Annotated in this window: 47 protein-coding genes, 3 tRNA genes, 1 rRNA gene, 1 other RNA gene and 2 pseudogenes (2 of these 54 cut by a window edge); 30 read left to right on the forward strand and 24 right to left on the reverse strand. The window is 25.1% G+C overall.

Annotation, left to right across the window (positions count from 1 at the left end; translation table 11 throughout):
• On the reverse strand, positions 1-793 hold the start of the coding sequence (gene gyrA / locus D9V78_RS00645) for a DNA topoisomerase (ATP-hydrolyzing) subunit A (protein WP_158350428.1). The gene continues 1,739 nt to the left of window position 1, outside the view; the window shows 793 of its 2,532 coding nt (coding positions 1-793); it begins with the start codon at positions 791-793; its stop codon lies beyond the left edge, outside the window.
• 137 nt (positions 794-930) lie between these two features.
• Here gyrA and D9V78_RS00650 point away from each other — a divergent pair, with 137 nt between their 5' ends.
• Complete coding sequence (locus D9V78_RS00650) at positions 931-1,593, forward strand: DUF2076 domain-containing protein (protein WP_187306113.1); 663 nt, start codon at positions 931-933, stop codon at positions 1,591-1,593.
• 92 nt (positions 1,594-1,685) lie between these two features.
• Here D9V78_RS00650 and D9V78_RS00655 read toward each other — a convergent pair whose 3' ends face one another.
• Positions 1,686-2,270 (reverse strand): peroxiredoxin, encoded by a 585-nt coding sequence (locus D9V78_RS00655; protein WP_158350432.1) that lies wholly within the window; start codon positions 2,268-2,270, stop codon positions 1,686-1,688.
• A 183-nt stretch (positions 2,271-2,453) separates the two neighbouring features.
• Here D9V78_RS00655 and ung point away from each other — a divergent pair, with 183 nt between their 5' ends.
• On the forward strand, positions 2,454-3,059 hold the full coding sequence (gene ung, locus D9V78_RS00660; protein ID WP_158350434.1) for a uracil-DNA glycosylase: 606 nt from the start codon (positions 2,454-2,456) through the stop codon (positions 3,057-3,059).
• Between the two features lie 41 nt (positions 3,060-3,100).
• On the opposite strand, the gene grpE is transcribed toward ung, so the two are convergent.
• On the reverse strand, positions 3,101-3,421 hold the full coding sequence (grpE, locus tag D9V78_RS00665) for a nucleotide exchange factor GrpE (RefSeq protein WP_158350436.1): 321 nt from the start codon (positions 3,419-3,421) through the stop codon (positions 3,101-3,103).
• A gap of 114 nt (positions 3,422-3,535) precedes the next feature.
• Here grpE and nadK point away from each other — a divergent pair, with 114 nt between their 5' ends.
• Entirely contained in the window at positions 3,536-4,411 is an 876-nt protein-coding gene (gene nadK, locus D9V78_RS00670; protein ID WP_158350438.1) for an NAD(+) kinase, read from the forward strand.
• A gap of 113 nt (positions 4,412-4,524) precedes the next feature.
• On the opposite strand, the gene ssrA is transcribed toward nadK, so the two are convergent.
• Positions 4,525-4,895: a transfer-messenger RNA gene (ssrA, locus tag D9V78_RS00675) on the reverse strand.
• A gap of 134 nt (positions 4,896-5,029) precedes the next feature.
• Here ssrA and grxD point away from each other — a divergent pair.
• The gene (grxD, locus tag D9V78_RS00680) at positions 5,030-5,347 is read left to right on the forward strand and encodes a Grx4 family monothiol glutaredoxin (RefSeq protein ID WP_158350440.1); all 318 of its coding nucleotides are present in this window, start codon (positions 5,030-5,032) and stop codon (positions 5,345-5,347) included.
• Positions 5,348-5,405: 58 nt separating this feature from the next.
• On the opposite strand, the gene rnt is transcribed toward grxD, so the two are convergent.
• Complete coding sequence (gene rnt, locus D9V78_RS00685) at positions 5,406-6,035, reverse strand: ribonuclease T (RefSeq protein ID WP_158350442.1); 630 nt, start codon at positions 6,033-6,035, stop codon at positions 5,406-5,408.
• Between the two features lie 466 nt (positions 6,036-6,501).
• Here rnt and ychF point away from each other — a divergent pair, with 466 nt between their 5' ends.
• On the forward strand, positions 6,502-7,572 hold the full coding sequence (ychF, locus tag D9V78_RS00690; RefSeq protein WP_158350444.1) for a redox-regulated ATPase YchF: 1,071 nt from the start codon (positions 6,502-6,504) through the stop codon (positions 7,570-7,572).
• A 59-nt stretch (positions 7,573-7,631) separates the two neighbouring features.
• Here the strand turns inward: ychF and thrC are convergent, their stop codons facing one another.
• Genes thrC through thrA form a run of 3 tightly spaced genes read right to left on the reverse strand, consistent with a single transcriptional unit; the run spans position 7,632 to position 12,314 of the window.
• Positions 7,632-8,912, reverse strand: a complete 1,281-nt coding sequence (thrC, locus tag D9V78_RS00695) for a threonine synthase (protein ID WP_158350446.1) — start codon at positions 8,910-8,912, stop codon at positions 7,632-7,634.
• Between the two features lie 5 nt (positions 8,913-8,917).
• A complete protein-coding gene (gene thrB / locus D9V78_RS00700) occupies positions 8,918-9,850 on the reverse strand; it encodes a homoserine kinase (RefSeq protein WP_158350448.1) in 933 nt (310 codons plus the stop codon).
• Positions 9,851-9,866: 16 nt separating this feature from the next.
• Positions 9,867-12,314: a bifunctional aspartate kinase/homoserine dehydrogenase I gene (gene thrA / locus D9V78_RS00705; RefSeq protein ID WP_158350450.1), complete on the reverse strand. Its 2,448-nt coding sequence runs from the start codon at positions 12,312-12,314 to the stop codon at positions 9,867-9,869.
• A gap of 358 nt (positions 12,315-12,672) precedes the next feature.
• Here thrA and truA point away from each other — a divergent pair, with 358 nt between their 5' ends.
• The 7 genes and pseudogenes from truA (at position 12,673) to lpdA (ending at position 22,792) form a co-directional block, all read left to right on the forward strand.
• Positions 12,673-13,461, forward strand: a complete 789-nt coding sequence (gene truA / locus D9V78_RS00710) for a tRNA pseudouridine(38-40) synthase TruA (protein WP_158350452.1) — start codon at positions 12,673-12,675, stop codon at positions 13,459-13,461.
• 157 nt (positions 13,462-13,618) lie between these two features.
• A complete protein-coding gene (locus D9V78_RS02120) occupies positions 13,619-13,777 on the forward strand; it encodes a hypothetical protein (RefSeq protein WP_187306114.1) in 159 nt (52 codons plus the stop codon).
• Positions 13,777-16,077: pseudogene (gene secA, locus D9V78_RS00715) on the forward strand (preprotein translocase subunit SecA); the annotation flags it as partial. The gene D9V78_RS02120 and the pseudogene secA, both read left to right, overlap by 1 nt.
• Before the next feature lie 114 nt (positions 16,078-16,191).
• Positions 16,192-17,244, forward strand: coding sequence for a GMP reductase (locus D9V78_RS00720; protein ID WP_158350956.1), 1,053 nt, complete (start codon positions 16,192-16,194; stop codon positions 17,242-17,244).
• Between the two features lie 133 nt (positions 17,245-17,377).
• Positions 17,378-20,041: a pyruvate dehydrogenase (acetyl-transferring), homodimeric type gene (aceE, locus tag D9V78_RS00725; RefSeq protein WP_158350456.1), complete on the forward strand. Its 2,664-nt coding sequence runs from the start codon at positions 17,378-17,380 to the stop codon at positions 20,039-20,041.
• Between the two features lie 13 nt (positions 20,042-20,054).
• On the forward strand, positions 20,055-21,257 hold the full coding sequence (locus D9V78_RS00730) for a 2-oxo acid dehydrogenase subunit E2 (protein WP_158350458.1): 1,203 nt from the start codon (positions 20,055-20,057) through the stop codon (positions 21,255-21,257).
• Positions 21,258-21,367: 110 nt separating this feature from the next.
• On the forward strand, positions 21,368-22,792 hold the full coding sequence (gene lpdA / locus D9V78_RS00735; RefSeq protein WP_158350461.1) for a dihydrolipoyl dehydrogenase: 1,425 nt from the start codon (positions 21,368-21,370) through the stop codon (positions 22,790-22,792).
• A 97-nt stretch (positions 22,793-22,889) separates the two neighbouring features.
• On the opposite strand, the gene D9V78_RS00740 is transcribed toward lpdA, so the two are convergent.
• From D9V78_RS00740 to map, 9 genes and pseudogenes are all read right to left on the reverse strand, one after another.
• Entirely contained in the window at positions 22,890-23,582 is a 693-nt protein-coding gene (locus tag D9V78_RS00740) for a 5'-methylthioadenosine/adenosylhomocysteine nucleosidase (protein WP_158350463.1), read from the reverse strand.
• Positions 23,583-23,606: 24 nt separating this feature from the next.
• Positions 23,607-23,942: an iron-sulfur cluster insertion protein ErpA gene (erpA, locus tag D9V78_RS00745; RefSeq protein ID WP_158350465.1), complete on the reverse strand. Its 336-nt coding sequence runs from the start codon at positions 23,940-23,942 to the stop codon at positions 23,607-23,609.
• A 235-nt stretch (positions 23,943-24,177) separates the two neighbouring features.
• Positions 24,178-25,131 (reverse strand): annotated as a pseudogene (ftsZ, locus tag D9V78_RS00750) (cell division protein FtsZ); the annotation flags it as partial.
• Positions 25,132-25,161: 30 nt separating this feature from the next.
• Complete coding sequence (ftsA, locus tag D9V78_RS00755; protein WP_261978903.1) at positions 25,162-26,424, reverse strand: cell division protein FtsA; 1,263 nt, start codon at positions 26,422-26,424, stop codon at positions 25,162-25,164.
• A 178-nt stretch (positions 26,425-26,602) separates the two neighbouring features.
• Positions 26,603-27,535: a 16S rRNA (cytosine(1402)-N(4))-methyltransferase RsmH gene (rsmH, locus tag D9V78_RS00760; protein ID WP_158350471.1), complete on the reverse strand. Its 933-nt coding sequence runs from the start codon at positions 27,533-27,535 to the stop codon at positions 26,603-26,605.
• Between the two features lie 29 nt (positions 27,536-27,564).
• Positions 27,565-28,053, reverse strand: coding sequence for an acetolactate synthase small subunit (gene ilvN, locus D9V78_RS00765; protein WP_158350473.1), 489 nt, complete (start codon positions 28,051-28,053; stop codon positions 27,565-27,567).
• Positions 28,054-28,063: 10 nt separating this feature from the next.
• Entirely contained in the window at positions 28,064-29,776 is a 1,713-nt protein-coding gene (locus D9V78_RS00770; protein ID WP_158350475.1) for an acetolactate synthase 3 large subunit, read from the reverse strand.
• 120 nt (positions 29,777-29,896) lie between these two features.
• Positions 29,897-30,721: a 2,3,4,5-tetrahydropyridine-2,6-dicarboxylate N-succinyltransferase gene (gene dapD, locus D9V78_RS00775; protein WP_158350477.1), complete on the reverse strand. Its 825-nt coding sequence runs from the start codon at positions 30,719-30,721 to the stop codon at positions 29,897-29,899.
• A gap of 58 nt (positions 30,722-30,779) precedes the next feature.
• Entirely contained in the window at positions 30,780-31,562 is a 783-nt protein-coding gene (map, locus tag D9V78_RS00780; RefSeq protein ID WP_158350479.1) for a type I methionyl aminopeptidase, read from the reverse strand.
• 265 nt (positions 31,563-31,827) lie between these two features.
• On the opposite strand from map, the gene rpsB reads away from it, so the two are divergent.
• The 7 genes from rpsB (at position 31,828) to dnaE (ending at position 41,394) form a co-directional block, all read left to right on the forward strand.
• Positions 31,828-32,508 (forward strand): 30S ribosomal protein S2, encoded by a 681-nt coding sequence (rpsB, locus tag D9V78_RS00785; RefSeq protein ID WP_410051742.1) that lies wholly within the window; start codon positions 31,828-31,830, stop codon positions 32,506-32,508.
• Between the two features lie 131 nt (positions 32,509-32,639).
• On the forward strand, positions 32,640-33,437 hold the full coding sequence (gene tsf, locus D9V78_RS00790) for a translation elongation factor Ts (RefSeq protein WP_187306115.1): 798 nt from the start codon (positions 32,640-32,642) through the stop codon (positions 33,435-33,437).
• Positions 33,438-33,501: 64 nt separating this feature from the next.
• On the forward strand, positions 33,502-34,236 hold the full coding sequence (gene pyrH / locus D9V78_RS00795; protein WP_158350486.1) for a UMP kinase: 735 nt from the start codon (positions 33,502-33,504) through the stop codon (positions 34,234-34,236).
• A 61-nt stretch (positions 34,237-34,297) separates the two neighbouring features.
• Positions 34,298-34,864, forward strand: coding sequence for a ribosome-recycling factor (locus D9V78_RS00800; RefSeq protein ID WP_158350488.1), 567 nt, complete (start codon positions 34,298-34,300; stop codon positions 34,862-34,864).
• Between the two features lie 78 nt (positions 34,865-34,942).
• Positions 34,943-37,339, forward strand: a complete 2,397-nt coding sequence (gene bamA, locus D9V78_RS00805; RefSeq protein ID WP_187306116.1) for an outer membrane protein assembly factor BamA — start codon at positions 34,943-34,945, stop codon at positions 37,337-37,339.
• Positions 37,340-37,392: 53 nt separating this feature from the next.
• Entirely contained in the window at positions 37,393-37,827 is a 435-nt protein-coding gene (gene fabZ / locus D9V78_RS00810) for a 3-hydroxyacyl-ACP dehydratase FabZ (RefSeq protein WP_158350492.1), read from the forward strand.
• Between the two features lie 81 nt (positions 37,828-37,908).
• Positions 37,909-41,394 (forward strand): DNA polymerase III subunit alpha, encoded by a 3,486-nt coding sequence (dnaE, locus tag D9V78_RS00815; RefSeq protein ID WP_158350494.1) that lies wholly within the window; start codon positions 37,909-37,911, stop codon positions 41,392-41,394.
• On the opposite strand, the gene proS is transcribed toward dnaE, so the two are convergent.
• On the reverse strand, positions 41,391-43,055 hold the full coding sequence (proS, locus tag D9V78_RS00820; RefSeq protein ID WP_158350496.1) for a proline--tRNA ligase: 1,665 nt from the start codon (positions 43,053-43,055) through the stop codon (positions 41,391-41,393). The genes dnaE and proS overlap by 4 nt on opposite strands.
• A 166-nt stretch (positions 43,056-43,221) precedes the next feature.
• On the opposite strand from proS, the gene D9V78_RS00825 reads away from it, so the two are divergent.
• Both D9V78_RS00825 and D9V78_RS00830 read left to right on the forward strand, forming a co-directional pair.
• Positions 43,222-43,959, forward strand: coding sequence for an EscU/YscU/HrcU family type III secretion system export apparatus switch protein (locus D9V78_RS00825; RefSeq protein WP_158350498.1), 738 nt, complete (start codon positions 43,222-43,224; stop codon positions 43,957-43,959).
• A 234-nt stretch (positions 43,960-44,193) separates the two neighbouring features.
• Positions 44,194-46,242, forward strand: coding sequence for an FHIPEP family type III secretion protein (locus D9V78_RS00830; protein ID WP_187306117.1), 2,049 nt, complete (start codon positions 44,194-44,196; stop codon positions 46,240-46,242).
• Positions 46,243-46,258: 16 nt separating this feature from the next.
• On the opposite strand, the gene argS is transcribed toward D9V78_RS00830, so the two are convergent.
• On the reverse strand, positions 46,259-47,995 hold the full coding sequence (argS, locus tag D9V78_RS00835; RefSeq protein WP_158350502.1) for an arginine--tRNA ligase: 1,737 nt from the start codon (positions 47,993-47,995) through the stop codon (positions 46,259-46,261).
• A gap of 343 nt (positions 47,996-48,338) precedes the next feature.
• On the opposite strand from argS, the gene D9V78_RS00840 reads away from it, so the two are divergent.
• The 9 genes from D9V78_RS00840 to tadA all read left to right on the forward strand — a co-directional run bounded on the left by D9V78_RS00840 (position 48,339) and on the right by tadA (position 53,124).
• Positions 48,339-49,894: ribosomal RNA gene (locus D9V78_RS00840) — 16S ribosomal RNA — on the forward strand.
• Between the two features lie 67 nt (positions 49,895-49,961).
• Positions 49,962-50,035 (forward strand) — tRNA-Ile (locus tag D9V78_RS00845).
• 11 nt (positions 50,036-50,046) lie between these two features.
• Positions 50,047-50,119 (forward strand) — tRNA-Ala (locus D9V78_RS00850).
• 22 nt (positions 50,120-50,141) lie between these two features.
• Entirely contained in the window at positions 50,142-50,867 is a 726-nt protein-coding gene (gene dnaQ, locus D9V78_RS00855) for a DNA polymerase III subunit epsilon (protein ID WP_158350504.1), read from the forward strand.
• A 19-nt stretch (positions 50,868-50,886) separates the two neighbouring features.
• Positions 50,887-50,960, forward strand: a tRNA-Asp gene (locus tag D9V78_RS00860).
• Positions 50,961-51,083: 123 nt separating this feature from the next.
• A complete protein-coding gene (gpt, locus tag D9V78_RS00865) occupies positions 51,084-51,554 on the forward strand; it encodes a xanthine phosphoribosyltransferase (RefSeq protein WP_158350506.1) in 471 nt (156 codons plus the stop codon).
• Between the two features lie 68 nt (positions 51,555-51,622).
• On the forward strand, positions 51,623-52,087 hold the full coding sequence (locus tag D9V78_RS00870) for a nucleotide exchange factor GrpE (protein WP_158350508.1): 465 nt from the start codon (positions 51,623-51,625) through the stop codon (positions 52,085-52,087).
• 47 nt (positions 52,088-52,134) lie between these two features.
• Positions 52,135-52,614 (forward strand): SsrA-binding protein SmpB, encoded by a 480-nt coding sequence (gene smpB / locus D9V78_RS00875; RefSeq protein WP_158350510.1) that lies wholly within the window; start codon positions 52,135-52,137, stop codon positions 52,612-52,614.
• A gap of 45 nt (positions 52,615-52,659) precedes the next feature.
• Entirely contained in the window at positions 52,660-53,124 is a 465-nt protein-coding gene (gene tadA / locus D9V78_RS00880; RefSeq protein WP_158350513.1) for a tRNA adenosine(34) deaminase TadA, read from the forward strand.
• 14 nt (positions 53,125-53,138) lie between these two features.
• Here the strand turns inward: tadA and acpS are convergent, their stop codons facing one another.
• The 5 genes in view from acpS to lepA are tightly spaced (at most 28 nt apart) and all read right to left on the reverse strand, a layout consistent with a single transcriptional unit that may run on beyond the window.
• The gene (gene acpS, locus D9V78_RS00885) at positions 53,139-53,522 is read right to left on the reverse strand and encodes a holo-ACP synthase (protein WP_158350515.1); all 384 of its coding nucleotides are present in this window, start codon (positions 53,520-53,522) and stop codon (positions 53,139-53,141) included.
• A 4-nt stretch (positions 53,523-53,526) separates the two neighbouring features.
• Positions 53,527-54,363: a GTPase Era gene (era, locus tag D9V78_RS00890; protein WP_158350517.1), complete on the reverse strand. Its 837-nt coding sequence runs from the start codon at positions 54,361-54,363 to the stop codon at positions 53,527-53,529.
• Entirely contained in the window at positions 54,360-55,040 is a 681-nt protein-coding gene (gene rnc / locus D9V78_RS00895; RefSeq protein ID WP_158350519.1) for a ribonuclease III, read from the reverse strand. Before rnc ends, era begins: the two co-directional genes overlap by 4 nt.
• 20 nt (positions 55,041-55,060) lie before the next feature.
• Complete coding sequence (gene lepB / locus D9V78_RS00900) at positions 55,061-56,014, reverse strand: signal peptidase I (RefSeq protein ID WP_158350521.1); 954 nt, start codon at positions 56,012-56,014, stop codon at positions 55,061-55,063.
• A gap of 28 nt (positions 56,015-56,042) precedes the next feature.
• Positions 56,043-57,671: the 3' portion of a translation elongation factor 4 gene (gene lepA, locus D9V78_RS00905; RefSeq protein WP_158350523.1), read on the reverse strand. 156 nt of this gene lie beyond the right edge of the window; 1,629 of the gene's 1,785 nt are visible here — the last part of the coding sequence; its start codon lies beyond the right edge, outside the window; the stop codon is at positions 56,043-56,045.

Genomic DNA, 57,671 nt, shown 5'->3' on the forward strand with positions numbered 1-57,671 from the left:
GTAACTCATATATTATAATAGATTCACGTTTATTTCTTATGTTTTTTTCTATTTTATGTCGGGCTCGGATATATATTTTTCCTTTTCCGGTACGGTATGCATTTTCGATACCTTGATAACCACTAATAATTCCATATGTTGGAAAATCTGGTCCTGGTATATAATGCATTAATTCTTTTAGTGAAATATTATGATTATTAATATATGCAAGACATGCATTAATAACTTCGTTTAAATTATGTGGTGGAATGTTTGTAGCCATACCTACTGCAATACCGGATGATCCATTGATTAGCAAATTTGGTATTCTTGTTGGTAAAATTTCAGGTATTTTTTCTGTTTCATCATAATTTGGAAGAAATTCAACAGTATCTTTTTCTAAATCTTCTAGTAATGTATGTGCTATTTTTGACATTCTAATTTCTGTATAACGCATTGCAGCTGCTGTATCACCATCTATAGAACCAAAATTTCCCTGACCTTCAATTAAAGTATATCGTAATGAAAATGGCTGCGCCATTCTCACAATAGACTCGTATACTGCAGAATCTCCATGAGGATGATATTTTCCAATAACATCACCTACAACCCGAGCAGATTTTTTGTATGGTTTATTCCAGTCATTTCCTAGTATTTTCATTGCAAATAATATTCTTCGATGTACAGGTTTTAGTCCATCTCGTACATCAGGTAGTGCCCGTCCCACAATTACTGACATAGCATAATCAAGGTACGAAGATGTTAATTCTTTTTCAATATCTACTGGATCAATATTATTGTATATTGTATTCATAATTTATTTCTCGGACAGTAATATAAATTTATTTCATGTACAATTATATCATATTAAAATGGTACATAGAATATTAAAAAATAATGATTTATGTTTTATAATTATTTAAAATGGTTTTCAATGAAAAGGATATATATATGAAAACAGCAGAAAAGCAATTAATCATTAATTTGTTTAAAAAAATTCAAAATATATCATTACAAACACCTAATAAAGATATTGAAGCTACAAAGTTAATTAATTTCTTATTACAAAGTCAAAATGATGCGATTTATTACATGGTACAAACATTATTAGTACAGGACATTATTATACAAGAATTAAATGATAAAATTCAAAAATTAGAAAATAAAGAGAATCAATGTTCTACTCAAAATACAAGTTTTTTACCTGATCATGTAAAAGAAAAAGTATGTAAATTACCTGTATATAATGATATCCAAAGTAATACAAAGAATCATAATGCTCAAAATATACCACATGTTAAAGAAAATACTTATTTTAACAATAAAGATCATGTATCTAATAATACAGGAGGTGGTATATCAAGTTTTTTAGGAAATGCTATGCAAACAGCAGTGGGTGTTGCAGGAGGGATGGTTGCAGGTAACATCTTAGCAAATATTTTAAATAACCATGACAAACCAAGTGATACGATACATCATAATACTGATATTGGTTCTTCTGAACATATTGATACTCCAATAAATAATTTTTTTCAAGTGGATGATAGTAATACTACTAGTGAATACCCTACAGAAGATTCATATGATATATATGATTTAGATGAAGATTTCTAATATAAACATACAACATTACTATTTTATATTTTTATGTTATTTATTAAAAACCAGCAGTAATATTTATGCTGGTTATATTAAACATTTATATATTATTGATAATATTCAATTAATCCTTTTTTTGATGGGTGTATGGTTTTTTCGCCATTTTTCCAATTAGCTGGACATACTTCTCCGTATTTTTCATGTAATTTAATAGCATCGATTGTTCTGACCATATCCGAAATATTACGACCTATTGGCAAATCATTAATTACTTGGTGTCGTACAATGTTGTTTTCATCTATTATAAATGATGCTCGTAATGCAATGCCTAGTGTCGGATGTGCAACATCGTAAGCATTTTGAATATCTCCCTTTATATCTGATACTAAAGTATATTTTATTTTTCCAATACCACCCTGTTTAATTGGAAGGTTTTGCCATGCTTGATGTACAAATACTGAATCACGTGATACCCCGATAATTTTTGTATTTCTTTTTTTAAATTCATTATATAATTGGTTTAATGCTATAATTTCTGTTGGGCATACAAATGTAAAATCCATTGGCCAGAAAAATAAAACTACCATTTTTTTTCTTGTTGATTTTCTAAAATTAAAATCATTGATAATGTTTCCATCTTTTAAAAGAGCTGAAGTAACAAAGTTTGGTGCAATTTGAGATATTAAGTTCATTTTTTTCTACTTTTAAAATAAATATTTTATTGATTATTTTGAATATATCATAATTAAATTTATTTATTATTTTATTATATATTTTTATTTTTTATAAAATATATTTATTGATTGATATATTATATTAATTGTTAAAATGAATGATTTACACTGGAAATATATATTTAATTTAGAAAAAAAAAAATATTAAATATTTTAAAAATAGTTTCTTTTGAAAGGAGAAAAAAAATTATTTTTCCTAACTCAAGAGATGTTTTTCGTGCTTTTTGTTTAACTCCTTTTCATTCAATTAAAGTAGTTGTTATTGGGCAGGATCCTTATTATCAAGATAATCAAGCTAATGGATTGGCATTTTCAGTAAATTTTGGTTGTAAAATTCCGCCATCATTAAGGAATATATATAAAGAAGTGATTTCTAATTTTTATTTACCTAAAAACTATTATTTTCATGGATGTTTATCAAGATGGGCACTACAAGGTGTATTATTATTAAATTCTATTTTAACAGTGGAGTCTGGAAAACCGAAATCACATGCTCATTTGGGTTGGCAGAATTTTACTAATGCAATTATTTATTATATCAATAAATATTTGCGTCAAGTAATTTTTTTATTATGGGGTAAAGATGCACAAGAAAAATCTAACATGATTCATCGTAATAAACATTTTGTTTTGTATGCTTCTCATCCATCACCTTTGTCGGCAAATCGAGGTTTTTTTGGTTGTAATCATTTTTTTAAAACGAATGATATTTTGTTGAAACAAAATAAAAATGTTATTTTTTGGTAGCAAATTTATTTATATTATGTAAATACCATAATTTATGGTATTTATTTTTTTTTTATGGTATTAATCAGTGATTTTTGAGTTAATTTTATCCCCTGGATGATAGGGTTATTTTCTAATTTTTTTTCATGTGCAATTTTAGTAATTGTATTAAATTTTTCTATTATCAAAGATAATTTTTCTATAAAATTTTTTAAGTGTTCACTTTTTATTTTTTGAATAGTATATTCAGATTTTTTTTTTATATTCTCAATATTTGCCTGTGCCCGTAATGTAATATCTTTTTTTTTTTTTAAAATCTCTTTTAATTTTTCTTTTAGTAAATTAATATGAGTATGATTATTATTATTTTTATGATTATTCATATATTTTATTCTTTAGAGACAGTATTTGTTATTTATTATAAGTGGTGTTATTACTTTATTCAATAATATATAATTAATTTTATTGATTTTATTTTTGTAAGGCATATATAAATCATGAAAATACAGTTTCGGTGGATTGCTATTTTAGGGCACCCTCGTAATTTAAAGTTTTTTATGACTCATAAAATTTTATATGATTGGTTAACACAAAAAGGTTATCATGTTGTCATTGAGAAAAGTATTGCAAAATTTTTAAATATTAATAATCCGAAAATTGCCACATTTATACAAATTGGTGAAAAATGTGATTTAGGTATAGTAATTGGTGGTGATGGTAACATGTTATGTATTTTAAGGGAATTATCTTATTATCCTATTAAAATTATTGGAATTAATTGTGGTAATTTAGGTTTTTTAACTGATTTACAACCTAATAATATGATTTTCATGTTATCGAAAATTTTATCTGGTTTATATAATGTTGAGAAGAGATTTTTGTTGGAGGTAAAGGTATTAAATGAACAAATCGAAAGAAATTGTATTGCTGTTAATGAAGTTGTTTTACATGCAGAAAAGATGTCATGTATGGTAGAATTTGAAGTATATATTGATAAAAAATTTGCTTTTTATCAAAGATCGGATGGTATTATTATCTCTACTCCTACTGGTTCTACTGGATATGCATTATCTGCTGGAGGACCAATTTTATCATTATCTTCTAGAGTGATTACTATAGTTCCTATGTTGCCGCATACACTATCTGCTCGTCCAATTGTTATTAATGAAAATGATGTTATTATGCTGAAATTATTTCATTTAGATAAAAAATTTCAAATTAGTTGTGATGGTCAAATTCAATTACCGATTATCAAAGCAAAAAAAATTTTTATTTATAAAAGCAAAAATTTTGTTAATTTAATTCATCCTATAAGTTATCATTATTTAGATACATTACGTAAGAAATTAAATTGGTCAAAAAATTTTTTTTAGTTTTTTAATTAAAATTTTTATTTATTTTTTTACATTATCTGAAATAATTATTTATTTGTAATATGTGTATTTTAAAATATTTGAAATAATTAATTTTATATGAAAATATTTTTTATTGGAGCTGGCGGGATTTGAACCCGCGTCCAAAATATCTACAACTATAGTACTACATGCTTATTCTTTGAAATTTTTGGTATTTTAACACAAAGAAAAATGTTTTTACATACCTATCTCATTTTTTTTTATTTTCATATAAGATTTGAGAATTATCTTATTATGGGTTTCTTTTTATCGGTCCTTTTGAAAATTTTATTCTTATAAAAGATAAAATAAGAATAAATAAAGGGCTTTATTAGTTTATTAAGCTGCTAAAGCGTATTGTTTTTTTTCTGCATTTAATAATTTTCGGTTTTTAACGAGGCAACCGAACCCTCGGCATGCACTAGTAGTATTCGAAAATTTTGTCGAATCCAAAATCAGCCCCAATTTTTTTGTATTTTGAATTTATATCATATACTATATAATGATACTTGTAAAATACATTTTTGAATTATTATTCTTTTTAGTATTCATCATTATATTTATTATATTAATTTTAATTACATTTTAGGAGCTAACGTGGATGTATTAAAGGAAATACAACAACAGATTCAAAATAATTCGATTTTGTTATATATGAAAGGTGTACCTAATGCACCAAGTTGTGGTTATTCTGCACGTGCAGTAGAAGCTTTATCTTCTTGCAAAGTACGTTTTGCATATGTAAATGTATTAGATCATAATGAAATCCGTACTATGTTACCTAAATATGCGAATTGGCCTACATTTCCTCAATTATGGGTTAATGGGAAGTTAATCGGAGGATGTGATATTATTTTACAAATGCTAAAAGATGGAGAATTACAAGAATTGTTCAAATCAATCAATAATAAATAATGTATTTTCGAAATTAGATTAATGTATTTTTTTTTGCATTAATCTAATTAAATAAAATTTATTTTTTAAAAGGCCAACCACCTAATTTTTTCCATTTATTAACTAGTGTACAAAATAAATTAGCAGTTTTTAAAGTATCATATAGAGCGGAATGCGCTTTTTGATTATTAAATGGTAAACCAATTGTCTGACATGCTTTTGCTAGTACTGTTTGTCCTGTTATTACTCCACTGAGTGTTGCTGTATCAAAAGTTACAAAAGGATGAAACAGATTGTTATTAATATTACATCTTTTTATTGCAGCCATAAGAAAACTATGATCAAAATGTGCATTATGTGCTACTATAATACTTTTTTTACATAGATTAAATTTCATTTCTTGATATACTATATCAAATATAAAATTTAAAGCTTCTTTTTCGTATATTGCTCGTCGTAATGGTTGAAATGGATTGATTTTATTTAGTAATAATGATTGTGTATCAATCAGAGATCCTGAAAATGGTTTGATATGTAAATGTATTATATTTGATTTTTTTAACCAACCCGATTGATCCATTTTTAAAGTTATAATTGCTATTTCTAATAACGCATGAATCTTATGGTTAAATCCGGTTGTTTCAATGTCTACTACTACAGGATAAAATTTTCTAAATCTGTGGTTTAATTGGTTATATTTATCGTTCATATATTTTTATTATATGTGATATTTATTTTTTTTAAATATCATATAAAAATAAAATATTTTTATATTATTTTTTTATATTTATAAAAATGATATTATAAAAAATTATTTTTTTATAGCATGAATAATATTCATAAGATTCAAAACTTAATATTGTAATTTGATATAAGTATATGTGATTTATTCTTTATAAGAATGATGTTTTTCATTTTTTGGAATATTATTTACTTTATTCGAAAATACGTATGACTATAATTTATTAATAGTAAATATTTTAATTTATTTTTATATATATTATGTAAAATATTTTTATTATCTATTTTTTTTTATTTTTTTTTAGAAAATTTGTAAATATTTTATTCTTTTGAAGAAATAATATTTTTATGTTGTATTTAGAGTACTTTTATATTTTCATATGAATATTTAAGTTTAAAGTAGTGATATTTTATAATTATTTTGGAGAGAAATTTTGATTTTGAAATGTGGTATCATAGGATTGCCTAATGTTGGAAAATCTACTTTATTTAATATTTTAACTAATTCAAATATTCCAGCTAAAAATTTTCCATTTTGTACTATTAAGCCTAATATTGGTGTTGTGCCAGTATTTGATGATCGGTTAAATTGTATTGCAGATATTATACATCCAGAAAATATTATTAATACTTTTTTGAAATTAATCGATATTGCAGGTTTAGTGAAGGGTGCTTCTAATGGATCAGGTTTAGGTAATCAATTTCTAAGTAATATACGTCGTGTTGATTTACTTTTTCATGTAGTAAGATGTTTTAATGATCATAATATCTTGCATATTCATAATATTATCGATCCAATATACGATATTGAAATTGTTAATATGGAATTAATTTTTTCTGATTTACAGTTATGTCAATCAGAAATTTTACGATTAAAAAAAAATAAAATACATAGTAAAAGATTATTAGTTCTTGAATCTTGTTTGGATATTTTGAATAGAGGTGATTTTCTAAGAAAATCTTTATTAAATCGTGAAGATGTATTTTTGGTTAAAGATATAAATTTTATTACTTTAAAACCAGTAATTTATATAGCAAATATTTCTGAAACTAAAAAGAATAATTTCCCGATAAATAAATTACTACATCATATTCATAAAGAGCATAGTATTTGCATTGTAGTTACAATTTCGAAGGAAATCAAAGATACAGTTTTAAACTGTAATCAGTCAAATAATTTATATTTACAAAAAAATAAACAATCGATTTTGAATAATATGATTTTTACAGGATATAAATTGCTAAATTTACAAACCTTTTTTACTGTTGGAAAAAAAGAAGTACGGGCCTGGACTATAAATATTGGAGAAAATAGTATTCAAGCAGCTAGAAAAATACATACAGATTTTCAAAAAGGTTTTATTCGTGCCCAGGTTATTGGATATCATGATTTTATTAAATTTCGTGACGAAAAAACATTAAGAAAATTTGGAAAAATTCGATTAGAAGGTAAAAATTATTTAGTAAAAGATGGAGATATTATTAAATTTTTATTTCATGTATAATACAGATAATTATTTTAGAGAAGATATATTGTATATTCTTCTCTAAAAGTAATATTATTTTATGATTTTAAAAATTTTTTTAATTTTTCAAAATTTGGTTTCATATAATGAGATAATATTGGTAGAGTAGATGGTTCTGCTAATGTTTTTGGTAATGGAATATTTATATTTAGTACTTTATCTATAATATTTTTAAATTTTGCTGGATGTGCTGTTCCTAGGAATAATCCAAATTCGTCTTTTTTAATTTGATTTTTTAATAATTGGTAAGCAACTGCTGCATGTGGTTCAGAAATATATCCTATTTTTTGTAAATCTAATAAAGTTTGAGTAGTGATTTGATCTGATACACTACCAAAACCTAACTTATTTAAATTCCATTTTTTTCGTGAAAATAATTCTGTGACTCTAGGCCAATTATTTGGGCGACTGATATCCATTGCATTAGATATTGTTGAAATACAGTTATATGGGTTCCATATTCCTGTTTTTAAAAATCTAGGTACAGTATCATTAGCATTAGTTGCTGCAATAAATGATTGAATTGGTAATCCCATAGATTTTGCTAATAATCCTGCTGTTAAATTTCCAAAATTTCCACAAGGTACTGCAATCACTAGTTTTTTTTTTTGTTTTGTCAGTGCGTAAGCTTCAAAAAAATAACATACTTGTGCTAATAATCGACTAATATTAATTGAATTAGCAGAATTTAGTCCTGTTTCTTGTCGTAACTTATTATCATTAAATGCCTGTTTTACTAATGCTTGACATTCATCGAAACTACCATCTATTGCAATAGTTGTAATATTTTCTCCTAATGTACAGAATAATGCTTCTTGTAAGGTACTAATTTTTCCTTTAGGATATAATATAATCACACGTACATTTTTTGATTTATAAAATGCATGTGCTACAGCTGCTCCGGTATCTCCCGAAGTGGCAGTAAGTATCGTGGTAGTATTGTTTTTTTTATTTAGATGAGAGATAATCTGAGCCATAAATCTAGCTCCGAAATCTTTAAATGCTAGAGTTGGCCCGTGAAATAATTCGCAACATGATATATTTTTAGTTACTGGAACAATTTTTGGTCCAGGAAAAGAAAAGGCTTGTTTTACATATTTTTTTAATTCGCTAGTTTTAATTTCAGAACCTATTAGAATAGATAATATTTTTACGCTACGTGTTAAAAAATCCATCTCAATTATTTCTTGTAATTTTTTTTTTGGTATTTTTGGTAAGTTTAGTGGGAAAAATAATCCTTGGTTATTTCCTAAACCCATTTTTACTGCTTTTAGAAAATTAATTTGTTCGCAGTAATTTTTTAAATTATATAATTTCATAAATATTAAACCTCAATATTTCTAGCGCCAAGTATGTCTAATTCACAAATATGGACGAATCCATTTGCATTTTTTAGGTAATTTTTTTGAAGCCAATGAGATATATTATTAGCAATTGATATTTTATTACATATTACGAAAATTGTTGGTCCTGATCCAGAAATTCCAAAATTAATCGCTCCAATATTTAATATTTTTTGTTTCATTTCTAAGAAATGAGGAATTAGTTGCATACGATATGGTTCTGCAATTATATCTTTCATTAATTTTATAGCCAGATTCTCTTGTTGAGTATGTGAAGCATGTATAAAACCTGATAATAATCGACTATGTTCAATACAAGTATTTTTATCATATTGCATTGGTAAAATTGATCTAGCAGACGATGTGGAGATGTTAATTCCAGGCCAAGCTACAATCCATATCCAATTTTTAAAAAATGGAATTTCTTGACTAATAAAATTATCTTCATTAATTACTAATTGTAGTCCTCCGTAATAAGATGGAGCTACATTATCATAGTGAGGTTCTCCAGATATTTCACCTTCTATTATTCCCATAATATTTAATAATTCTATTGCATTTAATGGTTTATTAAAAAATTGATTCATAGCCACTAAAGTAGCAACAATAGAGCAAGCACTAGATCCTAAACCAGAACCAATGGGCATATTTTTTTCTAAAGTAATTTTTACTGATGTATTGGTTTTGATGATTTTACGAAAATGTTTCCAGCATTTCCAAACAATATTTTTTTTCATATTTTTTGGTAATTGAAATGCAAATCTTCCTATATTTTTTATTTTTAAGGTATCACTTGGTGTAATTGTGATGTAATCACCTAATGATGTTCCATTTTTTGGTGAAATCGCTGCTCCTAATATGTCAAAACCAACATTGATATTACCAATAGAAGCAGGTGCATAAATTTTTATCATATTCAATTCCTAAGCATCATGATAATATTTGTAGTAAATCAGAGAAAATTCCAGCAGCTGTGACATTATTACCTGCGCCATAACCTCTTAATACTAAAGGCATAGGTTGGTAATATTTGCTATGTATTATTAGTGCATTTTCACCATTTTTTACATTATACAATGGATCGGTTTGATCTATTTCTGTTAATTGAACGCGACAACATCCTTCTTTTTGAATAGTTCCAATAAATCGTAATACTTTTTTATTATCCTGAGCGTTTTTTATTTTTTTTAAGAAAAATGTATCTAGTTTTTTTAACTCTTTAAAAAAAATTTTTTCATTTTTTATGTCAAGTAAATGACCTGGTAATATTGGTATAATATTAATATCATTTAATTCTAATTTATATCCTGCTTCACGTGCTAAAATTAGTATTTTTCGCGCAACATCTATTCCGGATAAATCGTCTTTAGGATTAGGTTCTGTAAATCCTAATTTTTTGGCCATGATAGTAGCTTCTGAAATAGATAATCCTTCCTCTAATTTCCCAAATATAAATGATAAAGATCCGGATAATATTCCTCGAAAATTAATTAATTTATCTCCAGAATCAAATAGATTTTTTAATGTTTTAATAATAGGCAATCCAGCACTAACATTAGTTTCATATAAAAAATTTTTATTTGATTTCATTGAAATTTTTCTAATTTTTGTGTATTTTTCCCAACTATCAGTGTTAGCTTTTTTATTAGGTGTAACAATGTGAATATTATTTTTTAATATATTATAATATTCATTAGTAATTGTTTGACTAGCTGTACAATCAACAACAACTGGGTTAAATAAGGATATATTTTTACCATATTGAATAAGTTGTTTTATGCAAAATTTTGTTTTAGATTGATAAAAATCTTTTTTCCAAGTAGTTAAATTAATTCCCTGAAGATTGATTAACATATTTTTTGAATTTGCAATACCACAAATTTTGAATTCTATATTTTTATCTTTTAATTTTTTTTGTTGTGTTTGAATTTGTTCAATTAATGCTGTTCCTACACCTCCGATACCTATAATAAATATTTCAATAGTATGAATAGGATGTAATATTTGATCATGTATGATTTGAATATTTTCAGTAATATTTTTATTGTTGGTAATAATATTTATAGAATTTTCAGAATTTTGAGTATTTATAGTAATAATTTTGAAATTCGTTTTTTCTAATGCATGGAAGATTTTCTTTTTAATCTTGTCATTTTTTTGTATATTAGAGCCAACAATAGAAATCATGTTTATTTTTGTATCAATATGAATATAATTGATTATATAATCTGTTAATTCGTTTTTTATTTTTTCTATTAAACAATTTTTTATTCTATTTGTTTTTTTTTGTATGATATAAAAAAAAATTTTTTTTTCTAGGTAAGAATTTATTGTTGACAAGATACGATTTTTATTTTTGTAAAAAAATAAGAATAATTTATTTATAATTGATTCCATAAAATCAATTGTATCGATTTTTATAGTAATCAGTGTGATATTTCCAAGATATGTAATTCCTTTAATACTTTCAATTGGTTTTTTTATATTATTTGTAATAATAGTTCCTAAATTTTCTGGAAAATATGTATTTTTTATAATACATTTTATGTTGAATTGTGATAATGGTAAAATAGTTTTAGGGTGTAATACTGTAGCTCCAAAAGATGATAATTCAATTGCTTCTTGATAAGATAATTTTTGAAGTAATTTAGCATTAGGGACAATTCTAGGATCTGCGGTATATACTCCATCTACATCAGTCCAGATTTCACATATTTTTGCATCTAAACAAACCGATAATATTGCTGCAGAATAATCAGATCCATTTCTTCCCAATGTAACTAATTCTTTTTTTTTATTACCAGCAATAAATCCTGGCATAAAAATAATATGTTTTTTTGGTATTTTTAATTTTTGAATATTATTTTTTGATTCTTTAATTTTAACATTTGCATCTAAATAATCATTTGTTGCGATAATTTGTTGTTCTGGATGAATAATAAATACAGAATATTTTTTTGCAATAAATAACGTAGACATAATTTTAACAGAAATAATTTCGCCTGTTGATATTATTTCTGCAAAATTTTTATCTATATTTTTTTGATGTAATGAAACATATTTTATTTGATTCTTTAAGTACTCTATTTTATTATCAATATATTTGTTAATTTTTATGTTGGGAAAATTTTTTTGATTTTTTATTATATTGTTTGAAAGTTCGTAAAAAATTTTTTTTATTTTTTGTAATATCGGTTCTATATCACATTTTGTTATTATACTTTGATTAATTTGATCTAAATAATTAGTTATTTTTGCCGGTGCAGATAATACAACAGCAGTTTCTGTTTGTTGGAATTTACTTTCTATAATTTTTGATACATCTAAAAATTTTGTGACATTTGATAAAGATGTTCCGCCAAATTTAAGTACTTGCATTGAATTTATATATTCCTTTGTCGCGTATTAGATAAATCATATTAAATATAATATTACTATTATATTGAGAATAATCTTAATATAAATCTTTTATATTAGTACTATGATGCATGATTGTTATTATTTTTGCATTGGATGTTTTAAATTAATATGATGATATTTTTTCAATTGCCTATTTTATCTATTACAATGAACGATGGACCATATTTCTTCTTTAAATACTATGATACATTTCATATTTTAATTTTATATCTTTATAACATTTTATTTATTTTATGATAAAATCTATTATACATAAATACTTTGATATTTTTATCGTTGTATGAAATATTTACATTTTTAATTTTATAAGGTAATTATGATTAGTGAATTACGAATAATAAAATTTGCTGCAGGATTGGAATACGATGGAAGTAGTTATCATGGTTGGCAAAATCAAAAATTAGGTATTTCTAGTATACAAGGAGCTGTTGAAAAAGCAATTTCTATGGTTGCAAATCATACAGTACATGTTGTATGTTCTGGCAGGACAGATGCTAAAGTACATAGTTTAGGACAGGTTATACATTTTACAACCTTTTCTATTCGTAAAAATATTTCGTGGTTATTAGGTATTAATAATTATTTACCAAAAAATATTTCTATAACATGGATTAAAAAGGTTTCTAAAATTTTTCATGCTAGATATAGTGCTGTATCGCGTTGTTATCGGTATATTATTTATAATAGCATTACTCGATCTGCTATTTTTGATCATCGTGTCGGTTATGTAGCAGGTATTTTAAATACAAAAGTTATGTTTCAAGCAAGTCAATGTATCATTGGAGAACATGATTTTAGTTCATTCCGATCAATAAAATGTCAATCTAGTACACCTTTTAGAAAAATAATTTATATCAATGTATTTCAAGTGAATCAATTTATTTTTATTGATATTGAAGCGAATGCTTTTCTACAATATATGGTAAGAAATATTATTGGTTGTCTTATTGAAATTGGAAAAATGAAAAAACATTTTACATGGATAATTGATGTATTAAATAAAAAAAATCGCTTATTTTGTGGTCCTACTGCTCATCCAAGTGGTTTATATTTATTTACAGTAAAATATCCAAATTTTTTTCAATTACCTATAAATAATTTTTAGAAGTGATAATATAATTTTTTTTATTGTATAATTTAATGTAAATTATTTATGTTTAAATTATTACATGAAATTATTATAATAAATTATATTTTGTTTAATATTTTTGTAATATATAATAATGGTTATTTTATGTTAATGATATTATAAGGGTAATTTTATGTTTTCAAAGATTATGAAATTTTTTTTTCATGCTAAAGATAGTGTACAATCAAAAAAAATTAAAAACATTATAGATAATATTAACAGTTTAGAGTGTCAATTTAGTAATTTGTCAGATAGCCAATTAAAAAAAAAACTAAAATATTTAAGCATTTAATACAAAAAGGCTATTCATTAGATGATTTATTACCCGAAGCATTTTCTGTAGTTCGAGAAGTGAGTAAAAGGGTATTTAATATGCGACATTTTGATGTACAATTAATTGGAGGAATTTTCTTACATAAAAATTGTATTGTTGAAATGTATACCGGAGAAGGTAAAACTCTTACTGCAACTTTATCTGCTTATTTAAATGCTTTAAGTGGAAATGGAGTGCATATTGTAACTATGAATGAGTATTTAGCAAATCGTGATGCTAAAAAAAATAAATTTTTATTTAATTTACTAGGGTTGACAGTGGGTGTAAACTTGTCAAGCATGTCTATTACCCAAAAAAAAAAAGTATATCGTTCTGATATAGTTTATGGAACGAACTATGAATTTTGTTTTGATTATTTACGTGATAATATGATATTTTCTCCAGAAAATAAAGTACAACGTATTTTAAATTACGCGTTAATTGATGAAGTAGATTCAATCTTGATTGATGAAGGTAGAACTCCGTTAATTCTTGCTGGACCTTCTACAGAAAATACTGAAATATATCGTATAATTAATAATTTTGTTCCACAGTTTGTTCACAATAATAAAAAATATTTAGGTTATCAAAATAAAGAGGCTCATTTTTTTATTAATGAAAAAAGTAAGCAAATTTTTTTAACTGAACTTGGTTTAAAAAAGGTTGAATCTTTGTTATCAAATAATAAGTTTATCGATAAAAATAAATCATTATATTCTATACAGAATTTTGTATTAATGCAACATATCATTTCTGCTTTGCGTGCACATTTTTTATTTCATCGTGATGTTGATTATATTGTACACAATAATAAAATAATTATTGTTGATGAACATACTGGAAGAATTATGTTAGATAGAAGATGGTCTGATGGGTTACATCAAGCAATAGAGGCGAAAGAAAATGTAAATATATTACATGAAAATCAAACTTTAGCATCAATAACTTTACAAAATTTTTTTAAAATGTATAAAAAATTATCTGGTATGACAGGTACAGCTATAACTGAATCATTTGAATTTAAAATGATTTATGGCTTAGATACAGTAGTTATTCCTACTAATAATAAAATAATTCGTAAGGATTTTCCTGATTTAATTTATATAACTATAAAAGAAAAAATTAATGCAATCATCAAAGATATAAAAGATTGTATGTTAAGTAAGCGACCTGTTTTAGTTGGAACAAATTCGATACAACAATCTGAGATGATTTCTAGGAAATTACATAAATTAAATATTACACATAAAGTTTTAAATGCTAAATCTTGTCAAGAAGAAGCTTTAATTATTGCACAGGCTGGACGATTAGGCGCTGTAACAATTTCTACAAATATGGCAGGTAGAGGTACAGATATTGTATTAGGTGGAACAATGCCGTGCAAGAGTCAATTTTCATGTTGTTTAAATTATGAAAAATCGAAATTAATGTGGAAAAAAGAACATGATGATGTTATATCAGTTGGAGGTTTACATGTAATCGGAACAGAAAGAAATGAATCACGTAGAATTGATAATCAATTAAGAGGTCGATCAGGGAGACAAGGTGATCCTGGATCATCGAGATTTTATTTATCTTTAGAAGATTCATTAGTACGTACTTTTATTCCAAAAAGTGTGAAAAAATTATTTTTAAAATTTAATATAAAATTTGGTGAATCTATTGAACATCATTGGATAACCAATGCTATTTCTTATGCTCAAAAAAAAATTGAAGATCATAATTTTATGATCCGAAAAACATTATTGGAATACGATGATATTTTAAATATACAAAGAAATATTTTTTATTCTATTAGAGAAAATATTTTAAATACGACACATGTAAAATATATTATTAAAAGTTATTTGTTAACGAGTATTAAGGATATTGTTAACATGTATTGTATATTTGAATCTCCTGTTGAAAGTTGGGATATTTTTTCTATGAAGAAAATTTTTAAGAATGATTTTAATATTGTATTTCCGTTTGATGTATGGATTAGAAATAATTATGTTATTTCTAATACAGATGTTGTACATAAAATCTATAAAAAAATACGCATATATTATCAAAAAATAGAAAATATTATTGGGTGTAAAAATATTAGAATTATGGAAAAAAATATTTTTTTAGGTGTGTTAGATTTTTTTTGGAAAGAACATTTAGCATTTATGGAATATTTACGTCAAGGAATACATTTTCGAGGCTATGCACAAAAAAACCCTAAACAGGAATATGTTAAAGAATCATTTATTATATTTTATAAAATGTTAAATACATTACAATATGAAATTAGTTCAAATGTAATAAAAAAGATATTTTTTTTATATTAGTATAAGATTTTCAGTATTTCACATGTAGTATATTATTTGCTGTATTTTAATGTAAAAATATATACTTGGAATTTAATGATGCGTATCGAAGAAGGTATTAAACTTGGCTTTAAAGATGTATTAATTTTACCGAAACGATCAGCTTTAAAAAGTCGTTCTGAAGTAAGTTTATGCAAGAAAATACATTTTAAATATTCTAATGTATGTTGGTCTGGTATTCCTATTATTGCTTCAAATATGGATACTGTTGGTACGTTTAATATGGCTCATGTTTTATCGGAATTCCATATTTTTACCGCAATACATAAATATTATAATATTCAACAATGGAAGGAATTTATTTTACATATCCCTAAAAAAAAATTACATTATGTAATGATATCAACTGGAATTTCAGATTTAGATTATATGAAATTAAAACAAATTATTGCATTATCACCGTTATTACAATATATTTGTATTGATGTTGCAAATGGATATTCAGAATATTTAATTGATTTTATCAAAAAAATACGTTCCAAATTTCCAGATAAAGTTATTTGTTCCGGTAACGTAGTAACAGGAGAAATGGTTGAAGCATTATTACTTGCAGGATCTGATATCGTAAAAGTTGGTATTGGTCCAGGTTCAGTTTGTACAACACGTCTTAAAACAGGTGTTGGTTATCCGCAATTATCTGCAATTATTGAATGTGCAGATGCTGCACATGGTTTAAAAGGTCATATTATTAGTGATGGAGGTTGTATTAATTCAGGAGATATTGCTAAAGCATTTGGCGCAGGTGCTGATTTTGTTATGTTAGGTGGGATTTTTGCAGGACATAATGAATGCGAAGGAGAAATTATTCAAGATAACGGTAAGAAATTTATGATATTTTATGGTATGAGCTCTAAAAATGCTATGAAATTACATATGGGTAAAATTGATAAATATAAAACTGATGAAGGGAAATCAGTGAAATTACTTTTTAAGGGGTCAGTATATAATACCGTTCTTGATATATTAGGTGGATTACGTTCTACATGTACTTATATAGGTGCTCAAGGAATTCATGAGTTAACCAAGCGAACTACATTTATCAGAGTATTGGAACAGGAAAACAAAGTTTTTAATAATTCTAATTTATTTTAATATATTTTCCAATGTCTAATTGATATAAAATATTATATTTATTTTATAAATATAATAATTTTTTTATTATTAAGAATTATTAATAGTATACTGAATATAAAATTATTTTTTCATAAAGAAAGGAATATTTAGAATGTCAAATTATTCTCAGTATGATATTGATCCTATTGAAACTATTGAATGGATAGAATCTATTGAGTCAGTTATTTCAAAAGATGGTATACATCGTGCAAAATTTATAATACAACAATTAATGAAAAAAATTAATACAAATGATTCTTTAGGTATTATAAATAATTTCGTTTCAGATTATGTTAATACTATTCCAGTGTATCAAGAAAAAAAATATCCAGGTGATTTAAGTATAGAAAAAAAAATTCGTTCAGTAGTTAGGTGGAATGCTATAATAATGGTTTTACGGGCATCTAATAAGAATTTAGAACTTGGTGGACATTTATCGTCATTTCAATCATCTGCTACTATTTATGAAGTTTGCTTTAATCATTTTTTTAAGGCATCAAATAATAGCGATAATGGTGACTTAATATATTTTCAAGGGCATATTTCACCTGGTATTTATTCAAGAGCATTTTTAGAAGGCCGATTAACTGAGGAACAAATGAATAATTTCCGTCAGGAGGCATCAGGTCATGGTTTATCTTCTTATCCGCATCCAAAATTGATGCCATATTTTTGGCAGTTTCCAACTGTTTCTATGGGATTAAGTCCAATTAATGCAATTTATCAAGCAAAATTTTTAAAGTATCTTGAAAACCGTAATTTAAAAGTTACAAATAATAGAATGGTATATGCGTTTTTAGGTGATGGTGAAATGGACGAACCAGAATCAAAAGGTGCTATCACTATTGCAGCAAGAGAAAAGTTAAATAATTTAATTTATGTAATAAATTGTAATTTACAGCGTTTAGATGGTCCTGTGATAGGTAATGGTAAAATTATTAATGAATTAGAAAGTTTATTTTATGGAGCAGGATGGGAGGTTATTAAAGTTATTTGGGGTGATCGTTGGGATAATTTATTAAAGAAAGATGTTAGTGGCAAATTAATACAATTAATGAACGAAACAGTAGATGGAGATTATCAAACATTTAAATCTAAAGATGGGGCTTATATTCGGAAATATTTTTTTGGAAAATATCCTGAAACATTACAGTTAGTAAAAGATATGTCTGATGAAGAAATTTGGTTATTAAATCGTGGTGGACATGATCCAAAAAAAATTTTTTCTGCATTTCATAAAGCAAAACGATCTAAGAATAAACCTGTTGTAATTTTAATACATACAATCAAAGGTTATGGTATGGGTCATTTAGCAGAAGGGAAAAATATTGCACATCAAATTAAAAATATGAATATTAATGATTTAAAATATTTTTGTAAGCGATTTAATTTACCTATTTTAGAAAAAAATATTCCTGATTTACCATATATAAAATTTTCTAAAGATTCTCCAGAATATACTTATTTACATGAAAGGAGAAAAAAACTAGGTGGTTATCTTCCTATAAGAATTTCTAAATTTACAGAAACTTTAAATTTACCAAATCTAGAGCATTTTAGGTCTATATTAGATGTTCAGAAACGTAAATTATCTACTACTATGATTTTCGTTCGTATATTAAATATATTATTAAATTATCCTAATTTAAATAAACGAATTGTTCCGATTATAGCAGATGAGGCACGTACATTTGGTATGGAAGGTTTGTTTAGGAAAATTGGTATATATAATTTTGATGGACAAAAATATACCCCTCAAGATAAAAATCAATTACTATATTATAAAGAGAATAAAAATGGTCAAATACTACAAGAAGGTATTAATGAGTTAGGAGCAGCTTCGTCTTGGTTAGCTGCTGCTACTTCATATAGTAATAATAATTTTCCAATGATTCCGTTTTATATTTATTATTCAATGTTTGGTTTTCAAAGGATTGGGGATTTATGTTGGGCTGCAGGCGATCAGCAAGCGCGTGGATTTTTGATTGGTGCCACTTCGGGTCGAACTACTTTGAATGGCGAAGGTTTGCAACATGAAGACGGTCATAGTCATATTCATTTTCTGACTGTTCCAAATTGTATTTCATATGATCCGTCGTACGCTTATGAAGTTGCTGTAATTATACAAGATGGTTTACAAAGAATGTACGGGACAAATCAAGAAAATATATATTATTATATTACCACAATGAATGAAAACTATTTTATGCCTAAAATGCCTATAGGTGTTGAAGAGGGTATTAGAAAAGGAATTTATAAATTAAATTCATTACCGGGTAATATAGGAAAAGTACAATTGATGGGTTCGGGAGCTATTTTACAAAGCGTAACAGAGGCTGCAAGTATATTGCATAAAAATTATAAAATTGGTGTTGATATTTATAGTGTTACATCATTTACAGAATTAGCACGTGATGGTCAAGATTGTGAACGGTGGAATATGTTACATCCAAATGAACATCCTAAAATTCCGTATATTACTCAGATAATGAATACTTCTCCTGCAGTCGCTGCTACTGATTATATGAAATTATTTGCAGATCAAGTACGAAAATATGTACCAGCTCAATCATATCATGTTTTAGGAACGGATGGTTTTGGACGTTCTGATAGTCGTAAAAATTTACGTGATTATTTTGAAGTTAATGCTCATTATATCGTTATAGCAGCATTAACAGAATTATCTAATTGTTTAATAATAAAAAAAACAATGGTTTGTGATGCAATACTTAAATTTAATATTAATGTTGAAAAAATTAATCCACGTTTAGCATAAGAGGTTAAATTATTTGGATATTAAAATTAAATTACCAGATATCGGTATAGAGCAAGCTGAAGTAATAGATGTTTTAGTTCATGTAAATGACGTTGTTAAAAAGGAACAGGTTTTAATAGTTATTGAAGGTGATAAAACTTCCATGGAAATTCCTTCTCAATATAATGGTAGAATTAAAGAAATTATGGTAAAAGTGACAGATATTGTTTATATAAATTCTACTATTATGATTATGGAACTTACGCAAGATGTTATAGGTGATAAAAATTGTATACCTCATAATACTCACGTACTATCAAATGATATTTCAAATAATATAATACATGCTTCGCCTTTAATAAGAAGGTTATCTCGTTCTTTAAATATTAATCTGAAAAATATTACTGGAAGTGGTAGAAAGAACAGGATTATTAAAAAAGATTTAGATGATTATTTAATAAGTAATAAAATGCATATTAATTCTCAAAAATTATCAAATAATCAAGATGTACATATAAAAAATTTTGATTTTAGTAAATTTGGTGCAGTAGAAAAAGTAGAGATTAGTAAAATAAAGAAAATATCTGGAAGTGTATTGTATGAAAATTGGTCGAATATACCTCATGTAACGCAATTTGATCAAGTAGATATTACGGATCTTGAGTCATTTCGCATAAAATATAATAAAAAAATTGTTTTGAAAGAAAAAAAAATAACATTATTAACATGTATTATAAAAGCTGTTGCAAAAGCATTAGTTAATTTTCCTTATTTAAATAGTTCAATTTCTATAAAACATCAAAAAATATTTTTAAAAAAATATATTAATATCGGTATAGCTGTTGATACATTACATGGATTGCTTGTTCCTGTAATAAAAAATGTTTGCAAGAAAAATCTATCTGATATCTCTAGTGAAATATTTTATAAATCACAAGATGCTAGAAATGGAAAATTAAAAATATCTGATTTACAAGGTGGTTCTTTTACAATTTCAAGTTTAGGAGGAATTGGAGGTACTTATTTTACTCCAATTATTAATTCTTGTGAAGCAGCAATTTTAGGTGTTTCAAAGTTTTCTTATCAACCCGTCTGGGATGGTGATAATTTTATTCCACGATTAATTCTACCATTATCTTTGTCTTATGATCATAGGATTATTGATGGAGCAGAAGGTGCACGATTTATTAATTTTTTAAATCATTTATTATCTGATATACGATTATTGCTAGTATAATTAAATATTCATCATTTGATAAATATTTTTATTGTTATATATTTATAATAATTATATATAGATCGTTATGATAATATATCATATAATTTTTTTATTTTTTAAGGAAAAAAATGGTTCGAGACATTTACATACAAGTTTTAGTGATTGGATCTGGTCCTGCAGGATACTCAGCAGCATTTCGAAGTGCTGATTTAGGTTTAAGTACTATTTTAGTTGAAAAATATAATGAATTAGGTGGAGTATGTTTAAATGTTGGTTGTATTCCATCAAAATTTTTATTACATATTGCTAAAGTGATTAAAGAATCTAAAGAAGTATCTAAACAAGGTATATTTTTCAATAATCCAAGTATTAATTTTGATATGCTTAAATCACAAAAAAAAAATGTTATTAATAATTTATCTGCTGGTTTAAAGCATATGGCTAAAAATAGAAATGTAAAAATATTGTATGGTGTAGCTAGTTTTATTAATAAAAAAAAAGTTTTAATAGTAAATAAAAATGAAAAATTATATATACATTTTGAACATGTTATTATTGCTACTGGTTCAAGATCTGTTAAATTATCTAATATATTTGATAATAGTGCTTATGTTTGGGATTCAACAAATGCATTATCTTTAAAAACTATTCCAAAAAAATTATTAATTGTTGGGTCTGGAATTATTGGTCTTGAAATGGCTACATTTTATAGTGCCATTGGTTCGCAAGTAGATGTAATTGATCGATTTAATCAAATTTTACCATTTTTAGATTATGATATTGTAAAAGTTTTTGTAAATGTAATAAAAAGAGATTTTAATATCTTATTGCAAACTAGTGTTAAAAATACTTGTATAAAAAATGATCAAGTTATAGTGACACTGTGTGATACTGTCAATGAAAAAGAAGTAATATATGATGCAGTTTTAGTAGCCATTGGACGAACTCCCAATATTCAAGACTTATGTTTAGATAATATTGGATTACATCTAACTACAGAAAATTTTATTAAAGTTGATAATCAATTTCGTACAAATGTTGCTAATATATATGCAATTGGAGATGTGATTGGGCAACCTATGTTAGCACACAAAGGGATGCACCAAGGACATATTGTTGCAGAAATTATTGCAGGGAATAAGCATTATTTTGACCCAATAGTAATTCCTGCAGTTGCTTATACCGATCCTGAAATTGCCTGGGTTGGAATACATGAAAAAGAAGCAATACAACGCAATATAAATTATGAAGTTGCTATTTTTCCATGGAGCGCATCAGGTAGAGCTATTGTTTCAAATTGTTCACAAGGTGTAACGAAATTAATTATAGACAAAGATAATAGGAAAATTATTGGAGGAATTATTGTTGGCAGGCAGGCGGGAGAATTATTGTCTGAAATTACCCTTGCAATAGAAATGGGATGTGATATTGAGGATATAGCATTAACTATCCATGCTCATCCTACATTATATGAATCTATAGGATTAACTGCTCAGATGTTACAGGGTACAATTACTGATTTAATGAATGTAAAATCTAATATAAAAAAATAATTTTTTATTTTTTTATGTTTTAATAAAGAATTATTTGTAATTAAAATTCAAATAATTCTTTATCACATATAAAGATATGTGTATTATTTTTTTTATTTTACATCATGATAGTTTGTATATATTTTTTAATAATATGAGATGATTTATAAAATATTTTTTTAATGTTTTTTTGAAATATAGTAGTTGTATTTTTTGTAATATAGTCAGAAATAATTTTTATAATAATGACTGGTTTATTATATTGAAAACATACTTGACTAATTGAAGCAGATTCCATGTCTACTGATATTGCATTAGGAAAATTTTTTAATATTATTTCTACATCTTTTTTTGTTTGGATAAATATATCTCCACTAACAACCTGACCCTCCCAAAATTTTATTTTATTTTCATATAGTATATTTTTAAATTTTTTTCTTAATAAATTATTTGTTTGAAAAGTTTGAGGAAAATTCGGTATTTGTCCGATAGAATAATGAAAATTAGTTAAATTTACATCATGATAAGATGTTTTTTTTATAAGTATAATATCATGAATGTTAATATATGGTTTTAATGATCCTCCGGATCCTATATTTATAACAATATCTACTTTATATAGAGTAATTAGGATAGTACAAGCAATACTACTAGATACTTTTCCTATACCAGATTTTATAAGAATAATTTTTTTTGAATGTGATATATATATATCGATTCCATAAATATCATATTTTATTTTTTGAAATTTATTGAAATCATAATAAGTTTGTATTTCCTTTTGCATTGCATAAATAATACCAATTTTCATATAATTATTTTATCATATTTTAGATTATATACTAAATGATGAACCGCAACTACATGTTGTTTTTGCGTGTGGATTAGAGACCGTAAATTTTGATCCTAGTAGTGTTTGTTGGTAATCAATAACACTACCATCAATATATTGAAAACTGATTGCATCTATAACAATAGTAATTTTTTTTTTAATAATAATATCATTTTTATGAATTATATTATCTATTTTAAATTGGTACTGAAAACCATTACATCCTCCACCAGTAATATAGATACGAAATTTTAAATTAATATTTTTATTAATTAATTTTTTTATTTTTTCTTTTGCAGGGGTTGTAAATTGTAATTTTAATTTAGATAGATTAAGCATATTTTTTTATAAGTTGTATGTTTAATGTTTATTTTTTTCTTAAAAATGCTGGAATATCTAAGTAATTAGATTGTAATTGATGGTTTTTTTTTGTTTCAATGTTATGTTTATGGTGTTTTTTTTGATGTGTTTTTTTTATTCCTGCATTTAAGTGTTGATAATGATAGTTTGTTGATTTTTTTTCTATATTTTTATTGTTTTGGTGATTTTGTGTATGATGTTTTTTAATATGGTGTTCCGATCCAATACCTGTAGCAACTACTGTAACACGTAATGAATCGTTCATATTTGGATCTAAGGATGTTCCTATAACAACTGTAGCATTATCAGAAGAAAATGATCGTACAGTATTTCCTACAGTTTCAAATTCATCTAATCGCAAATCTATTCCTGCGGTAATATTCACTAATACTCCCTGTGCGCCTGATAGATCAATATCTTCTAATAATGGACTTGAAATAGCAATTTCTGCTGCTTCTTCGGCTCTATTATCTCCTGACGATAGACCTGTACCCATCATTGCATAACCCATTTCGGACATGACTGTTCTTACATCAGCAAAATCGACATTCATTAATCCAGGTTTAGTAATTAATTCTGCGATGCCTTGTACTGCACCTCTAAGTACATTATTTGCTGCACTAAACGCATCTAAAAGAGAAATACCTCTATTTAATACTTTTAATAATTTGTCATTAGGTATAATAATTAATGAATCTACATATTTTGAAAGTTCTAAAATACCTTGATCGGCAAAAATCATTCTTTTTTTTCCTTCAAATATAAATGGTTTAGTAATTACAGCTACTGTTAATATACCCATATCTTTTGCGATTGCAGCAACTACTGGCGCTGCTCCAGTACCAGTTCCTCCTCCCATGCCAGCTGCTATAAATACCATATCTGCTCCTTCTAGTGCAGCATTAATTGCCTCTCGATCTTCTTCAGCAGCGTGTTTTCCGATTTCTGGGTTGGCTCCTGCTCCTAATCCTTTTGTAATATTACTGCCGATTTGAATTGTTTGTCCTACTTCAATTTTTTTTAATGCTTGTGCATCAGTGTTAATTGCAAAAAATTCTACTCCTTCTATTTTTTCTTTTACCATATGTTCAACAGCATTTCCTCCTCCTCCTCCAATTCCGAGTACTTTAATTATTGCATCGTTACTTAATTCAATTTTGTTTAACATAATATTATTCCTCTTGATAATTTTTTTAGATTATTGTATTTTTATTATTTTTTTAACCCAATTTTGAAAATAATCAAACCATTTTTTTAAATTTTTTGGTTTATTTATATCATTGATTGTATGATTATTTACTTGTATACCATATTTTAGTAGTCCAATTACTGTAGAATAATCCGGATTTAAAATTTGATCATTGTATGTTTGAATATTTATTGGTTTTCCTATGCGAACTTGTGTATTAAATATTTTTTCTGCTAAATATTTTAATGATGTTGTTTTCGATCCTCCACCTGTAATAACAATTCCTGAACCTAAGAAATATGGTTTGCCGGAGTGATATAATTTTGTTTGTATTTTTAGAATGATATCATTAATCATATTTAATAATTCTGTATATCGAGCTTCAATTACGTCCACTAAAATATTTTGTTGCATTTTTTTTGTACTAATACCATACAAGTTAGAGATTTCAATTAATTCTGAAGCTGTTAGTTCTGATAATACTATTGATCCATATTTTTTTTTAATTATTTCAGCATTATGAAATGATGTATTGAAGATATATGCTATATCGTTAGTTACAGTATTTCCTGCATAAGGTAGTACACAACTATACTGAATATACCCATTAATATATATTACAATATTAATATTACCACTGCCAATATCAATCATACAAACACCAGATTGTTTTTCTTCTAATGTAAGTACTGCTTGACTAGATGCTAATCCTGAAAATATTATTTTGTTGACTTGTATGTTACAGGATTCAACAGCCTTGATTAAATTCTGTTTTAAAGTATTTTTATATGTTATTAAATGCACAGCTGCTTGCATTCTAAATCCAGATAATCCAATTGGGTTTTTGATACCAAAATCTTGATCAATAGAATATTCTTGTGGTATAACATGTAATATATTATAGTCATGGTTAAGTTTAACGGATTGAGCTGTATATATCGCATATTCAATATCATGTTGAGTAACTTCATTATTATAAATTGGTACTATACCAATTTCATTTTTACATTTTATATATTGATTTGATAAAGCTAAGTAAACTGATGAAATATGACATTCAGCAATTACTTCAGCTTGATATATTGCTTTTTTTATACAAGAAATTAAAGAATTTAAGTTATTTATATTACCTTTATCTATTCCTTTAGAAAGGCATTGACCTATCCCGATAATATTAATTACTTTATTCATTAAAATCTCTCCAACTAAAATAACTATTTTAGTTGTTCCTACTTCTAATCCTGCAATGATTTTATTTTTTTTATTTATCATCATACATTTTACCTATTGCTAAAATTCAAAAAATCTTGTAAATTTTATTTTGATAATATTTCGTATATTTTTTTATATTAAAAAAAATTTTCATTTTATTACTTTAACGTAATTTTTTTGTTGTAATAAAAATCTTAAATATATATATATTTTTATTGTTTTACAATTTTTAATTTTACTATATACGTTCGGCAGTTCTTAAAATTGCACTTCTTGATTTTATATTTTTTTTAATTTCTTTAATACTTGGAAAAATTCTATTAATTATTTTTAGCTTGATATTACTATTTTTTTTTATTATATTTTCTTCCACAGGTATATTTATTGGAATATTTTTTTTTTTGCTATATTCTTGGAAGAAATGTTTTACAATACGGTCTTCTAAAGAATGAAAACTAATAATTGCAATACGACCGTGATCATTTAAACAATAAAATATTTGTTCTAAAAAATGATGTAACTCCCTTAATTCTTGATTAATAAAAATACGTATTGCTTGAAAACTTTTAGTGGCTGGATTTTTATGGTTTTTATTTCTAGGTATAATATTATTAATAATATTTGCTAGTGTATGTGTTGTAGTAATTGGTTGATTTTTTCTATATTTTATAATATGATTTGCAATTTTTTTTGCAAATTTTTCTTCACCGAAGTATTTTAAAACATAATAAATTTTTTTTTTTGTAGTAGAATTAATCCATGTAGCTGCGGATATTCCATGATTAGGATCCATACGCATATCTAAAGGTCCATTAGCGTTAAAAGAAAATCCCCTATTAGGTGACATAATCTGCATAGAAGAAACTCCTAAATCTAATAGGATTCCATCAAATTTTTTATACAAGTTATACTTTTTAAGTAACATATCTATATTAGAGAAACTTCCATGTATAATAGAAAATCTAGGATCATGAATTGTTTTACCTATTTCAACTGCTTGTGGATCTTTATCCATTGCATATAATTTTCCTTTTTTTCCAAGGTGTTTTAATATTTTTAAAGAATGTCCCCCAGCACCAAAAGTACCGTCGAAATATATCCCATTATTTTTGATATTCAAAGATTGTATTGTTTCATGTAATAAAACTGTTTTGTGTATTTTTTTTTTCATAAGATTTTTCGTATTACAAATATTTAAATTTAAAAAACTTCCGATTCTCTTGTAATTCCGATAATACCTGATCGTGATATTTCAATTATTTTGGATATTTTATTAATTATATTTAAAAAAATATTTATTTTTTTACTAGAACCTGTAATTTCTATGGTATATATATTTGGAATAATATCAATAATTCGACCATTAAAAGTATCTATGATAATTTTTGTTTGTTCTAATGCATACCCTGAGTTTTTGATCTTAATAAGAGCAATTTCACGTTCTATATAATTTTTTTGATTAATAGGTGTTACTTTTAATACATTAATTAATTTATGTAATTGTTTTTCAATTTGTTCGATTGTTTTTGTATCACCATTCGTTTGTATTGTAACACTAGAGATAGAAGCATCTTCTGTAGGTGAGACAGTAATGCTTTCTATATTGTATCCTCGTTGTGAAAATAATCCAACTACTCTTGATAATGAACCTGGCTCATTTTCTAATAATATTAACAAAATATGTTTCATAAGATTTTCCTTATTTTCTTAGCCACATTTCATTCATTCCCCCGCCTTTAATTTGCATAGGATAAACATTTTCAGAATTATCAATGTGAATATCTAAAAATACTAAATGGCCATGAATTATTTTTTTTAAAGCAATTTTGATTTTCTTTTCTAATTCGTTATTATGATTAATTTCAATTCCTATATGTCCGTATGCTTCTGCTAATTTAATAAAATTTGGTAGTGATTCCATATATGAATGAGAATGTCTACCAGAATAAATAATATCCTGCCATTGTTTTACCATTCCTAGTGCGCTGTTATTTAGATTAAGTATTAATATTGGTAACTTGTATTGCATAGCTGTAGATAATTCTTGTATGTTCATTTGTATACTACCATCTCCAGTAATACAAATTACAATGTCTTCAGGAAAAGCTAATTTAACGCCTAAAGCTGCTGGCAATCCAAATCCCATTGTACCTAAACCTCCTGAATTGATCCATCTTCTAGGTTTATTAAATGGATAGTATAATGCTGTAAACATTTGGTGTTGTCCAACATCCGAAGTAATATATGCTTCTCCTTTTGTTAAATTCCATAATGTTTCTATTACGAATTGTGGTTTTATTTTTTTACTTTTTTTATTATATTTTAAGCTATGAATTTTTCTCCATTGGTTAATACAATGCCACCATTTTTTTAAATGATTTTTATTGATGTATTTTTTATTTTCATTTAATAAGTTTAACATTTTTTTTAAAATCTTTTTTGCATCACCTACAATGGGTACATCAGCTCGTACAGTTTTTGAGATTGATGTAGGATCGATATCTATATGTAAAATTTTTGCATTGGGGCAATATTTATTTAAATTATTTGTTGTTCGATCATCAAAACGTACTCCTATAGCAAAAATTACATCAGCATTATGCATTGCCATATTTGCTTCATAAGTTCCATGCATACCTAACATATTTAAATTTTGTATATGTTTTCCTGGAAATGCTCCAAGCGCCATGAGCGATGTTGTGACTGGAATATTTAAAATTTCTGCTATTTTTGTTATTTCAGAAGAGCTATTAGAAGAAATAATTCCGCCTCCAATGTATATAATTGGTTTACTAGATTTTAATAAAATGTTTATTATTTTTTTTATTTGTCCTTGATGACCTTTGATAATCGGGTTATATGACCGAATATAAATATGATCAGGCCAAGAATATATTTTTTTATTTTGTTGACTTAAAATATCTTTTGGTAGATCGATTACTATAGGACCTGGTCTTCCTGTAGTAGCTAACCAAAATGATTTTCGAAAAATTATTGGAATATCTTCAGTTTTTTTTACTAAAAAACTATGTTTTACAATTGGTCTGGAAATTCCAAGCATATCACATTCTTGAAATGCGTCGTATCCTATTAATGAAGAATCCACTTGACCTGAAATAATTACCATAGGAATAGAATCCATATAAGCTGTAGCAATTCCTGTAATAGCATTTGTTGCACCTGGTCCAGATGTTACTAAAACCACTCCTGTTTTTCCTGTAGATCTGGCGTATCCATCTGCCATGTGTGTAGCACCTTGTTCGTGTCGTACTAGTATATGTTTTATTCTATTATCATTATTTAGAGCATCGTAGATATCTAATACTGCTCCTCCTGGATATCCGAAGATATACTGTATTCCTTGGTCAATTAATGAACGGATGACCATTTCTGATCCTGACAATAATTCCATTATTTTTCCTTATATCTTTGAATGAGTTTTATTCTGTATTTATAATACATTTATGTCTTTAAGAATATATTATATTTCAGATCCATAATAATTTTTAGGATCTGAATTTATTATGTAAATTTATGTTATATTACGTAATAATTGGTTAATTTCTATTTTTTTTAAAGTTTGAGTATTGACTTTTTTTACAATAACTGCGCAATATAAATTATATTTTTTATTTTCAGAAGGTAAAGTTCCTGAAACAACAACAGATCCAGCAGGTATCCTACCGTAAGTGATTTCTCCTGTTTGTCGATTGTAAATTTTTGTACTTTGTCCGATATATACCCCCATCGAAATTACCGATCCTTGTTCTACAATGACTCCTTCAACAATTTCAGATCTTGCACCAATAAAACAATTGTCTTCAATAATAGTAGGATTATTTTGTATAGGTTCTAATACTCCTCCAATACCTACACCTCCAGAAAGATGTACATTTTTACCAATATATGCGCATGATCCAACAGTACTCCATGTGTCTATCATAGTTCCTTCATTAATGTATGCACCAATATTAATATAAGATGGCATTAATATAGTATTTTGCGCAATGAAAGCTCCTTTTCTGACTGTTGCCGGTGGTACAATACGAATATTGTTTTTTTTTAGTTCTTCTTCTGAAGTATGTTGGTATTTTAGATCAATTTTATCGTAAAAAGTATGTTTAGAATTAGAAAAAAAAATGTTTTTTTTTATACAGAAATACAACAAAATTGCTTTTTTTAACCATTGATGTGTAATCCATTGATTTGATATTTTTTCTGAGATTTTTAATATTCCACAATCAATTAGTTTGATTGTTTTTTCGATTGCGTTATAAGTGTGTGAATTAATATTACTATGATTAATTTTATCTCTATTTTCAAATGTTTGGTCAATAATTTTTTTTAATTCTTTCATAAATTTTTATTTTTCCCAATCGAATGATTTTATTTAATTATTTAAACTATGTTTTATTTTAATTAGAATATATTCTTTTTATTTTTTCATTTTTTCTTTTTGTTAATATTTCGCATCCATTTTTTGTAACAAGAATGGTATGTTCGTATTGTGCAGATAAATTATGATCTTTAGTACAAATTGTCCAATTATCATTCATACAAAACACTTCATTTGTTCCAGCATTAATAATTGGTTCAATCGTAAATATCATACCTTGTTTTAATATTATCGTATTATAATGATCATAATGTAGTATATAAGGTATTTCGTGGAAATTTAATCCTATTCCGTGTCCACAATACTCTTTTACAATGGAAAAAGGTGTTTTTTGAATATATTTTTGTATAGTTCGTCCAATAATATTAATTGGGAGACCTGGTTTAATGATCGGAAAAGTAATATATAGGCTATTTTTTGCCGCTTTACATAATTCATATGCTATTTTTTTCGTTTTCCCTACAATAAACATTTTAGATGTATCGGCATAGTATTTGTTTTTTATTACTGTTACATCAATATTAACAATATCTCCATTATTTAATTTTTTTTTTTTACTAGGTATACCATGACAGGATATCTCATTCACAGATATACAAGTGGAACTTGGAAAACCATGATAGCCTAAACATCCTGATATTGCTTGTTTTTGTATAATATAATTTTGACAAATATTATCTAATTCTGCAGTTGTAATACCTGAGATAATGTATGGTTTAATTTTTCTTAATACTTGACTTGCTAAGTGTCCAGATATTCGCATTTTTTCAATTATTTTATTTTTTTTTAGATAAATATGCATATTTTTTTATTTATTAGATTTTTTTTAAGATAATACATCAATTTAAGTGGTTTTTTAAATTGATACAAAATATTTGATTGCGAATATTGTTTATTATTTTATGATGAATGATATATTTTTTAAATATACCAAATGATGACTTATTATCAGTATATTATTGATAATAATATGTTATTTATATAGAATATATATTATTCTATCTTTATGATCAATATAATATATTTATTATTTTTTATTATTTATTTTCGAGGTAATAATTTTGAAAATGCTTACTGTGCATGACATGATAAAAGCTGGAGTACATTTTGGTCATCAAACCCGTTATTGGAATCCTAAAATGAAACCTTTTATTTTTGGTTCTCGTAATAAAATACATATTATAAATTTAGAAAAGACAATTTCTATGTTTCATCTTGCATTAGTAGAATTACGTAAAATTCATTTACGTAAAGGTAAGATACTTTTTATTGGAACAAAAAAACCTGCTAGTGAAATGATAAGAAAAATAGCAATTTCTTGTAATCAGTTTTATGTAAATAAAAGGTGGTTAGGTGGAATGCTAACAAATTGGAAAACTGTTCGCCAATCTATTCAACGATTAAAAAATTTAGAAAATCAGTCGCAAGATGGTACATTATCTAAATTAACTAAAAAAGAAGGTTTAATGAGGATGCGTGAGTTGTTGAAATTGGAAAATAGTTTGGGAGGTATAAAGAATATGGGTGGTTTACCTGATGTAATTTTTATTATTGATGCATACCATGAACGTATTGCGGTTAAAGAAGCAAATAATTTAGGTATTCCAGTTTTTTCAATTGTTGATACTAACTCTGATCCTGATGGAATAGATTTTGTTATTCCTGGTAATGATGATGCAATGCGTGCTATAAATTTATATTTAACTATTGTTTTAAAATTTATATCTATAAAAAATTATCAAGGATAATATAATTATTAGTTATGATAATTGATATGTATTGATAATAATCTTATTATGTATTTTTTGTATGATATAATGTTATTCAACATTTTTTATTATGTTTTATATATATATTTATGTTGTTAGGGAAGAAAATTATGCGTATTACTTCTGATCTCGTAAAAAAATTACGATTAAAGTCAGGTATTGGTATTATGGAATGTAAGAAAGCATTAATTACTGCGAAAGGTGACATGCAAAAAGCGATTATAATTTTAAAAAAAAACGGACAAATTAAATCAGAAAATAGATCTAAAAATGTTGCATTGCGTGGAATAATATTTACTTATTTAAAAAAAAATAGATATGCATATATTCTAGAATTAAATTGTGAAACTGATTTTGTTGCACAACATTCTGATTTTATTAAATTTGCTACAGAAGTACTTTCTACTGCATATATAGAAAATATTACAGATATATCAGTTTTAAAAAATAATTTCGAATCTAAGAGAAACTTTTTAATATCTCGATTTGGTGAAAATATATTAATTCGTAGATTTTCTGTATTAATTGGAAATACGGTTACAGCATATGTTCATAGAAATAAAATTGGAGTATTACTTTATTATCATGGAAATAATCAAGATATTATAAAAAAAGTTGCCATGCATATTGCAGCTGTTAATCCAGGTTATTTATCAAAAAAAGATATTCCTAAATCTATTCTTGAAGAAGAAAAAAAAATACAATTAGAGATTGCTATTCGTACTGGAAAGCCGGTATCGATAGCTAAAAAAATAGTTACAGGAAGAATAGAGAAATTTATTAACAATATTTGTTTATTAGGTCAAGATTGTGTATTTGATGTTGGTAAAAAAATTCAAGATGTATTGTATGAAAATAATTTACAAGTGATACAGTTTATTCGTTTTGAGTTAGGTGAAATCATTTAAATACATTGCTGTAGATATATTTATTATTATTAAATTAAATATAACAAATGAAAACTTTATTCAAATGAAATTTATATATAAACGCGTTTTACTAAAAATTAGTGGTGAAGTTATTCAGGATTTTAATACTTCAAGATTTGAAAATTCTATGATTTATGAAATAATTAATGACATTAAGTATTTATTAAAACATGGTATACAAATCAGTATTGTAATAGGTGGTGGTAACTTATTTAGAGGTGCTAATTTATCGAAAATGGGAATTAATAGAATTACAGCAGATTATATCGGCATGTTATCAACAGTTATTAATGGTTTATTTTTGCAAGAATTATTTCATCAATTAAATGTACCTGTTTATGTAATGTCTACAATTATTGTGAGTAGTATATGCAATAAATATAATTTAATGTATGCTTTGGAATTATTATCTAAATCTGTAGTTGTAATTTTCTGTGGTGGAATAGGGCAACCTTTCTTTACAACAGATTCTGTTGCTTGTATTAAAGCTATTGAAACTAATTCAGAAATCGTTTTAAAAGGTACAAAAGTAAATGGTGTATATTCTAAAGACCCGTATTACCATAAAAATGTTTTTTTGTATCATCAGATAAATTATCAAGATGTATTGAAATATGAGTTTAAAGTTATGGATTTAACAGCATTTATACTAGCACGAGATTATAAAATTCCAATTTGTATATTTAATATTCGTCGTCGTCGAGCTTTAAAACGTATTTTACTTGGAGAACGTGAAGGAACTATTATTTGCGATGATATTAAAAATATATCGATATAATATTATGTTATAATTTTAATACTAAATTATATTTTATAGATTATTTTATTTGGGTAAAAATATGGATTATGATATACTAAAAGATATTGAGATGCGTATGAAAAAATGTTTGTTAATATTTAAAAAAAATATTAGTAATGTTTGTATTGATCGTGTATCTCCTAAACTACTAGATAAAGTTTATATTGAATATTATGGAAAAAAAACATCATTACGAGAAATATCAAATATTACAATTGAGAGTGCTAATATATTAAAAATTAATGTTTTTGATAAAAATATTCTTCGAGTCATTGAAAAAGAAATTTTTAATTCAAAAATTGAAGCTACTACTGTAGTACAAGATGGTTTTATTAAATTAATATTTCCTTCTTTAACAGAAGAAAGAAGAAAAAAGATTTATAAATCTATACAGGTTGATGCAGAATGTAATCGTATTATGATGCGAAACATTCGAAGAGATGCAAATGATATATTAAAAAAACATGTAAAGAAAAAAATATTTACACTTGACGATGAACGTATGATACAAACTGAAATACAATTTTTAACGAATAAGTATATTAATATAGTTAATGATTTATGCTTAAAAAAACAATCTGATATTATGAGAGTGGGAAAGCATTAAATTTTTATGTATTATAATTTTTTATATAACACTATTACACGTCTTTAATAGTTCTACTCATTTAAATATATGTATATTATGAAAAATATTATTGTTAGATTAATTTTATTATTTTCTTTATGTTGTTATAGTGCATGTAGTACTGCACAAACTAGTATTAATACTAAAAAAATAAAATTTTTAGGATTACATAATATTTCCCGAAAAGAATTATTAAATGATATCAAAGTTAGTGAAGATCATACCATGAACATAGATGATATTAAGCATAATATTATAAAATTGTCATCTACTGGTTATTTTGATAAAATTTCAGTGTCTCAGTCAAAACATCATATTTTTTTTAAATTACACGAAAAACCAATTATTAAAAAAATTATTTGTTCTGGTAATTTTCATATTCACCAACATACTATTTTGCGACAATGTAAATTAACTGGATTAAAAGTTAGTCATATATTTCATAAAAAATTAATAGAAATTTTACAACAAAATTTACAAAAAATATATAGTCAATATGGATTTTATGGCACAAAGATTAATATTGATAAGCAATTAGTCAAGAATAATTATTGTATTATACATATTAATATCACTGAAGGACCTAGAAAAGTATTAAATGGTATTAATATTATAGGTAATAAATCATATCCTACAAATAAAATTCTTTCATTTTTTTCTTCATACCCTAATTTTATTCAACGAAATTTATTTCATAATAAAAAATATCATAAAACAGTTTTTGTATCTGATTTATTAAAATTAAAACATTTTTATTTGCAAAATGGGTATATAAATTTTCATATTGAGAGTATAAAGTTTATTTCTATAAATAATAAAAATAATTTTCTAGTTAATATTCATATATTTGAAGGAGATCAATATATTTTATCATCTGTTATATTACATGGGAATTTAGGACAATATAATCATATGTTTCAAAAAGAATTATCAACTGTACAATTATTTCATCAATATAATGTATATGATATTCTTAATGTTAAACATAGAATACAGAATATATTTTTAAAGATTGGGTGTTTACAGGGTAAAGTCTTTATAAATACTATTCTTAATAAGGAAAATAAACAGCTTACTTTAAATTTTTATATTAATCTTGGTCCAAGATTCATGATTAATAATATTGAGATACAGGGTGATGAATTTAAAAATGATCAATTATTACATCATATTTCAGATCAATTACATCCTGGATCTTACTTAGATTTAAAGCTAATTCAACAAGGTAAATTAACTTTATTGAAAACCGGGTATTTTAGATATGTTTCTGTACATATGAAAATTGCACCTGGTACATTAGACAAGATTAATATAATATATAAAGTCAAAACAGAAAAAGTAGATGATTTTGATGTGCACATGGGATATGAGATTGACGAAGGTATAACATGTGATGTACAATATAATCATAACAATTGGATTTCTCGTAGTATTGATACTAATATGGATGTTTTTTTTAGTGCATTGAAAAATAATGCTAGCTTTGCATTAAAATTTCCAAATAAAATCGATGATATTCTTTTTAGTCATCGTATTTTTTATCATGCTGTACACAACCACGATTTTCGAGATAAAAATACACTTAATGAAGTATATGGAATTGAAGAAAATTTTAAATTTTTAAAATTAAAGAATAATGTTATTACAATAGGTGTAAATTATGATCGTATTGATTCTATTCATGATAATACATATATTTTCCCTGTTGAAAAATTTTTATTTTTCAAAGAATATAAAAAAATATTTTTACAGGATCAATTTACTTCAAATGTTACCATTACATATTCTTGGTTATATGATACTTTTCCTAAAATAAATTTTCCAAATTTTGGAAATAAGTTTTTTTTTGAAGGAAAGATCTTTCTTAATAACGATCACAAGAAATTTTATCAAGAATCGTTTTGTATTGAACAGTATATTCCAATATTAGAGAAGTATAAATTTATTTTACATACTTATATTAATACTGGTGTTGTATATTCATTAGAAGACACTGATCATCCATATTATGAAAGTTTCAATATAGAAAATAATAATATCAGAGGATTTTCAAATCAAGATATTTCTTTGCAATCAGATCATATAAGTAATAATAATTCTAAAAGTTTAGTTGATAGGAAAAGAATTATTGGTGAAAATTTTTTACTTGGAAAATTTGACTTAATAATACCAAATTTTTTTATTTTAAATAATTATTATGATAAATTTTTTAGAACATCTTTATTTTTTGATTGCTATGGTATTAATAATACGAATTGGAAAAATCTCTTATATGATATTTTATATAAAATGAAAAATTATAATACTGTTAGTAATGTACATGCGTCAACAGGAATGACGATTATTTGGGATACACCTGTTGGTCTGATAGATTTTTCATATGTACATCCAGTACTTTATAATATTGGAGATATTTTAAAAAAATTACAATGTCATTTTAATCATGATGAATAGTGTTATAAAATAGTAGAGTTGATGTTAAAATCATTCAATAATTTTATAATAGCATGGAAAATATTTTAAAATTACTACCTCATAGGTATCCATTTTTATTAGTTGATCGTATAAAATGTTTTTCGGGTAACGATCAAATTCAAACAATTAAAAATATTACTTTGAATGATCCATTTTTGCAGGGTCATTTTCCAGATGTATTTATCTTTCCGGGTGTATTGATGTTAGAATCAATAGCACAATCCGCAATTATTTTAGCGTTAAAAAAATATCCGGAATATCGAAGTAGTAAAGGTTTTTATATTTTATCAGGGATAAATTCTGTTAAATTTAAAAAAATTGTTATTCCCGGTGATCAACTAATTATAAAAGTAAATATTATCAAAAAATACCGTGATATTATTTTTTTTCAAGGTATAATTTGTGTTAAAGATCATGTTGTTTGCTATGCAAAAATTTCATGTAAATATGTTTTAAATTTTTTTTAATTTTTATTATGTATCTTGTTATGAAATATATTATTGGAATATATTTTACTAATATTTTATTAATATTGTGTTTACAATCTTATGATACCTAAATTTATTCATTTAAATACTAGGAGTGATTACTCTATTACTAGTGGTTTGAATAAACCACAAGAATTAATTCAACGTGCCTATACTTTAAATATGCCTGCTTTAGGCATGATTGATTATGGTAATTTTTATGGTGTAATTAAGTTTTATCAAGCTGCCTTGAAATATGGAATTAAACCAATTATTGGGGTTAAATTAAGAATCAAATTTAATTTTATTCCCAATACAGATTCTATAATTAATATTTTAGCTATTAATAAGATTGGTTATAAAAATCTTATTATATTAATTTCTAAAGCTCAATCTCAAAAGAACAGTAGTAATACGATAGATAATAATATTATTATACACCAAGATTGGTTAGTAAAATATAAATCTGGATTAATTATTCTTTCTGGGGGATATTATGGGGATTTTGGAAGATATATAGTTAATAAAGATTATGATCATGCAAATTTATTTATAGATTTTTATAATACATATTTTTCTGATTTTTATTATTTTGAAATACATCGTACGAATCGTATTTATGAAGAACAATACATAAAATGCGTTATTCAATTATCTATTCTAAAAAATATTCCTATTGTTGCTACAAATGATGTTTGTTTTATACATGAACATGGTTTTGATACGCATAATATTAAATTGGCTATTGATCAAGGAGTAACTGTTAATTGTAATAAAAATAATGGATATTATAGTCCACAACAGTTTCTAAAAACCGAACATGAAATGTGTATGTTATTTCATGATTTACCTGAGGCATTACAAAATAGTGTAGAAATTGCAAAACGTTGTAATGTGGTTATTTCTACCGGAAAATATTTTTTACCGGTTTTTCCAACTGGAAAAATTAATGTGCAGGATTGTTTATTTAAGAAAAGTGTACAGGGATTAAAAGATCGTTTTCGTAATTTATATTTAAATCAAAAAAATAGAATGATAATATTTGAGAAATATAAAAAAAGATTATTTACAGAATTAGATATTATTAATAAAATGAATTTTCCAGGATATTTTTTGATTGTTATGGAGTTTGTGCAGTGGGCAAAAGATAATAATATACCAGTTGGTCCAGGGAGAGGATCTGGAGCAGGATCATTAGTTGCATATGTTTTAAAAATTACTGAATTAGATCCTTTAAAATTTGGTTTAATTTTTGAACGTTTTTTAAATCCCGAAAGAAAATCTATGCCTGATTTTGATATTGATTTTTGTATGGATAAAAGAGATTTAGTAATTGATCATGTTGCAAAATTTTACGGATTGGATAAGGTTGCGCAAATTATTACTTTTGGAACTATGTCTGCCAGGGCAGTGATTAGAGATGTAGGTCGTGCTTTAGGATATCCGTATGGTTTTGTTAATAATATTTCACAGTTAATACCTCTAGATACTGGAATTACTTTAAAGCAAGCTTTATCAAATGAATTTCATTTAATAGAATTATATCAAAAAAATATTGAAGTCAAACGTTTAATTGATATCGCTCAAAAATTAGAAGGTGTTATTAGAAATACCGGAAAACATGCTGGTGGTATTGTCATTGCTCCAAAAAAATTAACTGATTTTACTCCTTTGCAATGTGATAATAATTTTTTTATTACTCAATTAGATAAAAATGATATTGATTATGTAGGATTATTAAAGTTCGATTTTTTAGGATTACGTACATTAACTATTATGTATGATGCTCTGAAACTGATTAATCAATTTCTTAAACGTACTGATAAGAGTAATATTTGCATTAATAACATACCATTAAATGATCACAGAAGTTTTCAACTATTACAAACTGGTAATACAATTGCGGTATTTCAGTTAGAATCGTATGGCATGCGGGATTTGATTATCAAATTACGTCCTGATTGTTTTGAAGATATTATTTCATTAATTGCATTATTTCGTCCTGGACCTTTACAATCAGGTATGGTAGATAATTTTATTAATCGAAAACACGGTAAAGAGCCTATTTTTTATCCTGATGCTAAATGGCAACATATATCTTTAAAACCGATTTTAGAATCGACTTACGGGATAATATTATACCAAGAACAAGTTATGCAAATTGCACAGGTATTATCAGGTTATAAATTATCTAAAGCGGAAGTATTACAACGTGCTATGTCTAAAAAAAAAGTGCAAGAAATGTCGGATCAGCGTATGGATTTTCAAGAAAATGCTAAAAAAAATGGTATATCATATGAATTTTCAAATAAAATATTTGATTTGTTAGAAAAATTTTCAGGTTATGGTTTTAATAAATCACATTCTGCTGCTTATGCTTTAATTTCCTATCAAACATTATGGATGAAATCGAATTATCCTGCTGAATTTATGACAGCTGTAATGAGCGCTGATCTTGATAATGTAAATAAGATTCATATTTCTATTAAAGAATGTATACGAATGAATATCAAAATTATTCCGCCAAATATTAATTTGAGTGAGTATTGTTTTAAAGTTAACTCCGATCGTAATATTGTGTATGGTTTAGGTGCTATTAAAGGTGTTGGAAAATCTGTCGTAGAAGAAATTATGCGCGTAAGACAGCGTATTAAGAAGTTTAATAATTTTTTTGAATTTTGTACAAATATACAATCAAAGTTTATTAATAAACGTGTTTTGGAAAAATTAATTTTATCTGGATGTTTTGATTGTTTAAATATAAGACGAGATCGATTAATGCAATCAATTGAACAAGCAATAATTTTTTCTAATCAATATAATAATTTAAAATGTATTAATCAATTAACTTTATTACAGCCTATGTATCAAGAAAATAAAATATTAAATGATCAATTAATCAAAAATAAAAAAATTTTTTGGTCAGAAAAGATGGAATTAGATTTTGAAAAAGATGTATTAGGTTTTTATCTAACTGGAAATCCTTTACGTGAATATGCTATTGAGTTAAATTATTACATTAATGTTTCTAATACAAAAAATATTTTTATTACTAAAAAAAATATAAAAAAAATTTTTGGGGTAGTATCTGCTATACGTTTTAAAATAACTAAAAAAAATAAACGCATTATGTTTTTAGAAATTACTAATCAATTACATGATACTGAAGTAATTTTTTTTGATCATTTAATCTCTTTATATAAAAATAAGGTTAAAAAAAATGATATTGTAATTATTTTTGGGAAACATGTCTTAAGTAATCCTTTAAAATCAAATAAAATTATTGCTGATTTTATGATGAGTATTGATGAAGCTAGAAATTTTTATATTCAGAAATTAATATTAATAATTAATAATGATACGTTTTATACAGACATATTACATGATATTAAAAAATGTATTCTTTCTGATGTAGGCGGTAAGATACCAATTTATCTTCGTTATAATATGTATAATAATCAATCAAATTTTAAATTACATGCACGATGGAATGTTTCTTTAAGCGAAAAATTATTATATAATTTAAAAATATTATTAGGAAAAAATAATGTATATTTTACATTTTAATTTTTTTTAATTTTATTGATAATAAATTCGTAAATATTTTTAATATCTATGATATTTTTTTTCGTAATATTTTTTCTTTCTTGATATTCTACTGTATTGTTTTTTAGAGTATTATTATTAATAATAATAATATTTGGAATACCTATTAAATTAGCATCAGAAAATATAACATTAATATGTTCGTTACGATCTTCTAGTAATACCTCTATTTTATTTTTTTTAAACTTATGATATAATTTTTCAGATATTTTTTTTATTTTTTTACATTTATGAAAAAAAATTGGTATGATCAATAATTCAAATGGAGCAACACATTTTGGCCAAATAATACCTTTTTGATCATGGTGTTGTTCGATAATAGCTGCTATTAATCTGGTTACACCAATACCATAACAACCCATATATACTGTTTCTCTAATTTTATTTTTATTTAATATCTTTAAGTCTATAAATTGAGAGTATTGTTTTCCTATTTGAAATATATGTCCAACTTCAATACAATTTTTTATCTTGTATATTTTTTTTATCGGTGATTTTATAATATTACTAACTTGAATTGATTGAAATGTCTGATCTATAAAATTTATATTATAGTATATCTCATTAATTTTCATTTTTAATATTAGAGATTTTAAGTATAAAATATGTGTATCAATAATAATTGGAATAAAAAAAATTTTTTTTTTTATTTTTTGAATAATATTATTCATTTCTTTTTTTGTTGGAAAAACTATTTTGCGATGATTTACATCATTTTTTTTCTGCATAATTTTTTCTATATTTAATACATGATCACCACGTATTATATATCCAAAGAATTTCTGATTGATATTATTTTCATATTTCATAATGTAAATTTTTATGAAATTTTTATGTAGTATACTTGTTTGATGTACATTTTTGAGTGGTATTTTTTTTTTGTAAAAAAAATTTTTTATAATATAATCTTTTGTAATTAATTGAATTTTTTTTTTTTTTTCTGATGTTTTTAAGATAATAAGTTTATCTTCTCCGTTTTTTGCAATTGCTTGAAATTCATGAGAATAATTTCCTCCTATAATTCCACAATCTGCTTTTACAGAATAAAATTTTAACTGCATCTTTTTAAATATTCTTTCATATGCTAGATATATTTTTTTATATGTATCTTGTAAGGATTTTTTATCATAATGGAAAGAATAAGCATCTTTCATAATAAATTCTTTTGCTCTAATAATTCCACCTCTGGGTCTAATTTCATCTCTAAACTTTTTTTGAATTTGATATAATGTTACTGGCAATTTTTTATATGATTTAATTTCTTTTTTAATAAAATCGGTTGCCATTTCTTCATAAGTTGGACTGAGTATAAATGTATGATGATTTCGATCATATATTTTTATTAGTTCTTTCCCGTATTGGTAAAATCGATTACTTTTTTTCCATAAACTGTCTGATTGAAGAATAGGAAAACATATTTCTATAGCTTGTATGTGATTCATTTCTTTTCTAATAATTTTTTTTATTTTTTGTAATACTTTTAGTCCATTGGGAAGCCAGGTGTATAATCCTGAATGTGTTTTTCGTACTAAACCTGCTTTTAACATTAATTGATGACTAGATGTATCAATATTTTTCGGTATTGATTGTAGGGTATATAATAAATATTGATTTGTACGCATATTTTAATAGATAACTTGTTTATAGTATATTTACACTACATGATAATTTATTTTTTTTAATGAAATTAAATTAGTGATATATTTTTAAAGTACTATACATTTTAATACCATATGTTTATTTTTATAATTGGTATGCTATCTTTTATAATTGTGAGGTTTTCAAATTATGCAAGACGATATGCAAGAAAAAACTGAACATGCTACATATCAACATCTAAAAAAAGCTCAAAATCAAGGTATGAAGTATTCTTCTAATGAATTGAATTCTTTATTAATTTGTTGTACTGGAATCATTATGGGATATTTTTATTTTTATGATATTATGTTTATGTTTTGTAAAATAATGATTCTAGGTTTTTCATTTAATCATTCTATTATTAATCATATCTGTTTTTGGAATATGATAATTTTAAAATGTAAAAAAATTTTTTTTTTATTTTTGTTATTTGTTGTTATTTATATTTTTGGTATCTTTTTGTCTTCTATTATTTTTAATGGTTATTTTTTGAATATTAATTTTATTCAGATTAATAATTTACGTTTTTATTTTTTGAATATTTTTCAAGATGTAATTTCTTATGGATTTTATATTAAATATTTTAATATTTTGTTTAAATTTTTAGTGATTTTTTTGATTATTTATTTATATTTAAATAATTTTTTTCTTATAATTATTAATTTAAGTTTTTTGTCTTTTTTGATATCATTAAAGATTGGATTGAAAATGATTTATTATTTTATAATATTTATTTTAATTGGATTGATTCCTGTAGTAATTATTGATATATTATGGAATAAATGGAATTACAATAATCAATTAAAAATGAGTCGAAAAGAAATAGAAGACGAAAATAAAGATACTGAAAGTAAATCCAATATATACAGGGGAAATATACAAAAATAATTTTTTATAATTTTATTTATATTTTAAATCTGTTTTTTTATATTTTAATTATTTGATTTTTTACATTTTATATAATGTATTTATATTTCATATAATTTACAAATTATAGCTATAAATATAAAATTTTTTGATTTTTTATGTTTATTTTTTTATTTTTTAATTTTATTTGTAAATTTTATACTGAGTGTTGAAATTATGTATTATTTTTTGTATTTTTTTAATATATTATATTCTGTGTTAAAAATTAATTGGAAAACATGGGCTAGTCCAATCATAATATTTATGATATTATCTATGATGATATTGCCTTTTCCTCCATTCTTGTTAGATATATTGTTTACTTTCAATATTACAATGTCTATCGTAGTTCTCATGGTATCATTATTTATACGAAATACTTTAGAATTTTCAGTATTTCCAACTATTTTATTACTTTCAACTTTGTTACGTCTTTCTTTAAATATTGCTTCTACGCGAATTATTCTTTTACATGGACATACAGGATCATATGCTGCAGGAAATGTTATAAAGGCCTTTGGATATTTTTTAGTGCAAGGAAATTTCTCAGTTGGAATAATAATATTTTTGATTTTAGTGATTATTAATTTTATTGTGATTACAAAAGGTGCGGGTCGTATTGCAGAAGTAAGTGCAAGGTTCATATTAGATAGTATGCCCGGAAAACAAATTGCCATAGATTCAGATTTAAATTCTGGGTTAATTAATATTCAAAAAGCAAAAATACGTCGTATGAAAATTTCACAAGAAGCAAATTTTTATGGTTCTATGGATGGTGCAAGTAAATTTGTTCGAGGGGATGCTATTGCAGGTATTTTAATTATGATTGTTAATATTGTAGGTGGATTGTTTATTGGTATTATTGAACATAATATGACATTTTATAAATCTATAAAAATTTATACTTTATTAACTATTGGTGATGGATTGGTTGCACAAATTCCGGCGTTAATTATTTCAACAGCAGCAGGAGTTATTGTTACTAGAGTGAGTTCTAATCAAAATCTGAGCGAGCAAATCATTGAACAATTTTTTTATTATCCACAAGTTTTTATATTAAGCAGTTTATTTTTAGTAATTTTTGGATTAATTCCAGGTATGCCTCATTTAATGTTTTTATTATTTTCATTTATATTAATGTTGATTTCATGTTATGTAAATTATTTTAAATATAATTCTCCCAAATCTATGATACTTAATTATACTAATCTTGATAATTTGAATTATTCTCAAGAAATGAATAATACATTGGAGAATCAATTAAGTCCAGATACTGTAGTTACATTAGAAATAGGTTTTTTACTTCTTCAATTGATTAATATTGATAATCGTAATAATTTATTTCTTTATATCACTGAATTACGGAAAGAGTTTTCTAAGATAATAGGTTTTTTCCCTAGTAATATTAGTATTTCTTTTAATAATCACTTATCTATGTTTGATTATCGCATTTTAGTCAATGGAATAACATATGGTACAGGGCATGTTTATTTGAATAAATTTTTAGCAATACAAACAAAATATGTTAATAAAAAATTAGGTTATCAAATTATTGATATTATACCTCAATACCCATTTATTTGGATTCAACCTCATAGATATTACGAAGCTATAGAAAATAAATATGATGTTTTGTATCCTCAATTTGTTATTATTATACATTTAAAAAATATTATGTTCCAGTGTGCGAATGATTTGTTGGGTAAGCGTGAAGTAAATCAAGTGTTAGAGTTAATGTCTATAAAATTTCCTAAATTAACTGAAGAATTAGTTCCAAAAATTATGAGTATAAATTTATTTCAAAAAATATTATACAATTTATTGTTGGAACATATTCCTATCTGTGATATGTATACTATTATGTATACTTTAATTAAATATGGTTTAATATATAAAAATATTGATGAATTAATTAGTTTTGTACGTTTATCTTTAAAAAAATTAATTAATCAACATTTTTTTTGTGATGTAGATAATGTATATGTAATTGGATTAGATCCAGAATTTGAAAATCTATTACTTAAAAACATGCATTCTAGTAAAAATTTTTTTGATCCTATGAATGATAAATTTTTAAATAGCATACGTCGGGCAATTAAAAAACAGAAGGATTTTTGCGCTCCTTTAATTATATTGGTGAAACATATCATACGTACATTTGCATCATCTTTTTTTCGAAAGTATAATTCAGAATTAATCATATTGTCTGATTTGGAAATATCACACGCTAAAAAAATAGTATTTACTAGCTTGATTGAATATTAGAAATATTTGTATAATTTTACATACATTTTATAGTGTAAATTCCTAGCAATTTTAATCCTAATTTAATTGTTTTTGCTACTAAAAACGATAGTTTTAATCGACTTTTCTGAATATTAATTTTTTTAGCATGATTAATAGAGTATTTTTCATAAAAAATAGAAAATAAAGAAGATAGTTTGAATAAATATAAACATAATATGTGTGGTGTTCCATTTTTTTTTATTTTTTTAATTATTTCAACGAATTGTAGTAGTTGAATAGATAAATTAATTTCAATATCTGTTGTTAATATAACAGGATTATATATTTTCTGTGGAGAGAATTTTGATTTTTTTATAATGGATTGAATTCTAGTATATGTATATTGTATATAAAGTGCTGTATTACCATGGAAAGATAACATATTATCCCAATCAAATATGTAATTTTTTTTTCGATTTTTAGAAAGATCAAAATATTTAATTGCACTAATTCCAATTATTTTTGCTAAATGTAATATTTTATTTTTTTTTAAATTTGGATTTTTAGATTTTATAATTTTCTTTGATCTTTCTATTGCCTCTTTGATTAATTCATATAATTTAATTAATTGGCCATTTCTAGTTTTAAATGGTTTGTTTTCTTTATTTAGAATCATTCCAAAAGTATGATGTTCTAAGGGAAAATTTTTTGGTATATATTTTGCTTGTTTTGCAATAGATAAAATTTGAGTAAAATGCTGTTTTTGTCTAATATCTGTGTAGTATATTATTTTATCTGCATGTAGTTTTTCAATACGATATTTCAAACATGCTAAATCAATAGTAGTATATAAAAATATATTATTTTTTTTTTGAATAATGACTCCCATGGGTTGCCCGTGTTTATTCTTTATATGTTTTAGATATATAATTGTGTTTCCATCTTTTTTTTTTGCAATATTTTTATTTTTTAAATCTAATATCATTTTTGGTAATAACTTAATATAGAAACTTTCTCCAAAAATATGTTTATTTTTCAATGTTACATTGAGTAAGTTGTATATTTTTTGATTAGCTTGTATTGTAGTTTGTATTATTTTTTTCCATATATTAATATATATATTATCATTTTGATGTAATTTAATTAGACATTGGTTTACTTCTTCTTGAAAAATTTTACTTTTTTCGTATAGTTTTTTTGATTTTTGATAAATTTTTTCTAAATTTTTTAATGATAAATTCATATTTTCATATTTTTTATATTTGGTATTTAAAAATGCTATTAACATACCAAATTGCAACCCCCAATCACCAATATGATTAATACGTATTACATGATGTCCTAAAAATTCCAATGTACGTGCCATAACATCTCCTAAAATTGTTGAACGTAAATGTCCTACATGCATTTCTTTAGCCATATTTGGAGATGAATAATCTATAATGATATTTTTTTTTTTTTTTTCTTTTATAATTCCTAATCTATGAGAATATATTATTTTTTCAATGTTTTCTGATAACCATTGACTATGTAAAAAAATATTAATAAAGCCTGGATTAGAATATTTTATTTTTTTATATATAATATGGTTTTTCATAGATAATATGATTTTTTGAGACAATATTTTTATATCATAATGCAATATTTTACAAACATTCATGATACCATTAATTTGATAGTGTCCAATTTTAGATTTTGAGCTAATTTTGATATGATGTGTATATTCTTTTGGTATATTTATATTTGTAAGGATTTCATGAATTGATTTTTTTAATACTTTTTTGATATGCATGTTTTATTATTACCTATTTTTAATAAATTAGTTGTAATAAATGTAATAAAATACTATACTATATTAATGTAAACAATTAATATTTATTACTATTGAAATATTTTTATAAATTGTAAAATATATTATTTTTTATATAAATATAAAAAAAATAATAAATATATTGACATATTTTTTAAATCATGTAGTATATAGTTTAGAACTTCATGAAATACGCTCTTTAAAAATTAATCAAATAATTAGTGTGGGCACAAAATAAATTAATTGCCGAATATAATTTTATTAATATTTTTTAATAAAATAAAGATTTTAGGCTTTAACCTGTTATTTCAAAAATAGCAGATATTAATTGAAGAGTTTGATCATGGCTCAGATTGAACGCTGGCGGCAAGCCTAACACATGCAAGTCGAGCGGCAGCGAAAAAAAGTTTACTTTTTTGTCGGCGAGCGGCAAACGGGTGAGTAATATCTGGGGATCTGCCTAAAAGAGGGGGATAACTATTGGAAACGATAGCTAATACCGCATAATGTTGAGAAACCAAAGTAGGGGATTTATTCTCTTTATAAACCTTACACTTTTAGATGAACCCAGATGAGATTAGCTTGATGGTAGGGTAACGGCCTACCAAGGCGATGATCTCTAGCTGGTCTGAGAGGACAACCAGCCACACTGGAACTGAGACACGGTCCAGACTCCTACGGGAGGCAGCAGTGGGGAATCTTGCACAATGGGCGAAAGCCTGATGCAGCTATGCCGCGTGTATGAAGAAGGCCTTCGGGTTGTAAAGTACTTTCGTCAGGGAAGAAAAGAAGATAGCTAATAACTATCTTCCATGACGTTACCTGAAAAAGAAGCACCGGCTAACTCCGTGCCAGCAGCCGCGGTAATACGGGGGGTGCAAGCGTTAATCGGAATTACTGGGCGTAAAGAGCACGTAGGTGGACTATTAAGTTAGATGTGAAATACCTGAGCTTAACTTAGGAACTGCATTTAAAACTAATAATCTAGAGTTTCGTAGAGGGAGGTAGAATTCCAGGTGTAGCGGTGAAATGCGTAGATATCTGGAGGAATACCTGTGGCGAAAGCGACCTCCTAGACGATAACTGACGCTGAGGTGCGAAAGCGTGGGTAGCAAACAGGATTAGATACCCTGGTAGTCCACGCTGTAAACGATGTCAACTTGGAGGTTGTTTCCATTGAGAGATGGCTTCCGAAGCTAACGCATTAAGTTGACCGCCTGGGAAGTACGGTCGCAAGGCTAAAACTCAAATGAATTGACGGGGGCCCGCACAAGCGGTGGAGCATGTGGTTTAATTCGATGCAACGCGAAAAACCTTACCTGGTCTTGACATCCATAGAATTTCTTAGAAATAAGAAAGTGCCCTTTGGGAACTATGAGACAGGTGCTGCATGGCTGTCGTCAGCTCGTGTTGTGAAATGTTGGGTTAAGTCCCGCAACGAGCGCAACCCTTATCCTTTTTTGCCATCGGTTCGGCCGGGAACTCAAAGGAGACTGCCAGTTATAAATTGGAGGAAGGTGGGGACGACGTCAAGTCATCATGGCCCTTACGACCAGGGCTACACACGTGCTACAATGGTACATACAAAGAGAAGCAACTCTGTAAAGACAAGCAAATCTCATAAAGTGTATCTTAGTCCGGACTGGAGTCTGCAACTCGACTCCACGAAGTCGGAATCGCTAGTAATCGTGAATCAGAATGTCACGGTGAATACGTTCCCGGGCCTTGTACACACCGCCCGTCACACCATGGAAGTGAATTGCAAAAGAAGCAAGTAGTTTAACCGTTTTACGGAGAACGCTTACCACTTTGTGGTTCATAACTGGGGTGAAGTCGTAACAAGGTAACTGTAGGGGAACCTGCGGTTGGATCACCTCCTTACATTAAATTGCATATTAATTTTTTGATGTGCTCACATTGATTATTTGATACTCACAGCTTAAATAATAGGCTTATAGCTCAGCTGGTTAGAGCGCACCCCTGATAAGGGTGAGGTCGGTGGTTCAAATCCACTTAAGCCTATAAAAATAATAGGGGCTGTAGCTCAGCTGGGAGAGCGCCTGCCTTGCACGCAGGAGGTCAGCGGTTCAATCCCGCTTAGCTCCAAGTATTGAATGAAATTACCCTTATGAATAATATACTTCAAAGAAAAATTGCTCTTGATATAGAGACAACAGGATTCAATCGTACAGGTCTCATTTATTCCGGTCATAAAATTATAGAAATTGGAGCAGTAGAAATCATCAATAGAAAATTGACAGGAAATAACTTTCATGTATATTTAAATCCGGGTAGAGAAATTGATATACAAGCATTTAAGATACATGGCATATCAAGTAAATTTCTGAAAGATAAACCAAAATTTTCAGATGTATATTTAGATTTTATAAAATATATTAAAGATTCTATCGTTATTGCTCACAATTCAGACTTTGATATATCTTTTTTAAATCATGAAATAAAAAATATAAATTATAAATTCAAAAGTATTGCTTCTTATTGTAAAATTATAGATACTTTAAAGATTGCCAGAAAAATATTTCCAGGAAAAAAAAACAATTTAGATGCATTATGCAATAGATATAAAATGAATTCGATTGGTAGGAATTTACACAGTGCTATTACTGATGCTAATATTTTAGCAAAGATATATCTTAGAATGACAACTGTACAAAAAGTCATTGATTTAGATAACTTAATATTAAAAAATAATAATTTAGTACTTCAAGATGTTACTGAAAATTCTAATTCTTTAAGAATTTTAAAAGCTTCAAAAATTGAACAAAAGGAGCACAGAAATTATTTGAAAAATATAGGTCAAAAAAAAATTCTATGGATGGATAAAAAATTCTAATTTATAAGTATTTTATTTTGGTGCGGTAGTTCAGCTGGTTAGAATATTGGCTTGTCACGCCAGAGGTCACGGGTTCGAATCCCGTCCGCACCGTATTTTATTATCGATATTATTTTATTAAATAATATATAATTAAATTACTATATAAAAATATTTTTATAATACTAATTTAATTTTATTTTCATTTATCATTTTTAAAACATCGACAAAGTTTCTATGAATAGGAAACATATTGTTACATGGGACATGCTTCAAATATATACTAAAAAATTGGCTCATCGAGTCATGGGAATTAAGAAGTGGGAAAATATTATAGCAGTAACTAGAGGAGGATTAGTTCCCGCGGCGTTATTAGCAAGAGAATTAAGTATTCGTTACGTAGATACTATTTGTATATCGAGTTACAATTATAATTTCTTAAAAAAAATTAAATTAATTAAAAAATCAAATTTAACCGAAGAAAATCTATTAATTATAGATGATTTAGTTGATACAGGTGGCACAGCCAGGTTAATTAGAAAAATATATCCAAAAGCGTATTTTGTAACAATTTTTGCAAAACCTAAAGGGCGAAAATTAGTTGATAATTACATTATCGATATCCCGCAAAATGTATGGATTGAGCAACCATGGGATATGGCTGTATCTTACATTGCTCCTTTAATTAAGGAATCTAAAATTTTGTAGTTTTATTTACAGTAAATAAATTATTAAAATTTAAAAATATACTTAATATAAAAGATGTTAAAAATATTATGAAAAAAACAATTGATGAATTAAAAAATATTATATCAGATGAAGAAAAAGAAATTTCTTTTATTGAACAATTATCTCAAAAAAATATAAATATTTTGTTAAATAGAATAAAAAAAGATGTGCATAATGCTAATAAATATGCTTTATCAAATATTATAATTTCTATTTTAAATGATATTGATAATATAGAAAAAGCTATTGATTTATCCAGTTCTAATAAAAATTTACTTCCTGTGTTAGTAGAATTAAATAATATTTTAAAATTATTTAATAAATTGCTTAAAAAAAATAATGTGACAATAATTAATGAATCTAACATTATTTTTAATCCAAATATACATCAAGCAATAGCTATCTCAGAATCTGAACAAATTAAGTCAAATTTTATTATTGAGGTTATGCAAAAAGGATATAAATTATATGAACGTGTTTTACGTCCTGCTATGGTTGTAGTGGCAAAATAGAAAATATGTTATAATAAAAAAAATTAATATATTGTGAAAATATGGCAATGCATAAAAGTAATTTTACTGACAATAAATTACATATTGTTGAAAATAAAAAAGCATATTATAATTTTTTTATTGAAAAAAAAATTGAATCAGGTTTAATTTTAAAAGGATGGGAGGTAAAATCTATCCGAGAAAAAAAAATAGATATTAGTAATGGCTATTTATCTTTTAAAGATAATGAAATATATTTAGTTGGAATAAATATACAACCTTATACACAGAGTTATTATTCAGAAATATATCAATACCAACGTAACATAAAAGTGTTATTAACAAAAAAAGAAATACATTATTTATATGGTAAATATAAAATAAAAGGTTATACATTGATAGCACTGAATTTATATTGGAAAAAAGCTTGGTGTAAGCTAACAATAGCAATTGGTAAAGGAAAATCTAAACAAGATAAACGACTAAATATAAAAAATAGGCAATGGAATATACAAAAACAAATAATAACGAAAAGAATATTTAAATAATTTACTTAAAAATATTATAATATTAACATTTTATACTTTTTTTTTATGGATAAAGTTTTGGGTAAAAAAGACTACATCTGGATGCAGTATGCATTAATGCTAGCATATGTAGCAAAAAAAAATGGAGAAGTTCCTGTAGGAGCTATTTTAGTATTTAATGATTATATTATTGGCACTGGTTTTAATTGTTCTATTAAAAATAATGATCCAACAGCCCATGCTGAAATGATTGCATTAAAGGAAGGTGGAAAAATTTTAAAAAATTACAGATTATATAATACGACATTATACATAACATTAGAACCATGCCTTATGTGTTTAGGAGCTATTATACACAGCCGTATTTCGAGGTTGGTATTAGGTACAAAATATCAATTTAAAACTAATAAAATATATAATACAAATAATATTTTTACAAACCTAAAAAATAGAATTCAAATTGATGAATTAATAAATTGTCGCGTATATACTGATTTAATAAAAAATTTTTTTAAAAATAAAAGGTGTTAAATTGATTTTATAAATTAATTATTTTCTAAAATAACTACAGAAAAGACGTATTTTTTTTCATCACTAATACTTACATGAATTGACTTGATATTATATTTTATAAGCATATTTCGAGCTTGTTTTAAAAAAACAAGCTGTGGTTTACCAAAAATGTTATGTAATAATTCAAAGTTTTTCATTTTTATTTTATATCTTAAACCAATGCCTAAAGCTTTTGATAACGCTTCTTTTACAACGAATCTTTTTGCAATAAAATTTATTTTATCATTTATGTCATTTAATTTTTTTAATTCATTTTCTGACAATATTCTTTTTGCAAATTTGTTTCCAAAAATACTAACTATTTTTTTTATTCGTTTGAAACAAATAATATCGCACCCAATTCCTATAATTGACATTTTATTATATTCTTTGTAGTTTAAATGTTAAATGTAATTGAATATCTTTTCCTAAAAATTGACTTATATTTTTTGTAGCCAACATGTGACAAATTTTTATTTTTTTACCTTTTTTTCCGATAATTATTTTTTTATGTCTAATGTTTTTCACATATATTGTAGCATAAATTTGATATATATTATTTGTATCAATATAAAATAATTGAATTTTTATTTTGATACAGTAGGGTATTTCTTGATTTAAGAATTGTAAAAATTTTTCTCGAATAATTTCAGATATTATAAATTCTTTTGAATTTGTTGTGATTTTTTTTTTAGGAAATATATGTTTTGCCTTTGGCAAGTTTTTTGTTATTGATCTTGATAATAGGTTAATATTTTTTGCATATTTTGCAGATATTGGAATAATATCTAAAAAATTTTTTTTTTTAGATATTAAATCAATAAATGGTAATAATGTTTTTTTATTTTTAATATGATCGATTTTATTAATGACTAAAATTGTCGGTATATGTGTTTTATTGATTTTTTCTAAAATAATGTTTTCAATATTTCCCCAATTTATTTTATTAATAACAAAGATAATTATATTTATATAATTATTATTTTGAAGTATACTTTTTTTTTGATACGTAGGATATATTTCAATTCCTGGAGTATCAATATATATAAACTGATGTTGTATTACTGTTTTAATTCCAGTAATATTTTTTTGTGTTGTTCCTGATTTTTTTGAAATTATAGAAATTTTTTTATCAATTAGTTGATTTAAAATAGTTGATTTACCAACGTTCGTTCTTCCTATAATTCCAATGTATCCACAATAGGTATTTTTTTTCATTTTATACCTAATGTTATTAAAGCGGCAAGTGCAGCATTTTTTTCAGCTTTTCTTTTACTAGACCCAAAACCTATAACACTATATTTCATATTTAATATGTTACATTGTATTGTAAATAATTGATTGTGTGTTTCTCCATACACCTGTATTATAATATATTCTGGTAGAGAAAAATTTTTTGATTGTAAATATTCTTGTAATCTAGTTTTTGCATCTTTTTTTGTATTTTTTGGATTAATTTTGTTTAGTCTTGATGCGTACCATAATAATATTAGTTTATTGATAGTTAATATATTACTATCTAAAAAAATACCTCCAATTAGAGCTTCAATTGCGTTAGCTAAAATTGATTTTCTTTGTGCACCTCCGCTTTTAATTTCTCCTGGTCCTAATGTTAAATATCTTCCTAATTGAAATTCATTTGCGATTTTTGATAAAGTTTTTCCCCGGACTAATTTTGCACGCATTCTACTCATATCACCTTCATTAATATCTGGAAAATTTTTATATAATGCATGTGAAATAACAAAATTTAAAATTGAATCTCCTAAAAATTCTAATCGTTCATTATGTTGGTTACCTGCACTACAATGTGTTAAAGCTCGTTTTAAAATTTTTTTATTTTTAAAAGAATATCCAATGATTTTTTGTAACTTTTGTATCACAATATAATTCATATTTATTTAAATGTTTAGATTTAATTGGTTTTTCCAATACGGTGCAAATTGATATTAGTAGGATATTGATTAGCTTTTTGATTGAAGCTCATCCAGATATAATCTACTTTTCCAATAATGTTATTTTCTGGTACAAAACCCCAGAAACGACTGTCATAGCTATTATTACGATTATCTCCTAAAACAAAATAATTTTTAGGTGGTATGATCCATGTGTTTTTTGGTTGTGTAATTTGTAGAAAATATTTTTTTTTTATTTTTTGGTTTGCATGTGATATTAATATATGATATTTATAATGATCGATATTTTCTTTATAAATCATGCAATTATCATGTAAAATATTATCATTTTTTTTTATTTTATTAATACATGAAATATTTTTTTTTAAATTTTGATTTTCTGTAGTAATATTACTATCATATTTTTTAAAAATATATTGTTGAAAAAATATTTTTTCTTTTATATTTTTTTGGTTGTATTTTTCATAAATTGTAATAATTTGATTAATTGGATCATATATTATTTTATCTCCTGGTAATCCGATAATTCGTTTCACGAAATTTTGATTTTTGTTTTTAGGAAATTTAAATACAACAATATCACCTCTTTTAATATTATGATATTTTGTTATAAAATTTCCTGTAAATGGATTCTTTATTCCATAGAAATATTTTTTTACAATAATATAATCTCCGGGTAATAATGTTGGTATCATAGATTCTGATGGAATATAAAAAGATTCACAGCAAAAACATCTGACAATAAATACTAAAAATAGTACTGGAAAAAATGATGAGATTTTTTGAAAAAAACATCTTTTGTTGTATTTTTTATTATTAAGAATGTATGTTTTTTGAAATTCTAAATTATCTTGAAAAGACTTTTTTTTAACATAAAAAATTTTTTCAGCCAACCAGAATAATCCTGTAATAAATAATGATATCGATAAAATACCTAATAAAGTATCATTCATTTTTTTTCCTGTATTTTATAATCAGATTTTAATTAGATAATATTGTGAAAAATGCTTTTTTTGGTATTTTGATGTTACCAATTTTTTTCATTTTTTTTTTTCCAGATTTTTGTTTTTGTAATAATTTTTTTTTTCTACTAATATCCCCCCCATAACATTTTGATAGTACATTTTTTCTTAATTGTTGAATAGTAGATCGAGCAATAATATTATTACCGATTGCAGCTTGTATTGCAAGATTAAATTGTTGTCTTGGAAGTAATAATTTAATTTTTTCAACTATCTTTCTTGATTGATTGTACACGTTATTACGATGCATGATTAAAGATAATGCGTCAATTTTTACAGAATTGATTAAAATATCTAAGCATACTATATCAGTTTTTTTAAAACATTTAAAATGATATTCTAAAGAAGCGTATCCACTTGATAACGATTTCATTTTATCAAAAAAATTCGTGATAATTTCTGCAATAGGTATATCAAAATGTAATAATACTTGATGTGTATGATAAGTAATATTTTTTTGTGTTCCTCTTTTATTTAAACATAGGTTAATTATTTTACCAATATATTTTTCAGGTGTTAATATTTTACATTCTGCAATTGGTTCTCTTTGTTCTCGGATGTTTTTTATTTTATTTAAATCATTTGGATTATTTACATAAATAATCTTTTTAGTTATAGTTTCAATTTCGTACATTACAGTTGGTGTTGTAGATATTATTTCTAAATTATATTCTCTTTCTAATCTAGCTTGTATAATTTCCATATGTAAAACACCAAGGAATCCACATTTAAACCCAGATCCTAAAGCATGGGAATTTTCTGGTTCATAATATAATGCAGAATCATTTAAACTTAATTTCCCTAATGCAATACGAAAAATTTCATGTTTGTCTGTATCTATTGGAAATAATCCAGCAAATATTTTTGGGCGTATTTTTTGAAAACCTGGAATAGCATAAGTTGTTGGATTGACTGCTGAAGTAATTGTATCACCTACGCGAAAGGCTCCGGTGTCTTTAATTCCACATATCATCCACCCTATTTCACCACATTTTAAATATTTTTTATTTTTTTTTTTTGGAGTAAATATACCTACTGTATGTACAGTATAATTATTTTGGGTACTAAGTACTATAATTGTTGTACCTGGGTGTAATATTCCATTTTTAATACATACTAAAGATATGACACCTAAATAATTATCAAACCAAGAATCAATAATTAAAGCTTGTAATGTAACCTGTATTGATCCTGATGGTGCAGGAATTTTTTCAATAATTTTATCTAAAAGAGGGATAATACCTGTTCCATTTTTTGCAGAGCATTGTACAATATCTTGAGTATTAATACCAATCATATCATGAATTTCTTGAATCACTTTATTTGCATTAGCATTTGGTAAATCTATTTTATTTAATACAGGAATAATAGAAAGATTCATCTTTAATGCCATATTACAAGTAGCTAATGTTTGTGCTTCTACTCCTTGACAGGCATCAATAACTAATAATGCTCCTTCACAAGCATTTAATGATCTTGATACCTCATATGTAAAATCTACATGTCCGGGAGTATCAATAAAATTTAAATGAAATGTCATCTTTTTTTGATTTGTGTATTTTATTGTTACGCTTTGTGCTTTAATAGT

Source organism: Buchnera aphidicola (Sarucallis kahawaluokalani), from assembly GCF_005080725.1.
GTDB lineage: Bacteria > Pseudomonadota > Gammaproteobacteria > Enterobacterales > Enterobacteriaceae > Buchnera_L > Buchnera_L aphidicola_AF.

What these genes read in the sequence shown, in the direction of transcription:
- D9V78_RS00650 (WP_187306113.1), top strand. Translation starts at nt 931, where the DNA reads ATGAAAACAGCAGAAAAGCAATTAATCATTAATTTGTTTAAAAAAATT.
- D9V78_RS00655 (WP_158350432.1), bottom strand. Translation starts at nt 2,270, where the DNA reads ATGAACTTAATATCTCAAATTGCACCAAACTTTGTTACTTCAGCTCTT.
- grpE (WP_158350436.1), bottom strand. Translation starts at nt 3,421, where the DNA reads ATGAATAATCATAAAAATAATAATAATCATACTCATATTAATTTACTA.
- nadK (WP_158350438.1), top strand. Translation starts at nt 3,536, where the DNA reads ATGAAAATACAGTTTCGGTGGATTGCTATTTTAGGGCACCCTCGTAAT.
- rnt (WP_158350442.1), bottom strand. Translation starts at nt 6,035, where the DNA reads ATGAACGATAAATATAACCAATTAAACCACAGATTTAGAAAATTTTAT.
- thrC (WP_158350446.1), bottom strand. Translation starts at nt 8,912, where the DNA reads ATGAAATTATATAATTTAAAAAATTACTGCGAACAAATTAATTTTCTA.
- thrB (WP_158350448.1), bottom strand. Translation starts at nt 9,850, where the DNA reads ATGATAAAAATTTATGCACCTGCTTCTATTGGTAATATCAATGTTGGT.
- thrA (WP_158350450.1), bottom strand. Translation starts at nt 12,314, where the DNA reads ATGCAAGTACTTAAATTTGGCGGAACATCTTTATCAAATGTCACAAAA.
- truA (WP_158350452.1), top strand. Translation starts at nt 12,673, where the DNA reads ATGATTAGTGAATTACGAATAATAAAATTTGCTGCAGGATTGGAATAC.
- D9V78_RS02120 (WP_187306114.1), top strand. Translation starts at nt 13,619, where the DNA reads ATGTTTTCAAAGATTATGAAATTTTTTTTTCATGCTAAAGATAGTGTA.
- D9V78_RS00720 (WP_158350956.1), top strand. Translation starts at nt 16,192, where the DNA reads ATGCGTATCGAAGAAGGTATTAAACTTGGCTTTAAAGATGTATTAATT.
- aceE (WP_158350456.1), top strand. Translation starts at nt 17,378, where the DNA reads ATGTCAAATTATTCTCAGTATGATATTGATCCTATTGAAACTATTGAA.
- lpdA (WP_158350461.1), top strand. Translation starts at nt 21,368, where the DNA reads ATGGTTCGAGACATTTACATACAAGTTTTAGTGATTGGATCTGGTCCT.
- D9V78_RS00740 (WP_158350463.1), bottom strand. Translation starts at nt 23,582, where the DNA reads ATGAAAATTGGTATTATTTATGCAATGCAAAAGGAAATACAAACTTAT.
- erpA (WP_158350465.1), bottom strand. Translation starts at nt 23,942, where the DNA reads ATGCTTAATCTATCTAAATTAAAATTACAATTTACAACCCCTGCAAAA.
- ftsA (WP_261978903.1), bottom strand. Translation starts at nt 26,424, where the DNA reads ATGATAAATAAAAAAAATAAAATCATTGCAGGATTAGAAGTAGGAACA.
- rsmH (WP_158350471.1), bottom strand. Translation starts at nt 27,535, where the DNA reads ATGAAAAAAAAAATACACAAAACAGTTTTATTACATGAAACAATACAA.
- ilvN (WP_158350473.1), bottom strand. Translation starts at nt 28,053, where the DNA reads ATGAAACATATTTTGTTAATATTATTAGAAAATGAGCCAGGTTCATTA.
- D9V78_RS00770 (WP_158350475.1), bottom strand. Translation starts at nt 29,776, where the DNA reads ATGGAATTATTGTCAGGATCAGAAATGGTCATCCGTTCATTAATTGAC.
- dapD (WP_158350477.1), bottom strand. Translation starts at nt 30,721, where the DNA reads ATGAAAGAATTAAAAAAAATTATTGACCAAACATTTGAAAATAGAGAT.
- map (WP_158350479.1), bottom strand. Translation starts at nt 31,562, where the DNA reads ATGCATATTTATCTAAAAAAAAATAAAATAATTGAAAAAATGCGAATA.
- rpsB (WP_410051742.1), top strand. Translation starts at nt 31,828, where the DNA reads ATGCTTACTGTGCATGACATGATAAAAGCTGGAGTACATTTTGGTCAT.
- tsf (WP_187306115.1), top strand. Translation starts at nt 32,640, where the DNA reads ATGCGTATTACTTCTGATCTCGTAAAAAAATTACGATTAAAGTCAGGT.
- pyrH (WP_158350486.1), top strand. Translation starts at nt 33,502, where the DNA reads ATGAAATTTATATATAAACGCGTTTTACTAAAAATTAGTGGTGAAGTT.
- D9V78_RS00800 (WP_158350488.1), top strand. Translation starts at nt 34,298, where the DNA reads ATGGATTATGATATACTAAAAGATATTGAGATGCGTATGAAAAAATGT.
- bamA (WP_187306116.1), top strand. Translation starts at nt 34,943, where the DNA reads ATGAAAAATATTATTGTTAGATTAATTTTATTATTTTCTTTATGTTGT.
- fabZ (WP_158350492.1), top strand. Translation starts at nt 37,393, where the DNA reads ATGGAAAATATTTTAAAATTACTACCTCATAGGTATCCATTTTTATTA.
- dnaE (WP_158350494.1), top strand. Translation starts at nt 37,909, where the DNA reads ATGATACCTAAATTTATTCATTTAAATACTAGGAGTGATTACTCTATT.
- proS (WP_158350496.1), bottom strand. Translation starts at nt 43,055, where the DNA reads ATGCGTACAAATCAATATTTATTATATACCCTACAATCAATACCGAAA.
- D9V78_RS00825 (WP_158350498.1), top strand. Translation starts at nt 43,222, where the DNA reads ATGCAAGACGATATGCAAGAAAAAACTGAACATGCTACATATCAACAT.
- argS (WP_158350502.1), bottom strand. Translation starts at nt 47,995, where the DNA reads ATGCATATCAAAAAAGTATTAAAAAAATCAATTCATGAAATCCTTACA.
- dnaQ (WP_158350504.1), top strand. Translation starts at nt 50,142, where the DNA reads ATGAATAATATACTTCAAAGAAAAATTGCTCTTGATATAGAGACAACA.
- gpt (WP_158350506.1), top strand. Translation starts at nt 51,084, where the DNA reads ATGAATAGGAAACATATTGTTACATGGGACATGCTTCAAATATATACT.
- D9V78_RS00870 (WP_158350508.1), top strand. Translation starts at nt 51,623, where the DNA reads ATGAAAAAAACAATTGATGAATTAAAAAATATTATATCAGATGAAGAA.
- smpB (WP_158350510.1), top strand. Translation starts at nt 52,135, where the DNA reads ATGCATAAAAGTAATTTTACTGACAATAAATTACATATTGTTGAAAAT.
- tadA (WP_158350513.1), top strand. Translation starts at nt 52,660, where the DNA reads ATGGATAAAGTTTTGGGTAAAAAAGACTACATCTGGATGCAGTATGCA.
- acpS (WP_158350515.1), bottom strand. Translation starts at nt 53,522, where the DNA reads ATGTCAATTATAGGAATTGGGTGCGATATTATTTGTTTCAAACGAATA.
- era (WP_158350517.1), bottom strand. Translation starts at nt 54,363, where the DNA reads ATGAAAAAAAATACCTATTGTGGATACATTGGAATTATAGGAAGAACG.
- rnc (WP_158350519.1), bottom strand. Translation starts at nt 55,040, where the DNA reads ATGAATTATATTGTGATACAAAAGTTACAAAAAATCATTGGATATTCT.
- lepB (WP_158350521.1), bottom strand. Translation starts at nt 56,014, where the DNA reads ATGAATGATACTTTATTAGGTATTTTATCGATATCATTATTTATTACA.